The organism is Pseudomonas corrugata, from assembly GCF_001269905.1.
Taxonomy (GTDB): Bacteria; Pseudomonadota; Gammaproteobacteria; order Pseudomonadales; family Pseudomonadaceae; genus Aquipseudomonas; species Aquipseudomonas corrugata.
In genome coordinates this window covers 57,672-114,156 of the sequence record NZ_LHVK01000005.1, presented here as the reverse complement: position 1 = coordinate 114,156, position 56,485 = coordinate 57,672, and the positions used below count along the sequence as shown (strand labels likewise).

Sequence of the window (56,485 nt, the reverse complement as noted above, 5' to 3'; positions counted from 1 at the left end):
CGTCGAGTGCCAGGGAAATACCTGAGGCGCAGCTCACTGCATGCTGGAATGCTGCATTGCGGCTGGCGTACCAACCGGCATTGAAATCGGCAAAGCGATACAGCGGTTCGGTGTAGCTCACCGGATACCCCAACAAATGTGCAATGCCGAAATACATCCCTCCGCGACGACTGAACACTTCCTTGCGAATCGAACCCTCCACTGCATAAGGATAATGTAGGGCATTGGCCTGGGCGAAGGCGATACTGACCTGCATCGGCCCGCCGGTGTGCACCGGGTTGAAGCCGTCGAACAGCGTTTTGCCCAGCGGCACCATGCCAATGAAGTCATCAAAAATGCCGCTCAGCTCCTTCTCGCTGCGTACCGCGGCGAGCCGGTCGCTGTAGCTCTTGCCATTGGATGAACGTACCTGGAGCGCGCCGCTGATCAGTATCCCGGGAATATGCAGCTTCGCCGCACGGCGGTCGATTTCCTGCCGGGCAATCTTGCCCAAACCCGGCACAGTGGGGTCGGCCTGGAACGTCGACTCCTGCTCAGTGACCGCCAGGACCGAACAGATATTCTGCGTTGTAGGCGGGATCTGCTGCGCGGTAAACGCAACATAGATGTCCGTGGCCCAGCCTTCGCGATCCGCGGTCTTGGCCGGCAACAACCGCACGATCTGCGCCTTGACCTCGGCAGGCTGGCGCTCAGGCTCCTGGGCCTGACGACTGCCGCAACCGGCCAGGACCAGCAATGCCGGGAAAATGAACAACCATCGATTGAAAAGCATAGGGCTCCATCAGGTTTGGACTCCAGAGCACCATACGATCAAAAGCGGGGGCAGGCTATGTTCGGTGGCTCAATAACACCGCAAAACCCATGTGGGAGCGAGCCCGCTCGCGATGACGGCGGCACACACAACATCAATGCAAACTGATCCACCGCTTTCGCGAGCAAGCCCGCTCCCACAAGGGAATTGAGTTGGACAGCAAGTCCGCGGGCACCTCGGGCCTGTGGGAGCCGGGCTTGCCCGCGATGACGGCGGCACACACAACATCAATGCAAACTGATCCACCGCTTTCGCGAGCAAGCCCGCTCCCACAAGGGAACTGAGCTGGACAGCAAATCCGCGGGCACCTCGGGCCTGTGGGAGCCGGGCTTGCCCGCGATGACGGCGGCACACACAACATCAATGCAAGCTGATCCACCGCTTTCGCGAGCAAGCCCCCACAAGGGAATTGAGCTGGACAGCAAGTCCGCGGGCACCTCGGGCCTGTGGGAGCCGGGCTTGCCCGCGATGACGGCGGCACACACAACATCAATGCAAGCTGATCCAACGTCATCGCGAGCAGGCTCGCTCCCACAAGGGAATTGAGCTGGACAGCAAATCCGCGGGCACCTCGGGCCTGTGGGAGCCGGGCTTGCCCGCGATGACGGCGGCACACACAACATCAATGCAAGCTGATCCACCGCTTTCGCGAGCAAGCCCCCACAAGGGAATTGAGCTGGACAGCAAGTCCGCGGGCACCTCGGGCCTGTGGGAGCCGGGCTTGCCCGCGATGACGGCGGCACACACAACATCAATGCAAGCTGATCCACCGCTTTCGCGAGCAAGCCCGCTCCCACAAGGGAATTGAGCTGGACAGCAAGTCCGCGGGCACCTCGGGCCTGTGGGAGCCGGGCTTGCCCGCAATGACGGCGGCACACACAACATCAATGCAAGCTGATCCAACGTCATCGCGAGCAGGCTCGCTCCCACAAGGGAATTGAGCTGGACAGCAAATCCGCGGGCACCTCGGGCCTGTGGGAGCCGGGCTTGCCCGCGATGACGGCGACACACACAACATCAATGCAAACTGACCCAACGTTATCGCGAGCAGGCTCGCTCCCACAAGGGAATTGAGCTGGACATGGGGGAATCAGATACCGCTCGATGCCAGGTCCATCGCAAAGTAGGTGAAGATCAGATCGGCCCCCGCCCGCTTGATCGCGCCAAGGCTTTCACGCACCACTCGGGCTTCGTCGATTGCACCCGCCTGGGCGGCGAACTTGATCATCGCGTACTCGCCACTGACCTGATAGGCCGACAGCGGCAGGTTAGACGCCTGGCGGATGTCACGGATGATATCGAGGTAGGCACCGGCCGGTTTGACCATCAACGCATCGGCGCCTTCCTGTTCGTCGAGCAGGGATTCGCGCAACGCTTCGCGACGGTTCATCGGGTTCATCTGGTAGCTCTTGCGGTCGCCCTTCAAAGCACTGCCGCCAGCCTCACGGAACGGGCCATAGAGCGCCGAGGCGAATTTGGTGGAATAGGCCATGATTGCCGTCTGGCTGAAGCCGGCTTCATCCAGGGCCTTGCGAATCGCCTGGACCTGCCCATCCATCGCCGCGGACGGAGCAATGATATCGGCACCGGCGCGAGCCGCTGCCACAGCTTGTCGACCCAGGTTGAACAGGGTCCGGTCGTTGTCCACTTCATGCCCATGAAGCACACCGCAATGACCGTGATCGGTGTATTCACAGAAACACGTGTCGGACATCACGATCATTTCCGGTACCGCGTCCTTGCAGATCGCGGCCATGCGCGATACCAGACCACGCTCGTTCCAGGTGTCGCTGCCGTCGCTGTCCAGACGATGGGACACGCCAAAGGTCATCACCGACTTGATGCCCGCACGGGCATATCGCTCGATCTCGCCGGCCAGTTTCGACTCAGGAATGCGCACCACGCCCGGCATGCTCTTGATCGGCACGAAGTCATCGATTTCTTCTTCGACGAAAATCGGCAGGACCAGGTCGTTCAACGTGAACTCGGTTTCCTGGAAAAGACTGCGCAGGCTGGCATTACGACGCAGGCGGCGTGGACGTGCTTCGGGGAACTGGCTGGACATGGGACTCCTGGGCAAATGGGTCAATCACAGGGGGACAAAGCTTATGCCCTGGCCGGCCAGGGCACAAACACCGCCTGGAGAACAGAGTGTTACCGGCAGGGCAATAATCCACTCACAAGCTCAGCGAACCATTGATGCAGGTCACCACCGCGCCACCGATCCAGACATCTTCAGCGATTTGCTCGACATGAATCCGTCCAGCACGCCCCATGGTCAATCCCTGACTGACTACATAAGACGACGGCGCCAGCCCCTTGCCCAGCATCCACTGGGCAAGACCGGCATTCAGGCTGCCGGTGGCCGGATCCTCCGGCATGCCATCACCGGCGATGAAACCCCGCACTTCAAACTGAGCCTCATCACCATCCACGGCCGGATCCCAAGGCGCGACGACCCCCACCGCCAAATCCAGAAGCTGGTGATAGTCAGGCTTGAGCGTCAGCACCTGCTGACGATCCTTGAGCATCAACGCCAGCCAACCGGCGCCGTTATCAACCCATTGCGCGTCGACAATCGCCTCGGCCGGCAGCCTCAGCCCACTGCGTACCCGTTCCAACAGATCAACGTCCAGCGGACCGGATTTGAGCAGCGGCGGAGCCAGGAACGCCAACCCGTGTTCATTGCGACGAATCCTGACCAGGCCTACGCCGCACTCCTGCACGATCTCCCGGCCTTTCGATACGCCACCGGCCTCCAACCAGGCATGACAGCTGCCCAGGGTAGGATGCCCGGCAAACGGCAACTCGGTCGACGTGCTGAAAATACGCACCCGGTAGTCCGCCTCCGGATGTTGCGGTGCCAACAGGAAAGTGGTTTCGCTGAGGTTGGTCCAGTTGGCAAAAGCGATCATCTGTTCATCGCTGAGCTCATCGGCCCCCAGCACCACGGCCAGCGGATTGCCCTTGAGCGGCACGTTGCTGAACACGTCCAGTTGCTTGAAATCGAATCGGCGGGTCATCGCTCCGCTCATTCCGGGATCTTCAAACCACGGACCACCGCCGGCCGCGCCAGGAAGCGTTCCAGCACCCGCGTCACGTTGGGGAAGTTCTGGATTCCCACCAGATCGCCGGCCTCATAGAACCCGATCAAGTTGCGCACCCACGGAAAGGTGGCGATGTCGGCAATGGTGTAGCGCTCGCCCATGATCCAGTCGCGCCCTTCCAGGCGACCATCGAGTACCTTGAGCAACCGCTTGCTCTCCTCCACATAACGGTCGCGAGGTCGCTTGTCCTCATAGTCCTTGCCTGCGAATTTATTGAAGAAACCCAGCTGCCCGAACATCGGCCCGATACCGCCCATCTGGAACATCAACCACTGAATCGTCTCGTAGCGCGCCGCCGACTCCTGGGCCAGCAGTTGACCGCTCTTGTCCGCCAGGTAAATCAGAATCGCCCCGGACTCGAACAACGCCAGCGGCTGATCCCCCGGCCCGTGGGGATCAAGAATCGCCGGGATCTTATTGTTCGGGTTGAGGGAGAGGAACTCAGGGGACAGTTGATCATTGCTGCCGAAATCCACTTTGTGGGGTTCGTAGGGCAGACCGATCTCTTCCAACATGATCGAGACCTTCACGCCGTTTGGGGTTGGCAGGGAGTAGAGCTGGAGCCACTCGGGGTATTGGGCCGGCCATTTCTGGGTGATGGGGAATTGGGTCAGGTTGGGCATGGGGAGCTCCATGGCAGGAGGGAAATGCTGGAGCATAATTGAGGATCGGGTGGATAGCATCAGGAAATGCCCCCCTCCTGACGGTCACGGTATTCACGCCGGCCGTTATTAATTTCGCAACATCCTGTCGTTAATGTTCACTCCATCTCACGGAAGAGAGCCGTGGCAGCATCGAACCAAAGGGCTTCAGGAGACTCAGAGCAATGCCCCGAGGAATCGAAGCGGCGTAACGACAAGGAAAACCCCCGAAGCCAAGGCTTCGCGGTACCAGGGTTTGTCAGCCTGACTCGAAGCCTGACTCGAGACAGCCGAAGAACATAATCCGATGATTAATCCCCTGAAGTTCACCAGACACCTCCAACGCCGCTCTTGGCTGATCCTGCCGACGCTGCTCGTGATCTGCGGTCTAGCGCTGTCATTGGAGTCCAGCGTCAGTCGCGCCCAGCCGGTCGATGGCATCCAGACCCTGGTATTTCTGCGCCACGCCGAAAAACCCGCCGGTGGACTGGGCCAACTCAACTGCCAGGGGCTCAATCGCGCCATCAACCTGGCCACCCTGTTGCCACAAAAGTTCGGCAAGGCCGACTACGTATTCGCGGCCAACCCGACCCGCAACGTGGAAGAAGGCGAACGTGATAATTCCTACAGCTATATTCGCCCGTTGATGACCATCAGTCCCAGCGCGATCAAACTCGGGTTGCCGGTCAATATCGAATACTCGGCCAACGACACCAGCGCCCTGGCCGACGAACTGCTGCATGACAAGTACCACAACGCTACTATCTACACGGCGTGGTCCCACGGCTATCTGCCGGAACTGATCAACAAGGTGGCCGGCGAGGCCGTGGGCAAGAAGCAGACCATTGCCAAAGACTGGGAATCGGGGGATTTCGATTCGCTGTATGTACTGACCCTGATCTGGCACAACGGCAAGGCCAGCCTGTCCAGCCGGAGCTACAAGCAGGGCCTGGATAACGGGCAGCAAACCTGTCCCACGTAAGCGGCAGGCATCGTAGGAGCTGGCGAAGCCTGCGATCTTTTGATTTTGATCTTTCCCTTGAGGCTCAATTGTCAGTGGAAAGATCGCAGCCTCGTTGCAGTCAACAGCTCCTACAGGACGCAGCCCGGCGGAAGCACCCTCGCCACAGCAAGCTTCCTCGCCACAGGGTATGATGCGCCTACATCCCTACTGCCCGGACCTTCTCCATGTCTTTATCTTCTGCCGCTCCCGTTCGGGGCTGGTCGTTCTGGTGGAAACCCGCCCTGTTCCTGCTGGTGGCCTGCGTCGGTCTCTACTACGTCAAATGGTCGCCCTATTACCTCAAGGCGTTTGTCGCCGCCGATAACCACAGTATCGGCGGTTCGATCCTCAACGACGCACAGACCGCGCCGCTGATGGCCGCGCTGACTTACGCCAAGGTGTATTTCCTGGCGATCTGGAAAGCGGCGGTGCTGGCGGTGATCCTGGGCTCCCTGTTGCAGGTACTGATTCCCCGTGACTGGTTGTTGCGCCTGTTCGGCCAGGCCGGCTTTGCCTCGACCCTGCGCGGCGGACTGTTCGCCCTGCCCGGCATGATGTGCTCGTGCTGCGCGGCGCCAGTGGCGGCCGGCATGCGTCGGCAGAATGTCTCGGTGGGCGCGGCGCTGGCCTTCTGGATCGGCAACCCGGTACTCAACCCCGCGACCCTGGTGTTCATGGGCCTAGTGCTGGGCTGGGGCTTCACCGCCCTGCGGCTGGCGGCGGGCATTGTGCTGGTCTTCGGCGTGTCGATGGTGGCCCAACGCATCGCCCGCCCCGAAGTATTGCCCGAGGCGGCCGTAGAAGCGGTGACCGAGGCCAGCGAGGTCGATGCCGAGCCTTTCCTGGCTCGTTGGGGGCGGACCTTGTGGCAGTTGTTCTGGAGCACCATTCCCGTTTATGTGCTGGCTGTGCTGGTCCTGGGCGCGGCACGGGTCTGGCTGTTTCCCCATGTGGATGGCGCCATGGCCAACAGCCTGCTGTGGCTGGTGCCGCTGGCCATTGTCGGCACGCTGTTCGTGATTCCCACCGCAGCGGAAATCCCTATCGTTCAAACGATGATGACCCTGGGCATGGGTACCGGACCGGCCGTGGCGTTGCTGATGACACTGCCGAGCATCAGCCTGCCGTCGTTGCTGATGCTACGCAAGGACTTCGATGCCCGAGTGCTGGTGACCGTGGCACTGTTGACCATGCTGGTCGGCATCGTCTGCGGGTTGATCGGAGCGGTGTTGCTTTAAGGTTTCAAGACTGACATCGCCGCCGGATGATCCACCGCTATCGCGAGCAGGCTCGCTCCCACAGGGAATTTACAGTGGACGACACCTCTGCGATCACCTCAGGCCCATGTGGGAGCGAGCCTGCTCGCGATAGCGGCAGCCCGTTCCCATGAGGTCCCGGGGTCATCCTGTCCGGACGGCGCGCTCACGCAGATACTCAAGGACAGCCGCCTGCTCCCCTGCAAACTCGATCCGAACGCCCTTCTTTTCCCGCTGGAACACGTACATCGGGTCGTAATACTCGCGCAGCAACCCTTCGATCCAGCCACGATGCAAGTCGACGGCACCGCTATCGGCCTGCTCGGCTAGGGCGGCTTCCATGATTGCCATCAGACGACGATGACGATCGCCGCCCAGGCGCTTGTGGATGTTGTCCAGACTCGCCAGCAACCGCTCGGAAAACAGCGAGAACCCCTCCTCGCCGTGTATGGCGATGAACTCGGCGCTCAGGTTGATGACGTAATCGCGCAGAATCCGCTCGACCCGTCGTTCCACACTGTCTTCAAGCCAGACCATCGGAACCTGTTGCATGCGCTGGTACAGCGGCAACGGCAAGGCACAGCTGCCGACCATGCGGCTCTCATCTTCCACTACGAATTGCCCGATACCGGCGGCGCGCTTTTTCAGCACATCCACGGCCAGGCGGTTTTCGAAATCGATATTGGAAGGCTGCCCCGTGGCCCGCTTGCCGAAACTCGAACCCCGGTGATTGGCGTAACCTTCGAGGTCCAGCCCGTTGACAAGCTGGGTCAGCACTTCGGTCTTGCCGGTGCCGGTCATGCCGCCCAGCAAGACGAAATCGCACTGGGCGACCGCCTGCTCTACGGTGTCCAGCAGGAACGTGCGCATTGCCTTATAGCCGCCACCGACCCTGGGGTACTCGATGCCGGCTTCGTCCTTGAGCCATTGCTGGACGATCTGGGAGCGCAGGCCGCCGCGAAAGCAGTACAGAACACCGTCAGGATGGGCCCGGGCGAAATCGGCCCAGGCCTGGATGCGTTGCGCCTTGGTGTCGCCGGACACCAACTGATGCCCCAGGACAATTGCTGCTTGCTGGCCCTGCTGTTTGTAGCAAGTACCGACCCGCTGCCGCTCGATGTCAGTCATCAGCGGCAGATTGACCACGCCGGGAAACGAACCCTTGAGAAACTCGATGGGGGCGCGCGTATCCATCATCGGCCGATCATTGAGGAAAATGGCGCGGTAATCGGTAATGTCGTTGCTCATCAAGACACCTCGACCGCGCTGGTCTGTCGCTCAACCAGCTCGCCAATCGGCTCCAGCGCAAGGCCCAGTTCAGCGGCCACCTGAAGAAACTCGCTTTCGCCTTGCGCCGTCACGGCGATCAACAGACCGCCGCTGGTCTGCGGGTCGCACAGCACACGCTTGTGCAGTTCCTGGACGCGACCGACCTTGCTGGCGTAGCTGTCATAGTTGCGCAGCGTACCGCCCGGCACGCAGCCCAAGTCGAGGTAATATTCGACGCCTGGCAGGCGCGGCACCGCATCGTAGCGGATACGTGCGGTCAACTGACTGCCGTCGGCCATTTCCACCAGATGCCCAAGCAGACCGAAACCGGTGACGTCGGTCATGGCCGTCACGCCATCCAGCTTGCCGAAGCGACTGCCGGGTTTGTTGAGGGTGCACATCCAGTCGCGGGCCAGGCCAACGTCGGCGGCGCGCAATTTGCCCTTCTTCTCGGCCGTGGTGAGGATGCCAATGCCCAAGGGCTTGGTCAGGTACAAGCGGCAGCCGGCAGTGGCGGTGTCATTGCGCTTCATGTGGCGCTTTTGCACCAGGCCGGTGACGGCCAGGCCGAAAATCGGCTCAGGTGCATCGATCGAATGCCCGCCAGCCAACGGAATACCAGCCTCGTCACACACCGAACGACCACCGCGAATCACTTCCCGTGCGACTTCCGGGGCCAGCACGTTGACCGGCCAGCCGAGAATCGCAATGGCCATCAGCGGATCACCGCCCATGGCGTAGATGTCACTGATGGCATTGGTGGCGGCGATGCGGCCGAAATCGAAGGGGTCATCGACAATCGGCATGAAGAAGTCAGTGGTCGACACCACCCCGCGTTCCTCGTCGATGGCATATACCGCGGCATCGTCCCGGGAGGCGTTGCCGACCCATAATTTCGGGTCCAGGTTCTGCGCACCGCTGCCGGCCAGAATCACTTCCAGCACCTGCGGCGAAATCTTGCAGCCGCAACCGGCGCCATGGCTGTACTGGGTCAGGCGAATGGGCTCGCTCATGGGCATACCTCTCATCAGTCAAGGTGAGCGATTCTAGCAGCAACCTCGACGCTCCAGTGCTTGTGCCACAGCGGCCAGGAAAAACTGGTACGGGATGTGCAAACGTTTGCGAGCCCCGTTTGAGCGCTCTTATCGGGTGTTTTTTCTTTCATCAAGGAACACGGGTTTCGGCCCGCACGAACAAGGACTTTTCATGCATTTCATTTTCCGGCGTCGCGCCGTGCCCGGTGTATTCGCAGCCTCCCTGCTACTGACCGCCGTTACCGGACTACCCAGCACTGCAACCCAAGCCTCACCGAACGACTCTGCCCAGGGAGAAGCCCTGAGCCCCCAAACCGCTGCGCCGAAAAAAGGCGCCTATCTGTCAGACTGGTACAACCAGAACCTGACAATCATCGGCAGCAAGGACATCAGCTTCGGCCCGCAGCCGGTCGACGATGTGTACCTGGAGTATGAGTATTTCGGCCGCAAAGGGCCGTTCGAACTGTACGGCTACGTCGACATTCCGAAAATTTTCGACATCGGCAACAGCCACGACAAAGGGGCATGGGATCATGGTTCGCCACTGTTCATGGAACACGAACCGCGCATTTCCATCGACTACCTGGCCGGCCGCAGCCTGGCCATCGGGCCGTTCAAGGAATGGTATGTGGCGTTCGACTGGATCTATGACCACGGCAGCAACAGCGCCAATCGCGGCAACACTCTGTACAGCGGACTGGGCACCGACATCGACACCCATTCCAGGGTCAACCTGTCGGCCAACGTCTACGGTCGGTATCAATGGGAAAACTACGGCGCCAGCAATGAATACTCCTGGGATGGCTACCGCGCCCAACTCAAGTACATCGTGCCGATCAGTCGGTTCAGCAATGGAGCCTCCCTGACCTACATCGGCTTCACCAACTTCGATTTCGGCTCGGACCTGCACAAGGACAATCCGGCGCGCACCGCCAACGCCACGGTTGCCACCAATGTGCTGCTGTATTCCTTCACCCACTTGCGCTTCACCCTGGTGGGCCGTTACTTCCACAACGGCGGCAACTGGGAAGATGGCAGCGAACTGAACTTCGGCGATGGCAACTTCCGCGCCCGCTCCGATGGCTGGGGATACTATGCTGGGGTAGGTTATCAATTCTGATCGGGGGCATTGGCGATGGAATTTTCGTACATCGCAAGAATCACTTGAACATCAACCGAGTGCTCAACAGGAGACTGCCGATGTCCCTTTCCCCCGCCGCTGCCGACAGCACCCACCTTGATTACGGCCTCGACACGCTGTTCGGCCGGGACACCAAAAGTGTCGACTGCCAGTTCGATGTCAAACGCCTCGATGACGGTGAGCCACCATGGTTCGCGCTGCATATTCGCCCTCCGCTGCCGGATGATCTGGAGAAGGCCCAGATCGTGGTGTTCACCGCCGAGGGGCGGCGGATCAGCGCGATTGTCCGGCGCGCCGAGCGCCTGGCCGATGACAGCCTGCAGCTCGATGTCGAGCCTGACTGACACGTTGGGAGGCCTGCGTAGCACTGGAGTCCGGCGGGATGCCCGTGTGATGATCGGCCTCCCAAGACGCCCTCCATGCCGAGAGTTTCAATGTCATTGTTGATAAAACACACTGCTGCACTGTTGCTGACAGCCGTTGCCAGCCTGGTTGTCGTGCCTGCCCATTCGGCCCCGGCTGAAACCACCGGCGATCTGCCGCCCCGGAAAGTATCGATGCTGGGTGGCAAACTTGTCTTTACCTTGCCCAAGGGTTTCACCGCGACGGAGCTGCCTGCCGGCGATGCCGCCCAGGGCACGGCGGGTGCGACGGGGACCATGTACAGCAATGCCATCAGCAGAACCGTCGTAATTACGGCTGAAAACACCATCGTAAATGGTGCGAAGGTCAAGGATGACGATGGCGCTTTCCTCGACACGACCATGGCCGGCTTCGCCGCCCAGCGAAGCAAAGCCTTGCCGGACGCCAAGATCCTCAGCGAGAAAAACCTGACCCAGAAAGGCAGTGGCCTGGGTTTGCGCCAACTCGACACCAGCGCCACCCAGGGCGGCGGGCCGACCCTCGACACCACGTTGCTGGGAGCCTCCGGGACTCGCCTGGCCGTGGTGCAGATCATCTCCCGGGCCAATGACAAGAACGGTCATGAGGCGTTGGTGAAACAGATCGCCAGCGGCAAGTGATGGTCAGGGCGCGGGGTGCCTGAGGGACCGCGTTGCTTCATTCGCGAGCGAGCCCGCTCCCACAGGGTTTTGCGGTGGGCATAAATCGTATGAGCGCCCGGGAGCAAATGTGGGAGCGAGCCCGCTCGCGATGGCGTCAGCCCATGCAACAGAGATTCAACCTGAAACCGCTAGGGATTGAGCCGCTCCAGCCAGGCCCGCAGGTCCTGCACTTCCAAGGCACTGATGGTGTGCCCCACGCCCGGGTAGGCATGGAATTCCGGCTCCAGGGCCAGGGTCTTCAGGAACGTGTCGGCCTCGGTGCCGTCATGGTAGGGAATGATCGGGTCTGCCGTGCCATGGCCGATGAACACCGCCAACGACCGCCGCGACTCGTCGGGGGTCAGTTCGGCTTGCAGCACGGACAGAACCCGCCCGCCCATCGCGGCGATTCCACCGACGGCTTCGGGGTGTCGCAGGGCGACTTCGTAGCTCATCATCGCGCCCTGGCTGAAGCCCACCAGATAGACCTGGCTGGCGTCCGTCGGGTATTTGGCCCGGGCCTTTTCGATGAAGTCCAGCAACATCTGGCCGCTGGCCTTCAAATCCAAGGTGTCGCCGTCATAGGCGCCCTCGCCCTTCTTCGCAAACCACTGGTAATGGCCCGGTTCCATGCTCTTCGGCGCCCGCACCGAGAGGTAGTTGTAGTGTCGGGGCAACTCGTCCTTGAGCTCGAACAGGTCCCGTTCGTTGCTGCCGGAACCCTGCAGGAATATCACCAGCGGCCGGTCCCTGGCCTGCTCGTCGGCCTGGGCCAGATAACTGAGCGGCAAGTCCGTGTGCAGCGAGGGCTGGGCTTGCAGCCCGGACGAGACCAGCAACAGGAACAGGGCAAACGCTTTGAACATTGATCTTCCTCCATCATTCGAGAGCCCATGGCTGGGGCCGTACGGTGAGGTAGACAGCACTTTTCAGTCGTTGGTCAACTTCCCGGTACGCATCGGCTCCCGTCCCGCCACTTTCGCCTGCCAGATTCCCGGCTGGGTATAACGTCCACGGTCCAGGGCGAACAGCACGCCGCTGGTGCCGGCCCGTACCGTGGTAACCCGATCACTCAACGGGTCGACCACTTCGAACAAGGGATCGCCCTGCTCCACCCATTCGCCCGCCTCGCGCAGGAAACTCACCACGCCATGGTGCGGCGCGAACAGGTACTCGGTGCCCTCGAACGGAAAGCCTTCACAGCATTGGGCGGGTACGGAGGGCCAGTCGCCGCCGATAAAACCCTGCTCGGCGAGAAATCCGAGGATGGCTTCGCAATTGGCCTGGGCCTGGTCCACTCGTGTGTCGCCCATGCTCCCCAGTTCCAGGGTGGTCGCCAAGTTGGCCGGCGGGATCGCCGCCTCGGGAAACGCCCTGGCCAGGCGCAGCCAGGGGGTGGAACAGGATTCGTCGAACGAACTGCCGCCAGAATCCTCGCACAGCAATGCCACGCCGGCTTTCAACCGCGCGGCCAGGGAGCGCCACTGCGGCCATTGTTGCGGCAAGGCATACAGATGAATCGCCGCCTCGAAATCGCAGTGCAGGTCGAGGGTGATATCGGCATCGCAGGCATGGCGCAGCAGGAGACGATGCAGGGCTTCGAGCTGCGAAGGGGGGGCGGGCAACTCATCCAGCACCTGGAGCATGGTCTGGCGGATCAAGGTGATATTGGCCGCCGGATCGTCCCCCAATCGGTCGCCGACACGTTGCCCCACCGGGACGCTGAGTTCCACGAAGGAGCGATTGAAGTTCTTGCCGCTGCCCAGCTCGAAACGCCCCATGTGGGCGCTCTGCAGATGCTGATCCAGGCCGATGGGGTTGGCCACCGGCACCAACTCGATCACTCCCTTGAGCAAGCCCTGGGCCTCGAGCGCGTTGAGCCGCTGCTTCAGTTCCCAAGCCGTGCGCATGCCAGGCAACTCATCGGCGTGCAGGCTGGCCTGGATGTACACCTTGCGTGGGCCATGGCCATAACGAAACACACTGAGCCGGCGCTCGGTGCCGAGGTGGCTCCATGGCAGGGTATGGTCGATGCGTTGCATGAAATCTCCAGATACGAAAGCGCTCATCGCGCAGGGTAAAACAATCGCCCATGAAAAAGGTGGCCAACCGCGTCAACGGTGGGCCACCTTGGTTTCAACGATCAATGCCCGTAGATGTCGAAGGCGAAGTACTTGTCCTGCACTTTCTTGTACGTGCCGTTGGCACGGATTTCGGTGATGGCGGCGTTGAATTTCTCGGCCAGGGCCTGATCACCCTTGCGCACGGCAATGCCGGCGCCGCCGCCGAAGTACTTCGGATCGTCATAGGTCGGGCCCACGAATGCGAAGCCTTTGCCCGCGTCGGTTTTCAGGAAACCATCGTCGAGATTGACCGAATCGGCGAGCATGGCGTCGAGGCGGCCGGCAACCATATCCAGGTTGGCCTCCTGCTGGGAACCATAGCGCACCAGGTTGATGCCCGCCGGCACCAGCACTTCAGTGGCAAAGCGGTCGTGGGTACTGGCCCGCAGCACACCGACTTTCTTGCCCTTGAGTTCGGTCAATGGGTCCTTGATCCCGGAACCTTCCTTCATCACGAAGCGTGCCGGGGTGTGATAGTACTTGATGGTGAAATCGACGTTCTTCTTGCGATCGTCGGTGATGGTCATGGACGACAGGATCGCGTCGATTTTCTTCACCTTCAACGCCGGGATCAGGCCGTCGAACTCCTGCTCGACCCAGACACATTTGACCTTCATCTGTTCACACAACGCATCACCGATATCGACATCGAAACCGGCCAGTTTGCCGTCAGGGGTCTTCATCGAGAACGGTGGGTAACCGGCTTCGATCCCGAGGCGCAGCGGCTGGGCGTCAGCGGCCATGGCCGACAAGGACAATACGGACAGTGCCAGGGCACTGAACATTGCTAGCTTCTTCATTTTTGCTCCTGAGTGCGCAGGTTTTTTATTGGCAGATCGTAGGCAGCGTTCGGTTGGCAAAAACCGAGGTGGCCGGGAGTCTAGAGGGGCACTCAGAGGGGGGATTGTGTTGAGGCGACAAATAGTTATAAGAATAACCAGGTGTGTCCATGTCCTTGAAGTTTGCGAAAAACCTGACAGGACAAACTGCTGTGACGAGGGAGCAAGTCCCTTGCCACAGCAGATCGCTGCAAAAACTCAGCAGTCGCAGCTGACCGCCGTGTCCGCCACGCGCTCCACCAGGCCGGTCAGGCGAAAACCCTCGTCGAGCCAACCCATGACACCGCCGATCATTTCCTTGACCGGATAGCCCAGGGTCGCCAGGCGGACCGCTGCCTTGTTCGCGCCGTTGCAGTGGGGCCCCGCGCAATAAACCACGAACAGCGTGGTTTTCGGATAAGCGGCCAGCGACTGGGCGGTGAGCGAGCGTGTCGGGATATTGATCGCGCCAGGCACATGGCCGCGCTCATACGCTAGGGGACCGCGGACATCCACCAGTACAAAATCGACCTCGCCGGCCTGTTGGCTGGCGTGAACGTCGGAACAATCTGTTTCGAACGTCAGACGACGACTGAAATGCTGTAAGGCGATGTCGGACGGAGCAGCAGGCACTTCGCTAACCGGGCTGGGCATTGTGGGTACTCCAAGGGGGATAAGGGCGTAAGGAGACTTTATCCGGCCTATGCTAACCGCTAAAGTGGCGCACAAGACACTCAGTGGGAATTTTCCGCCAAATGCAGCCCTCCCCCGGCCTGGTCGCGGTCCTCGCCTATGACGGCTTGTGCACGTTCGAATTCGGCGTCGCCGTCGAGATTTTCGGACTGGCCCGACCCGAGTTCGATTTTCCCTGGTATGAACACCGGATCGTCGCCGTCGATGATGGCCCATTGCGCGCCATGGGCGGCTTCCAGGTGCTGGCCGATGGAGGCATGGAGCTGCTGGATGCGGCCCGGACCATCGTGATTCCCGGCTGGCGCAGCCGCAGCGAGCCTCCGTCCGAAGACTTGCTGGAAACACTGCGCAGAGCTCATGCCCGAGGCGCGCGCCTGCTGTCGATATGCTCCGGGGCATTCGTGTTGGCGGCCGCCGGACTGTTGGACGGGCTGGGAGCCACGACCCACTGGCGTTACACCGATGAACTGGCCGAAAACTTTCCGGCCATCCTGGTCGATCCGGATGTGTTGTACGTGGATTCAGGCCAGGTCATCACCTCGGCCGGCAGCGCCGCAGGCATCGATGCCTGCCTGCATCTGGTGGCGCGGGATTTCGGTGCCCAAGTCGCCAACGCCGTTGCGCGCCGATTGGTGATGCCGACACAACGCACCGGCGGCCAGGCGCAGTTCATTCCGTCGCCGGTCAGCCGCACCCCACGTAGTGATTTGTCCGGGGTCATGCAGTGGGCCCGTGAACACCTGCACGAACCCCTCGGCGTGCGCGAACTCGCCAGTCAGGCGGCCATGAGCGAACGAACGTTCCTGCGCCGCTTTACCCAGGCCTGCGGTCTGTCGCCCAGGGCCTGGCTGCAGCATGAACGCCTGGCGCGCGCCCGGGAGCTGCTGGAAAGCACCAGGGACAATACCGACAACATTGCCCATCTGTGCGGCTACCGTTCGGTGGAAAGCTTTCGCGTGGCGTTTCGCAGCGTGGTGGGGTTGGCACCGTCGGCGTATCGGGAGCGGTTTGGGCGCGGGTGACCCCGGATGGGCAGCGATCAAAACTGGCGGGCACCGTTGTGGCGAGGGGATTTATCTGTGGCGAGGGATCTATCCCCGTTGGGCTGCGAAGCAGCCCGAAACATGATGGGATCATCCTGAAACAGTAAGGGGGCCGCTTCGCGGCCCAGCGGGGATAAATCCCCTCGCCACAAAGTTGATGCAGCGGCGCCCTTCGGATATCAACGCTTGCGCAGTAAATAGGTATCCATGATCCACCCATTTGCCAGCCGCGCTGCCTTGCGGGTGCGCTCGATGTCATCGGCCACGTCCCCCAACCGCCCGGCGATGAGCAGCTCGTCCGGCGTCCCGACGTAAGCGCCCCAGTAAATATGCGTATCGGGATCGCTCACCTGGCGGTACGCATCCTCGGCGTCGAGCATCACCACCACGCTCGCCGCGTCGCCCACCTGCCCCGCCGCCAACCGCCGCCCCGTAGTGATCTCCAACGCGCCGCCAATGCTGTTCAACGGTACTTTGTGCTGCGCCGCCAGGGCCTGGACGCTGGTGATACCCGGGATCACTTCGAACTCGAAGTCGCAGCGCCCCGTCTCGAGAAGGGCCTGCAAGATGCGAACAGTGCTGTCGTACAACGACGGATCGCCCCATACCAGAAATCCACCGCATTGCCCGTCGGACAGCTCTTCGTCGATCAACCTTGCGAACGTCGCCTGCTTCGCGCGGTTCAGATCTTCGATGCTGCCGGCGTAGTCCGGGTCGCCGCGTTGACGTTCAGGACTGCAGGCTTCGACAAAACGATAAGGACGATCAACGATGTAGCGCATGCAGATGTCGCGCCGCAGGTCCAGCAAGGTGTGCTTGGTCGGTCCCTTGTCCATGAGGAAGAACACATCTACCCGATTCAGGGCTTTTACTGCCTGCATCGTCAGGTAATCCGGATCACCCGCGCCGATGCCGATGACTGAAAGTCTCTTCATTCACGTGCCCCCTGCTCAGACCCCAACGTGCGCAATCGCCACATCCCATTGAAGCGCAGTTCCAGAGAGGATAGCGGTTCGATGTCGATCCGGTTGAAGGTGGTTGCCGGGCATTGCAACACATTCATCAGGGCCGCCCGGATCACGAATGGATGAGTGATGGCAAGCAGGTGTCCCGGTTCATTTTCCAGGCTTGCCAGCCAGTCCCCGACACGACGGCACAGCCCGTCGATGGACTCGCCGCCATGGGGAGTGGCATGGGGATCATTGAGCCAGGCTTGCAGGTGTTCCGGCTCGGCCTGGAGCAACGCGTCGATGGATAACCCGCGCCACCGCCCCATATCACAATCGGCCAGGACCTGGACCACCTGGAACTCGTCGCCGAACAACGCGGCTGTCTGGCGGGTGCGCAACTCAGGCCCACACAGGATGTGCGAAGCGTTCCGATAGCCGTGGCCGGCCTTCAGGCGCCTGGCCAGCCAATCAGCGTCCAGTGATTCGTCCAGGGCGAAACGCGCCTGTTTCTGGGCGACGGTTCGGGCATGACTGATCAAGGTCAGACGAGTGGCTTGCACGCGGAATACTCACACTAGCGGAGACTGGATACTGGGATCTTTTCGTATACGGCACCTTATATGAAATCAAATATCCGAGACAAAAAGTCGTTATGTCTGACACGGAAAAAAGCAATGGCTGACATACCACTCCACTCATCCCAAGCCCCCGCCCTACAGGACTTTCGCACCATTTCTGGGCATTTTAAACGAAACGTAAAAACCACTGGACATGTAGCACTGGCTACATAAATACTGTTTTAAGAAGTTATGAAATAAATTCAACACCCCGTCCAGCAAGGAGCACGGATGCCGCCTCTCAGGGACCTTATTACCGATCCCGGTCTGATATTGACGCCGTCGGAACGCAAGGTCGTACGTGCGCTGCTTGATCATTACCCGCGCAATGGCTTGGGCCCGATGTCGCGCCTGGCCGAACATGCCGGCGTGAGTGATCCGACCATTGTGCGCCTGGTAAAGAAACTTGGATTCGGTGGCTATGCCGAGTTTCAGGACGCGCTGCTGGTCGACATGGACCACCGCCTGCGCTCTCCCCGCACGATGTTGCAGCCTCGGACCAAATTGCAGCAAGGCGACACCTGGAGCCAATACCTGGTGGCCAGCCAGCGCAGTCTTCTGGAAACCCAAGCCCTGACGCAGCCAGAAGACGTGCGCATTCTCGTGCAATGGCTGCTCGAGACCCGGCACCAGGTGCATTGCTTCGGCGGACGCTTCAGCAGCTTTCTCGCCCATTACCTGCTCAATCACCTGCGCCTGCTGCGGGCCGGTTGTTTTGCTCTGGAAGACAACGCCCAACTGCCCGACCGTCTGTTCGATGTGCAACGCCAGGATGTGGTGCTGATCTTCGATTATCGTCGCTACCAGGCCCAGGCCCTTCGTGTCGCCAGCGCGGCCAAGGAACGCCATGCCCGGGTCGTACTGTTCAGCGACGTCTATGCCTCGCCCCTGCGCGAACTGGCCGACCTGATTATCAGCGCGCCGGTGGAGTCGGTTTCGGCCTTCGACAGCCTGGTACCGGCGTTGGCCCAGGTCGAAGCACTGATCGCCTGCCTGACGTTGCAATGTCCTGGCCTGGCCGAACGCCTGGACGGTATCGACGCCTTGCGCACCGAGTTCAACACGCACCTGTTGGAGGAAAAATAAGGATGTTCTCACTCCCTCACCGCTCCCCCCGGGATCTGCCGTTCACCCGCGACCATACGGCGTTGCTGTTGGTGGACATGCAATGCGCCTGGCTGGAACCGCAGTTCGATGCTCATCTGGACACGCCCGAAGCCGGCTATTTCATTCGCCGCGCCCGCCAGAGCGTGATTCCCAACCAGCAACGCCTGCTCGACGGGGTGCGTGCAGCCCGGCAAAACGTGTTGCATACCCACATCGAAAGCCTCACTGCCGATGGCCGCGACCGCTCCCTGGATCACAAGCTGTCGGATATGCACTTGCCCAAGGGCAGCCCGCAGGCGCAGATCATCGCCGAGCTGACGCCGCAGGAAAACGAGATCGTGTTGCCCAAGACCTCCTCGGGGGTCTTCAACTCCACCAATATCGACTATGTGTTGCGCAACCTGCAGGTCCGGCACCTGATCGTCGCCGGCATCGTCACTGACCAGTGCGTCGACATGGCCGTGCGCGACGCCGCCGACCGCGGTTATCTGGTCACACTGGTGGAGGACGCCTGCGCCACGTATACCGAACAGCGTCACCTGGCCTGCCTGAACGCCATCAAGGGTTATTGCTGGATCACCGACACCGACACCGTGCTCGGTCGTTTGCAGGAGATGCAACCGTGAGCCGTCTCGAAGCCGCAACACTCGCGCCGCTGCCCGTCACCACGCTGGTGAGCACCGACTTGATCGGCGTGACCCGCGGGCGCTCCTTTCCCAGCGATGAACTGTCCCACTACGTCACTGCCGGCTGTGGCTGGGTGCCGGCCAACAGTGCGCTGACGCCCCAGGACATCATTGCCTCGAGCAACCCCTGGGGGGCGTATGGCGATCTGCGGCTGGTGCCGGACCTGTCCAGTCGGGTCACCATCAGCAATGGCCCTGACGCCGAGGCCCCGGCGCTGGACTTCATTCATTGTGACGTGCGCGAGACCGACGGCCGGCCCTGGGGCGCTTGCCCGCGTACGCTGCTGCACGACGAAGTGGAACGCTATCGCACCGAGCTGGGCTTGCAGGTCTTCGCCGCGTTTGAACATGAGTTCAATCTCAAGTCCCCCCTGCCCCTACCCGATCGCCTGGCTTTCAGCCTCCAGGCCCAGCGCCAGCAGGCCGGTTTCGCCGGGTGGCTGCTCAGTGCCCTGCGGGCCGGGGGCGTCGAGCCGGAAATGTTCCTGCCCGAATACGGCAAGCATCAATACGAGATTACGTGCCGCCCGACCCTGGGCGTCGCCGCCGCCGACCGTGCGGTGAACGTGCGGGAAATCACCCGCGAGATCGCCCGTCAGATGGGCCTGGAGGCGAGCTTCGCCGCCAAGACATCGGCAGATGCCGTGTGCAACGGTGTACACCTGCACCTGAGCCTGCAAGACCTGGACGGTGATCCCGTGTTCCACGACAACGCGAGCAGCAACGGTCTGTCCAGCCTTGGTCGTCACTGGGCCGCCGGTGTACTGCAGCATCTGCCGGCACTGTGTGCGTTGACCGCGCCCACGCCGGTTTCCTACGAACGCCTGCAACCCCATCACTGGAGCGCATCCTACGCTTGCCTGGGACAGCGCAACCGCGAGGCGGCGCTACGCATCTGCCCGACCGTGAGCCTGGGTGGCAAGCCGCTGGCGAACCAGTACAACCTGGAATTCCGCGCCATGGACGCCACCGCGTCACCGCATCTGGCGATGGCGGCCCTGCTGATCGCCGGACGACTGGGCATCGAACAACGACTGGCGCTCAATGCCGTCACCGATGAAATACCCGACGACCTGGATGAAGAAGAACGCCGGACTCGTGGCATTATCGCCCTGCCGACCACCCTGGCCCAGGCACTGGATTGCCTGCGTCACAGCGGGGCACTGGTGGATGCGCTGCCCGGCCCGCTGGTCGAAACCTACTTCGCCTTGAAGGCCCAGGAACTGGCCTTGACCCAGGCGCTGTCACCTGCCGAGCGATGTGAGCACTATGCGCGAATCTATTGAGTGCGCCGAGTCGGGGCTTTACACCGAGCCGCCCTACCGGCTGATCCGGGAGAACGCCGAACACCCATTGATATTGGTGTGCGAACATGCCAGCCGCTTCATCCCCGCCGCGCTGAACGATTTGGGCCTGGACGAGACCGCGGCCCATGAACATATTGCCTGGGACATCGGTGCCCTGGCCCTGGCCGAACACCTGGCCGAGACGCTGGGCGCGACCTTGCTGTCGGCCAACTATTCACGCCTGCTGATCGACCTGAATCGCCCGCTCCACGTGCCGGACAGCATCCCGCCCCAGAGCGAGATCTATCAGGTCCCGGGCAATCAGTCCCTGGACGAAGCCACGCGGCAGTACCGTCAGCAGTACCTGTTCCACCCGTTCCATGACCGCTTGCGGTCGCTGATCGACCAGCGCCTGGCCGACAACCGACCGACGCGGGTGGTGGGCATCCACAGTTTCACCCCCGTGTTCTATGGCCAGCCGCGCGCCCTGGAAGCCGGCGTACTGTTCGCCGAAGCAGTGGACTACGCACAGCGCATCGTCGATGGGCTGAGCCAGCATTCGCTGCGGGTGGCAGGCAACCAGCCTTACCGGATCAACCCGTTGAGCGACATGACCGTTCCGGTCCACGGCGATAGTCGCGGCCTGGATGCGGTGTTGATCGAAGTGCGCAATGACCTGTTGCGTAGTCCCGAAGCGGTGCGCACCTGGAGCGCCTACCTGGCGCCGCTGCTGTGACGGGCAGCAACAAACGATAGAAAAACAAAATCAACGATTGGCTGAAAGGGAGAACGGCTTGTGAGTATCGAGGCATTTGGCTACAAACAGGAATTGAAGCGCAGCCTGTCGCTGACGGACCTGGTGGTATACGGGATGATCTTCATGATTCCCATCGCACCGTTTGGCGTGTATGGCTACGTGAACGCCGAGGCGCCGGGGATGGTGCCGCTGGCGTACATCATCGGCATGGTGGCGATGCTGTTCACCGCGCTGAGCTACGGCAGCATGGCCCGAGCCTTCCCGGTTGCCGGTTCCGTCTATTCCTACGCCCAAAGGGGCCTTAACCCACACGTTGGGTTCATTGCCGGCTGGTTGATGCTGCTGGACTACCTGCTGATCCCGCCGCTGCTCTATGTCTACGCCGCCATGGCACTGAATCACCTGTATCCGGACATTCCCAAGGTCGGTTTCATCCTGGCCTTCCTGGTGAGTGCGACCTTCGTCAACCTGCGGGGTATCACCTTCACCGCACGGATGAACATCATTTTTCTGCTTGCCCAACTGGTGGTGCTGGGCATTTTCCTGTTCTACGCCTGGAATGCCCTGCACGGCGGAGCCGGTAACGGCCAGATGACCCTGGCGCCGCTGTACAGCCCGGAACACTTCAACTTCGCCCTGCTGATGCAAGCCGTGTCGATCGCCGTGTTGTCGTTCCTCGGGTTCGATGCCATCTCCACCCTGGCAGAAGAAATCAAGGATGATCCGGGACGCAGCATTGGCAAGGCAGCACTGGTGACCCTGTTGGTCATGGGCGCGATTTTCGTGGTGCAGACCTGGATCGCCACGGACCTGGCGGCCGGGATGGGCTTCAAGTCCGCCGACACCGCTTTCTATGAAATCGCCGAACTGGCGGCCGGCAGTTGGCTGGCAACCCTGACAGCCGTCGCCACCGCGCTGGCGTGGGGCGTGGCGGTGGCGATCACCTCCCAGGCCGCGGTGTCGCGTCTGTTGTTCGGCATGGCCCGGGATGGCAAGCTGCCCAAGGTACTGGCCAAGGTCCATCCGAAACACAACACGCCCTACATGAGCATCTATCTGGTTGCCGTGCTGTCGCTGCTGATCTGCTACCTGTTCATCAACGCCGTGGACACCCTGACGTCCCTGGTCAACTTCGGCGCATTGAGCGGCTTCATGTTGTTGCACATCACCGTGATCAACCACTACTGGCGCCGCCAGCGGTCCGGGCAACTGATCCGTCACCTGATCTGCCCGCTGGTCGGCTTCGGCATCGTCGCGGCCATTATGTACAACATGGGCGTGGATGCGCAGAAGCTGGGCCTGGTCTGGATTGCAGCGGGTCTGATCTATCTGTGCGTACTCAACAAGTTCGGCAGCCACAACGCCCTGCCCGACCCGACGGGCCATTGAAATCAGGAGCTGGTCGCAGGGGGCGGCCAGCCGCCGCTGCGGTTGTAATCGTTACAACGCGTGGACATCGACAGTGATCGTCAAGCCCGGTGCAGTCACCGGGCCCTGGAACAGGAGTGCAATCCATGCTGGCCTTACGTCCAGTTCAGTTAAGCGATCTGCAACAACTGCAGCAGCTGGCCCGTGACAGCCTGGTGGGGGTCACCTCGCTTCCAGACGATACCGAGTGCCTGCGGGGAAAAATTCTCGACTCGTGCGCTTCGTTCGACGCCGACGTACAAAGCCCGGCGGGGGAGAATTATTTTTTCGTGTTGCAAGACCTGGTCTCCGGGCGCCTGGTCGGCTGTTCGGAGATTCTCGCCAGCACCGGTTGCAACGAACCGTTCTATAGCCTGCGCAACCGACCGTTTTCCAGCGCCTCCCGGGAACTGAACATCCACCACGGCGTACCGGCACTGTCTCTGTGCCAGGACCTCAACGGCCAGACCCTGCTGCGCGGCTTTCACATCAACGCCGAACGGGTGCGTACGCCGGAATCGGAACTGCTGTCCCGGGCCCGGCTGATGTTCATCGCCGCTCACCCGCAACGCTTCGCCGAATCGGTCATCACGGAAATCGTCGGTTTCAGCAGCGAAGACGGCCAGTCACCGTTCTGGGACGCCATCGGCCAGCATTTTTTCGACTTGCCCTACGCCGAAGCCGAACGCCTGTGTGGTCTGCAAAGCCGTACTTTCCTAGCAGAGCTGATGCCCCAGTACCCCATTTATGTCCCCATGTTGCCGCCAGCGGCCCAGGCCTGTATCGGCCAGGTGCACCCTGACGGCCAGGAAGCCTTCGACATCCTGGCGCGCGAGGGTTTCGAAACCAACAGCTACGTGGACCTCTTCGATGGCGGACCGACGCTGCACGCCCGCGTCGCGAATATTCGCTCCATCGCCGAAAGTCGTATGGCTTCGGCCCGGCAGAGCCCGCAGATTGACGCCCGGGGTCGCTATCTGGTGAGCAACGACAACCTGGGACATTACCGGGCGATCGTGGCTGAACTGGACGTTGGCACCGAGGGCACTGTAACCCTGACGCCCGAGATGCTCGCAGCACTGGAAATCACTGACGGACAGCAGATCCGGGTGGTTGCCTTATGAACGCCATGCAACGTCGTGTCCCAGGCCGACACGATGAAGGAGCTGCATCATGATTGTCCGTCCGGTCGCCATCACCGACCTGCCTTCATTGCTGGACCTCGCCCGCTGCGCGGGCCCGGGATTCACCAGCCTGCCGGCCAATGAAGAACGCCTGGCTCATCGCATACGCTGGGCCCAGCGTACCTTTGCCGGTCAGGTCGAGCGGGCCGACGCCGACTACCTGTTCGTGCTGGAGGACGATGACCGGCAAGTGGTTGGTATCAGCGCCCTGACCGGCGCGGTGGGCTTGCGTGAGCCGTGGTACAACTATCGGGTCGGGGTCACGGTCAGTGCGGCGCCAGAGCTGGGCATCCAGCGACAGATCCCCACCCTGTTCCTCAATAACGAAATGACCGGGCAGTCGGAAATCTGCTCGCTGTTCCTGCATCCCGCCCAGCGCCGGGGTCATAACGGGCGGCTGTTGTCCTTGGCACGTCTGTTGTTCGTTGCGGAGTTCTCTCAGCTGTTCGGGGAAAAACTGATCGCAGAGTTACGCGGCCATGCCGACGAGCACGGTTGCTCGCCGTTCTGGGACAGCCTGGGACGACACTTTTTCCAGAAAGACTTCGCCTACGCCGATCAGTTATCCGGCATGGGCAACAAATCATTCATCGCCGAGTTGATGCCGCGCCAGCCGCTGTACACCTGCCTGCTCACCCAACAGGCCCAGGCTGTGATCGGCAAGGCCCACCCGAACACCGAACCGGCTTTGAAGATCCTTGGCGCCGAGGGTTTCAGGCATAAGGGTTACATCGATATTTTCGACGGCGGCCCGGTGATCGAAGCGCCGGTCTCGACCATCCGCAGCATCCGCGACAGCCAGTCACTGGTCCTGGCCGTCGGCTCACCGGACGAACAGGCACCCGTCTGGCTGATCCACAACCGGCGCCTGGAAAACTGCCGCGTCACCAGCGCCCGGGGCCATCACAACGGTCACAGCCTGGTCGTCGACCGTCTTACCGCCAAGCGCCTGCAAATGCAGCCAGGCGACACGGTACGCGCCGTGCCGCTGCTCGGGCGGGAACGACAGGCTGTGGCGGCGTAGCGAGTACACATGAGCCACCTGCGGCCCCCAGGATCACTGGCGGCCAGTCGGCAGGGTTCCCTACCCTGCATAAAAACGCCTTAGTTAATTCGTAATACTTGTCGACAATTCCTTAGTTGCCGCCACTTCGCACAAAAACCATACTTTCGCGCATCGACCTACTGCAGCGAAAACGCTCATGATCAAGAATCTTATTAGTAAAAATTTTTCGCCAGAGTATATAGCGAAAGAAATAAAAACGCTCGACATGACCGCGCAAGTCAACCAACTGATCAACCACTTGCATACCCAACCGGCGTTTGCCAATGCACAGTCCCGGCGTGCGACCATCATGAACATTTCCAATCCGCACACCGGAACTCTCGTATTGCATTGCACGAATATCGGCAATATCAGCATCCGGACACTCACTTCCGATAATGCTCTTTCGCCGCTTTACTCGGTTCCCGGACACAGCATTCTGTTTGCACTTGATCAACCGTTCGAAGTGCAGCGTTATGTGCGCCATGAGCATCAACTTGAAAAACTCGACAGCGTTATCATTGATCAGCAACACCCGCTCATTGTTGATGGCAGTCGAACCTTATTCGACTACGCTCCGGCAGAGCGGGAAACTGCCCGACTAGCGGGCCGAATCAACTTGCTGGACAGAAGTGCCGACATCAGCGTATTTGATCGCCTTTCGTTGCAGAAAATAGCCTGGTTGCCTCACGACGAGAGCGCCGCCCGGTTTCTGGTGAGCCTGGAACTGCTCGAAACCGTCCGCGACCCAGGAGGATCGCGGGTTGCCGAAGAGCTGGTCTATCACTATCACCCGGCAGTGGCGTGGAAAGCCCTTCAGCTGCTTTACCAGGCCGATCCGCAAAAGGCATTGAGCTATGTCCCGCTGTTAAAAAAACTCAAGAACCCGCACCTGGATAACTTGCTGTCTCCACTGGAGAAGGTGGCATGAACCTGGACGCATTTATAGCGCGCTTATATAACTATGATCTGCAGCGCGACAAGAGCTGCATCATTGACGACCTGCGCCAGTTGGCTTCAAACCGCTGCTTATTAAGCGAGCATCTTTATGCCTCGATCCAGCAGGATGGCTTCAGTATCCGCAGCAGCCTCTACAATGCCTATGCCTTTGTACTGCACAGCGATGACCTGTTCACTCTTCGCCTGGGATTCTGGTCACCGGTCAACCTGCATGATGAACGTGAAACCTTTATCTACAACCTGAACCACAGTCATGATTTTGAAATGTATACCGTCGGCTACAGTGGCGACGGCTACACGACAGTCATCCGCGAAATACTGGACGACCTGCCACTGCAAGCAGGCAAGATACCTCGACTGGGGAAACCGCGCAGCATCAAACTTTCGCCCGGCGAAGTCTTATATATGCCGCCCCTTAGGGAAATCCATAAGCAAATCGCCCCCCTATCAATGTCCGCATCGCTGAGTCTGCTTATTCATCCTGAACATTCGACCCACGCTGACCAAGCCTGGTGTTTTGACGAACATTACATGCCGCTTTACCCCGGCATCGCTGCGCAAGAGACCGCACTGTTTACACAGATGCTGTCATTGCTCCCCCCTGGGCAGTCATTCGCTGTCCAATAACCCAAAAAGGAAGTAAACCGTGAATAATCCGATGAGTAATTGGGATGAAAGCCCCTTGTTGCGCGCGGCGACCAATGTGGTCGATACCGCCATGCAGCTCACCAGCGAGATCCACTGCACCATTCCGGGGTTCCCAACCCGCTTCAACGTGGGAAACATCCATGAAATCAAGCAAATCTGGAGCTTGCCGCCCCAGGACTGAGTAGCTATCGGATGATCGGCCCAGGCCGCAGACTTTCCGGGTCTGCGGCCTTTTTGATGCGCGGCAAACATGGCCCATGCGCATTCGTCATCATCTTTACTCCTGCCACATGATAGCCTTTGGTTCTTTCGGCGTTGACACTTTTGCTCAAGCCCTTCCATTCCATTGGTGGAACTCATATGTCCAGGCTTTCCCATCAAGATTTGCGCCGCAGCTTCCGCCAACTCCTGGCTTCCCAGACCTGCTACCACACCGCATCGGTGTTTGACCCGATGTCGGCGCGCATTGCCGCCGACTTGGGTTTCGAAGTGGGAATCCTCGGCGGCTCGGTTGCGTCGTTACAAGTATTGGGTGCACCAGACTTTGCGTTGATCACCCTCAGCGAGTTCGCCGAACAGGCCACCCGCATCGGCCGAGTAGCCCAACTACCGGTGATCGCCGATGCCGATCATGGCTATGGCAATGCTCTGAACGTGATGCGAACCATCATCGAGCTCGAACGCGCCGGCGTGGCAGCCCTCACCATCGAAGACACGCTGCTACCGGCCCAGTTTGGCCGCAAATCCACCGACCTGATCTGCGTTGCGGAAGGGGTTGGCAAGATCCGCGCAGCGTTGGAAGCCCGGGTCGATCCGGAGATGGCAATCATCGCCCGCACCAATGCCGGGATCCTGCCGGTCCAGGAAATCATCAGCCGTACCCGGCAATACGAACGAGCCGGTGCGGACGGGATTTGCATGGTGGGCGTGCAGGACTTCGAGCACCTGGAGAAGATCAGCGAAAATCTGACGGTGCCCTTGATGCTCGTCACCTATGGCAATCCGCTTCTGCGCGACGACAAACGCCTGGCCGAGCTGGGCGTGCGGGTCACCATTGACGGTCACGGGGCCTACTTCGCCGCGATCAAGGCCACCTATGACAGCCTTCGCGAGCAACGGCAGATCTTCACCCAGGCCTCGGACCTCAGCGCCACCGAACTGACCCATACCTACACCCAGCCCGAGGAATACATCCGCTGGGCCGAGGAGTACATGAGCGTCAAGGAATAACTGCGAAATGTGTGTTCACCACAGATCCCGTGTGGAAGCCGAGCTTGCTCGCGATGACGGCGTCACAGTCACCCTCCCAGTCGGCTGACCCATCGCCATCGCGAGCAAGCTCGGCTCCCACGGGGTCTGTGGTTACAGAGCCCTCAGCGCTCGCTGCGCAGCATCTCCTTGGGCACGTACTTGCCGATTTCAAACTTGCCGATGGCGGCGCGATGGACTTCGTCCGGGCCGTCGGCCAGGCGCAAGGTGCGCTGCATGGCATACATGTAGGCCAGCGGGAAATCGTTGGACACCCCGGCACCGCCGTGGATCTGGATCGCACGGTCGATGACCTTCAGGGCCACATTCGGCGCGACCACCTTGATCTGGGCGATTTCACTTTTCGCCACCTTGTTGCCGACGGTGTCCATCATGTAAGCCGCCTTCAAGGTCAACAAACGAGCCATGTCGATTTCCATCCGTGAGTCGGCAATCTTGTCGACGTTGCCACCCAGGCGCGCCAGCGGTTTACCGAAAGCGGTGCGACTGACGGCGCGTTTGCACATCAACTCCAACGCCCGCTCGGCCATGCCGATGGAACGCATGCAGTGATGGATACGGCCCGGGCCGAGGCGCCCCTGGGCAATTTCAAAGCCGCGTCCTTCACCCAGCAGAACGTTTTCGTACGGCACCCGCACGTTATCGAACAGCACTTCGGCGTGGCCGTGGGGCGCATCGTCGTAACCGAATACCGGCAGCGGCCGCACGATCTTGACCCCGGGGGTGTCCACCGGCACCAGAATCATCGAGTGTTGGGCATGACGCGGCGCGTCCGGGTTGCTCAGCCCCATGAAGATCAGGATCTTGCAGCGCGGGTCACAGGCGCCGGAGGTCCACCACTTCTTGCCGTTGATCACCCATTGGTCACCCTCGCGCTCCGCGCGGGCGGCCATGTTGGTGGCGTCCGAGGACGCCACGTCCGGTTCAGTCATGGCGAAGGCCGAACGGATCTCGCCCCGCAGCAGCGGCTGCAACCAGCGCTGTTTCTGCTCCTCATTGGCGTAACGCACCAATACTTCCATGTTGCCGGTGTCCGGCGCCGAGCAGTTGAACGGCTCCGGCCCCAGTAACGAACGACCCATGATCTCCGCCAGCGGTGCGTACTCCAGGTTGGTCAGGCCGGCGCCCAGTTCGGACTCGGGCAGGAAAAGATTCCACAGGCCTTCGGCTTTGGCCTTGGCCTTGAGCTCTTCCATGATGGCAGTGGGCTGCCAGCGATCACCTTCGGCCACTTGCCGTTCGAACACCGCTTCGGCCGGATAGACGTAGGTATCCATGAACGCCGTGACGCGTTCACGCAATTCCTGAACCTTGGGGGAATAGGCAAAATCCATGGGCAACACCTTCTTGGCAGAGGTTGATTTCAGATCATGGAATCGATGCTAGTTCAGCTACGAAAATTTACCTAACCTATTCTCGGCGTGTATTAACATTCATCACCGATATATGGTTCACTGATTTCCATCGCCACACGACACCTCACGACACGCCCGAGAAACCGTCTAAAAACAAGAGTGCAGCGCCATGAATCTGAGCAAGGTCGATCTCAATCTCTTCATCGTCTTCGATGCGATCTATACCGAAGCCAACCTGACCCGCGCCGGGCAGATCGTCGGCATCACTCAGCCGGCCGTGTCCAACGCCCTGGCGCGCCTTCGGGAAACCTTCAACGATCCACTGTTCGTGCGCACCGCCCAGGGTATGGTGCCCACGCCCATGGCCCAGAACATCATCGGCCCGGTGCGCAATGCGCTGTCGCTGCTGCGGGTGTCGGTGCAGGAAAGCCGGATTTTCAATCCGCTGCAGGCCGTCAAGACCTACCGCATCAGCATGACCGACCTCACCGAAGGCGTGATCCTGCCCCCGTTGTTCCAGCGCCTGCGACGCCTGGCGCCGACCGTGGCCATCGAGAGTTTCCTGTCCAAGCGCCGTGAAACCACCAAGGAACTGGCCGCCGGCCGCCTCGACTTCGCCGTCGACGCCCCGCTCAATACCGACCCGCAGGTGCGTCACGTCAAACTGATGGAAGACCGTTACGTATGTGCCATGCGCAAGGGCCATCCCTTGGCGGGCAAGGAAAAAATCAGCCTGGATGACTATCTCGCCCAGACCCACGTGCATATCTCCAGCCGCCGCAATGGGCTGGGCTATGTCGACCTGGCCCTGGGCAAGATGGGCATCCAGCGTAAGATCGCCCTGCGCTCACAGCATTACTTGATGGCCTCCCAGGTGTTACAGCAGACCGACATGGTCATGACCGTTCCCGAACGGTTTGCCCGTCGTCACGACTTGCACGCTTTCCAGCTGCCGGTCAACGATGTGCCGCCGGTTGAAACCCATCTCTATTGGCACGAAAGCACCGACCAGGACCCGGCCAACCGCTGGATGCGCGAGCAGATGATCGAGCTGTGCCAACAGGTGACGGCCCATGAGAAAAAGCTTGAGAGCGCATAAAGATCAAAGGTGGGGCGAGCCCGCTCGCGATGGCGGCAGGTCCGTCAACAGGGATGCAGGCCGATCCACCGCTGTCGCGGGCAGGCTCGCTCCCATAGGTTTCATTGCTTGACGTGAACGTCAACCTGACATTAGCTTAGCGCCAGCCCCTATCGTTTCGAGCGCTTCCATGAGCAGTCAGACCTACAGCATCTCCGACCTCGCCCGGGAACTGGACATCACTACCCGGGCCATCCGTTTTTATGAAGAGCAAGGCCTGTTGAGTCCCGAGCGACGGGGTCAGGAGCGCATCTACTCTCCGCGGGACAAGGTCAGCCTGAAGTTGATCCTGCGGGGCAAGCGCATCGGCTTTTCCCTGGCCGAGTGCCGCGAGCTGATCGAGCTCTACGACCCGTCCAGCGGTAACCAGAAACAACTGCACAGCATGCTGGCGAAAATCACCGAGCGCCGTGAGCAACTCGAGCAGCAACTGTTGGACATCGAACAGATGAAACTGGAGCTCGACACCGCCGAAGAACGCTGCATCCAGGCGCTGGAGCAGACGCTCAAGGGTCAGGAAGCTGTATAGCTGTCATACCCATTGTGGGAGCGAGCCTGCTCGCGATAGCGGTTTAACCGCCAACATCAATGTTGTTTGACATACCGCTATCGCGAGCAGGCTCGCTCCCACATTGGATCGCCGTCGCCCCCGGTATATTGGCAACCCATTAAAGGTCTATCCCCATGCCCCTTCCCTCCTTTGTACGCCTGATCGAAGTCGGCCCCCGCGACGGTCTGCAGAATGAAGCGCAACCCATCAGCGTCGCCGAAAAGGTGCGCCTGGTGGATGCGCTGAGTGCCGCCGGCCTGGGTTACATCGAAGTCGGTAGCTTTGTCTCGCCCAAATGGGTGCCGCAGATGGCCGGTTCCGCCGAGGTGTTCGCCCAGATCCAACGCAAACCCGGTGTCACTTATGGAGCCCTGGCGCCGAACCTGCGTGGTTTTGAAGACGCGCTGGCGGCCGGCGTGAAGGAAGTGGCGGTATTCGCCGCCGCATCCGAAGCGTTCTCCCAACGCAATATCAACTGTTCCATCAAGGAAAGCCTGGAGCGCTTCGTACCGATCATGGAGGCCGCCAGGCGCAATGGCATCAGCGTACGCGGCTACGTGTCCTGCGTGCTGGGCTGTCCTTACGAAGGCGCTGTCAAACCCGAGCAAGTTGCCTGGGTCGCTCGGGAGCTCTATGCAATGGGCTGTTACGAGGTATCCCTGGGCGACACCATCGGCACAGGCACCGCCGGCGCCACACGCAAGATGTTCGAAGTGGTTTCGGCGGATGTTCCCCGGGACAAGCTCGCCGGTCATTTCCATGACACCTACGGCCAGGCCATGGCGAACCTGTACGCCAGTCTGCTTGAAGGCATCGCCGTATTCGACAGTTCCATCGCCGGTCTCGGCGGTTGCCCGTACGCCAAGGGTGCCAGCGGTAACGTCGCCACCGAAGACGTGCTGTACCTGCTCAATGGCCTGGGCATTGAAACCGGCGTCGACCTGGATGCGTTGATCGTCGCGGGCCGACAGATCTGCGACGTACTCGGACGCCCGACCGGCTCGCGCGTCGCCAAGGCACGCAGCGCTCAATGAAGGTGTTACCGCACCCCATCGCCAGGAAGGTGAAACGAGTAACACGGAAACAATTTGTCAGATCTACCGCACGTGCCCTTTCATCCTGAAAACTCAACACATTGATTTATAAGGTTTTTTAAAAGTTGGCACGACACCTGCTATCTCTCTGGCATAACAAGAATAAAAAAAGCGGCAAACCCAATAAAAACAAGACGAAACGACTCTGACATAACAAAAACAACACGGCAGAGACGCAGCTAACAGATTTTTTTGGAGAAGATGGGCTTTTCAGGGTGCTTCCAGGAGCAACCCGCAACCGGGCAGAGAACAATAAGACTACCTTCAGGTAGGACCCGAATCGGTTGGATCGCATGGCGAAAAAGCAGATCAGCGCTCAAAAAAATACGTTTGCTCTTGATCCCGGATGGGGATCGCGAAAAACAGCGGTAAAGGGTCACGGCTACCAAAAACAACAACAGGCCGCCCCTCAATAATAAAAAAAGAGCACGCGACGACAAAATTAAAGGGGAGCTTCGGCTCCCCTTTGTGCTGTCTGGCGATTGGCTTTTCTTGTGGGAGCGAGCCTGCTCGCGATGAGGCCGTGTCAATCGACATCCCTATCAACTGACAGACCGCTATCGCGAGCAGGCTCCCACAGGTGTTGTGGCGAGTCTTATCGATCGCGCAACTCTTCAATGCTGATTTCACGCATGCGAAATTTCTGGATCTTGCCCGTTACCGTCATCGGGAACTCCTCGACGAACTTGAAGTAACGTGGCGTCTTGAAGTGGGCGATGCGCGTCTTGCACCAGGCCTGTAACTCCTGTTCGGTAACACTGTGTCCGGGATGGAACTTGATCCAGGCCACGATCTCTTCGCCGTAGCGCGAACAAGGGATGCCGATCACCTGCACATCGGCCACCGCAGGATGAGTGAAGAAGAACTCTTCCAACTCACGCGGGTAAATATTCTCACCTCCCCGGATGATCATGTCCTTGTTGCGTCCGACAATGCAGACGTAACCCTGCTCGTCCATGGTCGCCAGGTCCCCGGTGTGCATCCAGCCATCCCGGTCGATGGCCTCGGCAGTGCCTTTGGGATTGTTCCAGTAACCGAGCATCACGCTGTAGCCACGGGTACACAACTCGCCGATGGTGCCACGGGGGACGATGTCGCCGGCCTCGTCGATAATTTTGCTTTCCAGTTGCGGCTGAGTGCGGCCGACGGTGGTAACGCGCAACTCCAGTTCGTCTGAAGGACCGGTCTGCAACGACACCGGACTGGTTTCCGTCATGCCATAGGCAATCTGCACCTCGTTCATGTGCATCTCGTTGATCACCCGTCGCATCACTTCGATCGGGCAGGTCGAGCCGGCCATGATCCCGGTGCGCAGGCTGGACAGATCGAATCCCCGTCGCTGCGGCTGATCCAGCATGGCGATGAACATGGTCGGCACGCCGTACAGCGCGGTGGCTTTTTCCTCGGCCACGGTGCTCAGGGTCAGCAAGGGGTCAAAGGCGTCGCTGGGGTAGATCATGGTACTGCCGTGGGTCATGCATCCCAGGTTCCCCATGACCATGCCGAAGCAATGATAGAGCGGCACCGGGATCACCAAGCGGTCATCGGCGCCAAGGCCCAGGCTTTCGCCAACCATGTAGCCGTTGTTGAGAATGTTGCGGTGACTGAGGGTCGCGCCTTTGGGGAATCCGGTGGTACCTGAGGTGTACTGGATGTTCACTGGCTGTTCGATGTGCAGGCTGGCCTGGCGCTCGACCAACCGTTCCGGCGAAGCCGCTGCACCCAGGTCAGCCAGTTGCGACCAGGGCAGAAAACCTGACGGTGGCCGGGGATCGAGGCTGATCACGCCCCGCAGGTCCGGCAAACGTTCGCAGTGCAACTGCCCGATCGGTTGTTCCGCCAGCTCCGGCGCCAGGGTTTGCACCATGGAGTGATAGTCCGAGGTCTTGAACGCCCCGGCGCACACCAGCCACTGGCACCCGGACTGCTTGAGCACGTATTCCAGTTCAGAGCTGCGGTAGGCCGGATTGATATTGACCAGGATCACGCCGATCTTCGCGCTGGCGAACTGGCTGATGCACCACTGGGCGCAGTTGGGAGCCCACATGCCGAGACGGTCACCGGTCTTCAGGCCCAACGCCAGCAAGGCTCGGGCATGCAGATCGACCGCTTCGGCCAATTGCCGCCAGGTATAGCGCAGCGCTTGATGGCGAACCACCAATGCCTCGTTATCGGGGTAACGGGCCACGGTCTGGTCAAAAGCCTGGCCGATGGTCTGCGTCAACAAGGCCTTGGCCTGGGAGCCGCGGGTGTAGCTGAGCTGCGAATGCGAACCGGGTTGATCCATGACGCCCCCTCTTGTCTTTATTAGTGGGTTGCTACGCTTGAACCTGTGAAGCCAAAGCCCGTGGGAGCCAAGCTTGCTCGCGATGAAGGCGCCTCGGTTCAATGCCGGAAAATGGCGTTATCGTTCATCGCGAGCAAACTCGGCTCCCACAGGGTCACGCTGTCAGCCGCACCTACTCTGGACCAAGTTGACGTTAACGTAAAGGTGATTGACAGCCATTTATTGCAGGTTTACGTTAACGTAAAGGTGAGAGCACTCCCTTCCCTCTCCACACCCGATAAAAAAGCCAAAGGTGTCCCATGAGCTACCCATCCCTGAATTTTGCCCTCGGTGAAACCATCGACATGTTGCGCGACCAGGTGCAGGCCTTCGTCAAGGCCGAGCTGGCGCCACGGGCGGCGCAGATCGACGTCGACAACCTGTTTCCTGCCGACATGTGGCGCAAATTCGGTGACATGGGCCTGCTGGGCATCACCGTACCGGAGGAATACGGTGGTGCCGGCCTGGGCTACCTGGCCCATGTGGTGGCAATGGAGGAAATCAGCCGCGGGTCGGCCTCGGTCGCTCTCTCCTACGGCGCCCATTCCAACCTCTGCGTCAACCAGATCAACCGCAACGGCAACCACGAGCAGAAATCCAAGTACCTGCCGAAACTGATCAGCGGCGAACACATCGGCGCCCTCGCCATGAGCGAACCGAACGCCGGTTCCGACGTGGTTTCCATGAAGCTGCGGGCCGACAAGCGTGGCGACCATTACGTGCTCAACGGCAGCAAGACCTGGATCACCAACGGCCCCGACGCCAACACGTACGTGATCTACGCCAAGACCGACCTGGAAAAGGGCCCCCACGGCATCACCGCATTCATTGTCGAGCGCGACTGGAAAGGCTTCAGCCGCAGCAACAAGTTCGACAAGCTCGGCATGCGTGGCTCCAACACCTGCGAGTTGTTCTTCGACGACGTCGAAGTGCCGGAAGAGAACATTCTCGGTGTGCTCAACGGCGGCGTCAGGGTCCTGATGAGTGGCCTGGACTACGAACGCGTGGTGTTGTCCGGCGGTCCCACCGGGATCATGCAGGCGTGCATGGACCTGATCGTGCCCTACATCCACGACCGCAAGCAGTTCGGCCAAAGCATCGGTGAATTCCAGCTGATCCAGGGCAAGGTGGCCGACATGTACACCCAGCTCAACGCCAGCCGGGCCTATCTGTATGCGGTGGCCCAGGCCTGCGAGCGCGGTGAAACGGCTCGCAAGGACGCCGCCGGGGTGATCCTCTACACCGCCGAGCGCGCCACGCAGATGGCCCTCGACGCCATCCAGATCCTGGGCGGCAATGGTTACATCAACGAGTTTCCGGCCGGGCGTCTGCTACGTGACGCCAAGTTGTACGAAATTGGTGCCGGCACCAGTGAGATCCGTCGGATGCTGATCGGACGCGAACTGTTCAACGAGACGAAATGAATTTCGTCAGTGGCAAGCGGCAAGCCATACGCGGCAAGAGAGCCGCGCTTTTACTTGTAGCTTGAAGCTCAAAGCTGCTACGGAGTAGCCATGATTCTGCACACCCAGCTCAACTCACGCTCGCCGGAGTTCATCGCCAACCGCGACGCCATGCTCGAACAGGTCGGCGCCTTGCGCACCCTGCTCGCACAAGTCCAACAGGGCGGCGGTCCCAAGACCCAGGAACGACACACCTCCCGGGGCAAGTTGCTGCCTCGGGAGCGCATCAACCGGTTGCTGGATCCCGGTTCGCCCTTCCTGGAGATCAGTCCGCTGGCTGCCTACGAGGTTTATGGCGAAGACGTCCCTGCTGCCGGGGTGATCGCCGGCATCGGTCGCGTGGAAGGCGTCGAATGCATGATTGTCGCCAACGACGCGACGGTCAAAGGGGGCTCCTATTACCCACTGACCGTGAAGAAACACCTGCGCGCCCAAACCATCGCCCAACAGAATCGCCTGCCTTGCATTTATCTGGTGGATTCCGGCGGCGCCAACCTGCCGCGCCAGGACGAAGTGTTTCCGGACCGGGAGCACTTCGGCCGGATCTTCTTCAACCAGGCCAACATGAGCGCCCAGGGTATCCCGCAGTTGGCAGTGGTCATGGGCTCGTGCACGGCCGGGGGGGCTTACGTTCCGGCAATGGCCGATGAAGCGATCATGGTCCGCGAACAGGCAACCATCTTCCTGGCCGGCCCACCGTTGGTAAAAGCCGCCACCGGCGAGGTGGTCAGCGCCGAGGACCTGGGCGGCGCCGATGTGCATTGCAAGATTTCCGGCGTGGCCGACCACTACGCCGACAACGATGAACATGCCCTGGCGCTGGCCCGCCGCAGTGTCGCCAACCTCAACTGGCGCAAGCTTGGCGACGTGCAGACACGCACCCCGATTGCCCCGCTGTATGCGAGCGACGAGCTGTATGGGGTGGTGCCGGCCGATGCCAAGCAGCCTTTCGATGTCCGGGAAGTGATCGCACGCCTGGTGGACGGTTCGGTGTTCGATGAGTTCAAGGCACTGTTCGGTACCACACTGGTGTGCGGCTTTGCCCATCTGCACGGCTACCCCGTCGCGATTCTGGCGAACAACGGCATCCTGTTCGCCGAAGCTGCGCAAAAGGGTGCGCACTTCATCGAACTGGCCTGCCAGCGCGGCATCCCGTTGCTGTTCCTGCAGAACATCACCGGCTTCATGGTCGGGCAGAAATACGAAGCCGGCGGCATCGCCAAACATGGCGCGAAGCTGGTCACCGCGGTGGCCTGTGCCCGGGTACCGAAGTTCACGGTCATCATTGGCGGCAGCTTCGGCGCGGGTAACTACGGCATGTGTGGACGAGCTTACGACCCACGTTTCCTGTGGATGTGGCCAAATGCGCGAATTGGCGTGATGGGCGCCGAGCAGGCCGCCGGCGTGCTGGTGCAGGTCAAGCGCGAACAGGCTGAACGCAGCGGCCATCCGTTCAGCGCCGCCCAGGAGACCGAGATCAAGCAACCGATTCTCGATCAGTACGAAGAACAGGGTCACCCCTACTATTCCAGCGCGAGACTGTGGGACGACGGCGTCATCGACCCGGCCCAGACCCGCGACATAGTAGGCCTGGCCTTGTCCGTGTCACTGAACGCACCTATTGAACCGAGCCGCTTCGGCGTGTTCCGGATGTAACCGGGGAATGCCCATGGACAATTTCAACACCCTCGAATTGCTGACCGACTCGCGCGGAGTTGCCACCCTGTGGTTGAGCCGCGAGTCGAAAAACAATGCGTTCAACGCCGAAATGATCCGCGAGCTGATTCTCGCTCTGGACCAGGTCAGCAGCGATCAAAGCGTGCGCTTCCTGCTGATCCGCGGTCGTGGCAAACATTTCAGTGCCGGTGCCGACCTGGCCTGGATGCAGCAGTCGGCCGAGCTCGACTACCACACCAACCTCGACGACGCCCGGGAACTGGCGGAGCTGATGTACAACCTCGCCAAGCTGAAAATTCCTACGCTGGCAGTCGTCCAAGGCGCGGCGTTTGGCGGCGCACTGGGATTGATCAGCGCTTGTGACATGGCCATTGGCGCCGATGACGCGCAGTTCTGTCTGTCGGAAGTGCGCATCGGCCTGGCGCCGGCGGTGATCAGCCCGTTTGTGGTGCAGGCGATTGGCGAACGGGCTGCCCGGCGTTACGCCCTCACCGCTGAACGTTTCGGCGGACAACGGGCGAAAGAGATTGGTTTGCTGTCGGAAAGTTACCCGCCCGAGATGCTGAACGATCAAGTTGGGCAATGGATTGATAACCTGTTGCTTAACAGCCCGGCGGCCATGCGTGCCAGCAAGGAATTGTTGCGCGAAGTCGGCAACGGCGCCCTGACCCCGGCGCTGCGACGTTACACCGAGAATGCCATCGCCCGCATCCGCGTCAGCCCGGAGGGGCAGGAAGGCCTGCGCGCCTTTCTGCAGAAGCGGCCGCCGAACTGGCAGGCCGAGTCGCCCCCTGCCCCTTCGAAACCTGCCCCATCGAAACATAAGGAGCCCCGTCGATGAGCGCCCCAGTCCTCACCACCGTGCTGGTGGCCAATCGCGGTGAAATCGCCTGCCGTGTGATGCGTACCGCCAAAGCCATGGGTCTGACCACAGTTGCGGTGCACAGCGCCACCGACCGCGACGCCCGCCATACCCGTGAAGCCGACATCCGGGTCGACCTGGGCGGCAGCAAGGCGGCCGATAGCTACCTGCAAATCGACAAATTGATCGCTGCCGCCCAGGCCAGTGGCGCCCAGGCTATCCACCCTGGCTACGGTTTTCTTTCGGAGAATGCCGGGTTCGCCCGGGCCATCGAAAACGCCGGACTGATTTTCCTCGGCCCGCCTGCCTCGGCCATTGATGCCATGGGCAGCAAATCCGCGGCCAAGGCCTTGATGGAAACCGCCGGCGTGCCCCTCGTGCCCGGTTACCATGGCGAAGCCCAGGATCTGGAGACGTTCCGCGCCGCTGCCGAGCGCATCGGTTATCCGGTGCTGCTCAAGGCCACCGCCGGGGGTGGCGGCAAGGGCATGAAAGTCGTCGAGGACGTCAGCCAACTGGCCGAAGCCCTGGCCTCGGCGCAGCGCGAGGCGCAATCGTCGTTCGGCGACTCGCGGATGCTGGTGGAAAAATACCTGCTCAAGCCACGTCACGTTGAGATTCAGGTGTTCGCCGATCAGCACGGTCATTGCCTGTATCTCAATGAACGCGACTGTTCGATTCAACGCCGTCACCAGAAAGTCGTGGAAGAAGCGCCAGCCCCGGGCCTGACCCCGGCGTTGCGGTGTGCAATGGGCGAAGCGGCCGTGCGCGCGGCCCAGGCGATTGGCTACGTCGGCGCCGGCACGGTGGAGTTCCTGCTGGATTCGCGGGGCGAGTTTTTCTTCATGGAAATGAACACCCGGTTGCAGGTCGAGCACCCGGTTACCGAAGCGATCACCGGCCTGGACCTGGTGGCCTGGCAGATTCGCGTCGCCCAAGGCGAGCCGCTGCCGATCACCCAGGAACAAGTCCCACTGCGGGGCCACGCCATCGAAGTTCGGCTCTATGCCGAAGATCCGGCCAACGACTTCCTGCCGGCCACCGGCCGCCTGGCGCTGTACCGCGAATCGGCCAAAGGACCGGGGCGACGGGTCGACAGCGGCGTCGAAGAAGGTGATGAGATCTCGCCCTTCTACGACCCGATGCTCGGCAAGCTGATTGCCTGGGGCGAGGACCGTGAACAGGCGCGGTTGCGGCTGTTGAGCATGCTCGACGAGTTTGCCATCGGCGGTTTGAAAACCAACATCGGCTTCCTGCGTCGCATCATTGCCCACCCGGCCTTCGCCGCAGCTGAGCTGGACACCGGCTTTATCCCACGCTACCAGGCGCAGTTACTGCCAGCACCTGATGAACTGGATGACGACTTCTGGTCCGCAGCCGCCCAGGCTTTCGCCTTGGGTCTGACACCGCGGATACGCCCTGACGACGCCGCTTCCCCCTGGTCCGATGTCACCGGCCTGCGTTTGGGACTGCCAGGGGAAACCACGCTGCATTTGAGCTGTGAAGATCAGGATCGGGCGATGACGCTGGACGTCCAGGGCATAATCGCCGAGCTACGCGGCGAGCACCTGGTGGTCGGCCACAACGGCCTGCGTCGAAGCCACCGGGCCATCCGCCAGGGCGACAGCCTGTATCTGCAATGGCAGGGTGATCTGCGTCGCGTCGAGCTGTACGACCCGCTGGCCGCCGCCGAAGCGAGCCACAGCCACGAGGGCGGTCTGATCGCGCCCATGAACGGCAGCATCGTGCGGGTGCTGGTAAGCCCCGGCCAAACAGTAGAGGCAGGCGCGCAACTGGTGGTCCTGGAAGCGATGAAAATGGAACACAGCATTCGTGCGCCCAAGGCCGGAGTGATCAAGGCACTGTATTGCCAGGAAGGGGAAATGGTCAGCGAGGGCAGCGCACTGGTGGCATTCGAGGAGTAGGTATCGGCCCCGTCCAAGGGCCGATCCGATTAGAACCTGATGGTGGCCTGCACGACCACACCGATGATGCGGCATTGCTCGGTGTACAGGTTTTTCGGGTAAGTCGGATTGAGCGGAACCAGGTACTGCTGCCCGCTCTCTTCGATCAGTTTGCGAAAGGTCGCGTCGCTGCTGCCCGGCAACTGGGCAACCACCAGCTTGCCAGGCACGGCTTCGATGGCGGGGTCCACCAGGATCGACATGCCCTCGGGAATGCTCAACCCGGCCGGTGCGGTCATCGCATCGCCCATCACCACCAGCCAGAATGCGTCTCCTTGGGCGTGGTAATCCGTCAACTCAAAACGCGCCTGGCTGTATCGATCAGGATCGATTTCGCGGATTTCGCCGACGTCGTGCCAGTCACTCACCGGGTAGCGGAAGTACGGATTGTACTTCTGCGCCAGGGTCATGCCCTCTTCGGTCGAGGTATCCGGCTCGCGGATCACCATCGCCACTTCGAGGAACTCCATCCCCAACTCCTGCAGGACCCGGTTCATGTCTTCGACACTGGGTTGCCGGCGCTTGGTCAGCCAATGGCCGACGCCGCCCTGTGACATTCCCAGACGTTCTGCGAGCACCACTTGCGTGACGCGCAGCTCCTTCATTTTGGCCTTGACCAACTCTATCCATTTATCCATGAGCGGCACGATACGTGGAGGACTCCGACCATCAAAACACATATTGTAGTATTTAAATTTCCGTCACAATTACGATGCGTACTATTCTGGATCGAGGATTTCAGCCCACTACGGAGAACCTCGACACCATGGATACCTTCAACAAAGACGAGTCCAGCAACCCTTTCAATACCCCATTCCCCTCGCTACAGGATTGCCCGGCCGCCCAACGGGCCCTGGACTATTACTTGAAACCGGGTGTTTCGGATGAACAGGAACACCGCTTTTTCGACGTGAACCGCAACATCAATGGCGAAGAAGCCCTTGTTCATGCGTGCGACCTGCTGCGCTGCGCGGCAGCCACCGCTCACGAGTCGGCCAACCGTCTACAGGGTTCGAGCCGGGATCTGGCATTTTCGGTGGTGCATATGATTGATCTGGCCAAAGTCATGCTGGATCGGTCCCTGGACGGCTACCCCACTCGTTAAGCAGCGTAGTCAACGAAAACGGCTCCGCGGATGCCAAGGTCAGGAAATATTTTCCAATGCGTGCAATAAAAACATTTGACTTGCAAATGATAATGATTATTATTGCAACCACTGGTCGCGAGATCAGTCGATAGTCCAGAAGGCCTTAGGTCGGACTTCTGGGGTATCTCCTCATCAGGCTAATCACGGTTTTTGACCCGGCTCCTGCCGGGTCTTTTTTTGCCGAGTTTGCGGCTTATGGCTTCAGGCTGATGAGATCTTCAGTGGCTGTTACCGATTTGACGACGGTGATGATCATTCATTTACCGCACCTCACCCGTCAAAACTAACGACAGCCAGCACTTGAGAATCAGATGCGGACTCTCTAAGCTGCTTCTGCGTCCAGGGAGGACGCCCCCTGTTTCATGACGCAAATCGTCCCGATCTACCCTTCCTTGCGTGTAAAGTAATGGCCATGGAAATCCTCTCAAAGGAATCGTGACCGTGGCTAAATCGTCTTTTGATATCAGCGCCAATTTCGACAGCGGCAACATCCAGGTCGTGGATATCAGCAACCCGTTGCAAACGCTGCTGAAAATCCGCCCCGACACCCGCAGCCCCCACTTCCAGTGGTTCCACTTCAAGGCCAGCGGCCTGCATGTTGGCCAGGAACATTCCTTCCGCCTGCTCAACGCCAGTCAATCGTCCTACAACAAGGCATGGACGGGTTACCAGACCGTCGCCTCCTACGATCACGTCAATTGGTTCCGCATTCCCACTCAGTTCGAAGGCGATTCACTGCGTTTTTACCTTGAAGCCGAACAGCCCCACGCCTGGTTTGCCTACTTTGAGCCCTACAGCCGTGGCCGTCATGACTGGCTGATCGAACAGGCGCAGCACAAGGCTGGAGCCGAGTTGCTGGCCACCGGTAAAAGCGTCGAGGGACGTGATATCCAGTTGCTGCGCAAGGGCAGCGGTGCCGAAGGCCGGCGCAAGGTCTGGATCATCGCTCAGCAGCACCCCGGCGAACACATGGCCGAGTGGTTCATGGAAGGGGTGGTCGAACGCCTGCAGGATCAGGACGACGCCCAACTGAACCACCTGTTGGCCAAGGCCGATCTCTATCTGGTGCCGAACATGAACCCGGATGGCGCGTTCCATGGCCATCTGCGTACGAACGCCATGGGCCAGGACCTCAACCGTGCCTGGCAGGACGCCAGCCTGGAAATCAGTCCCGAGGTATTCTTCGTACAGCAGCAGATGGAAAAGTACGGCGTCGATCTGTTCCTCGATGTTCATGGTGATGAGGAAATCCCCCACGTCTTCACCGCAGGTTGCGAAGGCAACCCCGGCTACTCACCACGCCTTGCCAAGCTCGAAGAGCGCTTTCGCAGCCACCTCAAGCACCAGACCAAGGACTTCCAGACCACCCATGGCTACACCCGCGACGAACCGGGCCAGGCGAACATGACCCTGGCCTGCAACGCGGTCGGCCAGAAATACGACTGCCTCTCCCTGACCCTGGAAATGCCGTTCAAGGACCACGACGATCACCCGAACCCGCAGACCGGCTGGTCCGGCAAGCGCTCTATGCAACTGGGCAAAGATGTGTTGAGCACTGTGGCGGATATGGTCGATGAGCTGCGCTGATCCAACGACCTGATCATCAACCTGTGTGAGGGTCTGTAGGAGCTGGCGAAGCCTGCGATCTTTTGATCTCTGGACTCAATTGCCAGGGGAAAGATCGCAGCCTCGTTGCACTCGGCAGCTCCTGCAGGGGCCGGCAGGATTCAGGCCCGATCGCGCCCGCGCAACATGCTGTCCAACACCTCATCCCGCCGCACCCAGCCGTGAAACAGTGCTGCCGCCAAATGCACCAGTACGGTCAGGAACAGCAGGTAGGCCAAGTACCCGTGGGCCTTGCGCAACCACGCGAACGTCTGGGCATTCGCCGGCAGGATCGAGGGCAGTTGCAGCGAACTGCTGAGCATCACCGGATCCCCCGCCGCCGAAATCATACCCCAGCCCAACAGCGGCAAGACCAACATCAAAGCGTACAACAGGACATGGGAGGCCTTTGCCGCCAGCACCTGCCAGCCAGGCAGATCCCTGGGTAGTGCCGGTGGGCGCGTGGTAAAGCGCACCGCCAGGCGCACAATCACCAGCAGCAGAATCGCGATGCCCAGGGGTTTGTGCAACTGGAGCAGCCACTCATGACGCTCGGATACCGAGGCCACCATGCCCGCGCCAATGAACAACATGGCGATGATCATCAATGCCATCAACCAGTGGAGCAACCGGGCCAAGGGTGCGAAGTGACGGGGGACGCTCATGGGCGGGACTCCTGGGTGGCGGGCAACCGGCTCACTTCGCTGGTACGCCGCAGATAGGAACTGGCATACGCGGCGGAACGCGCGGCCAGCAGCGGGTCTTCGGAACCTTCGATACCGCTGGGCAGGATCAGCGGGTCATAGTTGATGTCACGGCAGTCGCCGTTGTCCTGCGCCTGGGCACTCTCCAGCACCAGCGTGCCGGCGTTAAGCACCTTGCGATCCGTGGGCCAGGGCTTGCTGGCGTCATTCACCGGATCGCCAGGATTGGCCAGGGTGATGTTCAACCGCCAGCGCAACGGTCCGGCGGCGAGACGTTTGGTCAGGTCCTGCTCCAGATAGTCGGCGCCCTGGGCGGGTGGCGCATCCGCCGCGTCCGCGGTCAGCGGGACCACGCCCCAACGCACCGCCTGACGTTGCCCGGCCTGATTGACCAGGTAAAACGCATTGATGCCGTTGTAGGTCTCGGTGGCATAACTGGCCGAAGGCTTGGCGGTCTTGATCCATTGCAGGAACGGCACGGCTTCCGGGTGGGCGGCAAAGAACGCCGGCACCGCCGTCGGGTTCGGTTTCCCCGTGGCAGGATCCGGTGACTGAGCCTGTTGGAGTTGGTAGAACGCCTCAGGCGTGCCCACCGGGAAAACCGGCATGCTGTTCATGCCGGTACGCCATTGCTGGCCGTTGGCCTGAGTGAAGCGCAACGCCAGGCTGCGGATCGGTACGCTGCCGTCCGGCGCGTAAGGGTTGCCGCTGGGCAAGGCGAAACGTCCAACAACCGGCGTCCGTGCGTCCATGAACACCTGGGCGCTGGAATAGGCTCGCGCCTCGCCGCTGCTTTCGAAATAACCGGCGACACAGACACCCTTCGAGTGATTGCGCCGGAAGCCCGGATGAACTCCATTGTTCTTTTCCAGCACATTGACCAGCGCCTTGGGCGTCAGGCGCTGTGGGTCAAGGGTGCCATTGACGTAGGCAAATGCCCCCGCCAGAGCGGCAACAATAACCGCAATGCCACCCAGACGCAGTGTCAGACTGGCGGCACTCAACGGCGGCCGACCCGATGCTGGGTCCGGAGAAGAAGAAGGGTCAACCATGACGAAGCTCCAAGGCTCAAGGCCATTCAAGGAAAGGACCCGTCAGACGAAGGCCTGAAGGTTTTATTCCCAAGCTTCGTATTTATTTTCCCTACGCTGGAATAACCTAGTTTGAGGATCGTCTTTCCAGTCTCACTCAGCGACGGCTCACCGGACGCCAGACGCCCATGAACGAACTCGACGAACAGTTGCGCATGCTCATCCCCCGGCTACGACGGTTTGCCCTGTCGCTGACGCGCAACCCCAGCAATGCCGACGACCTGGTGCAAACGTGCCTGGAGCGGGCCTTGTCAAAATGGAACGACAAGCGTCCAGACGGCGATCTGCGGGCCTGGCTGTTTTCCATCCTGTACCGGCAATTTCTCGATGCCCACCGCCGTTCCCGACGCTACGCCCGCATGCTGGAGTTTTTCACCGGCCGCGACGAGACACACCCCTCGGCCGAGCGCAGCGTGATCGCCCAGTCGTCCCTGCAGGCCTTCGACCAACTCAACACCGAACAGAGAGCGCTGTTGCTGTGGGTGTCGGTGGAAGGCTTGAGCTACCAGCAAGTCGCCGACATCCTCGGCGTGCCGACCGGCACCGTGATGTCACGCCTGTCCCGCGCCCGCCAGGCATTGCGCCAACTCAGCGAAGGCGAAATCACCCGCCCCACCTTGCGGATACTCAAATGATCAACATGCCCCCCAGCGACAGCGACCTGCACGCCTACGTCGATCGCCGTTTAAGCGAGGCCGACCAGCACCTTATGGAAACCTACCTCGGCGGCCACCCCGACGTCGCCGCCCGGGTCCGGGCCTGGCAACAGGACGCGTTGCGCCTGCGCACTGCCCTGAGCGGCGCCTTGCAGCAACCGGCCAACCCGGCTCTCGACCCGGCGATGATCCGCCAACGGCTGAAGCAACGCACCCGCCGACACTTGGCCAGCGCCGCGATGCTGTTGCTGGCCGTCAGCGTGGGTGGTTTCAGTGGCTGGCAGGCCCGTCAGATGACCCTCCTCAGCGCCGCCCAACCCATGGCTGACGCCATGCAGGCCTATCGGCTGTTTGCTCAGCAAGGCATCCTGCCGGCCGATTACCAGACAAGTGACGAAAACAGCATGCAAGGCTGGCTCGACCGCTACTTCAGCCATGCCAATCGTCTGCCGGATCTTTCCGGTGCCGGCTTCAAGCCGGTCAGCGGCCGATTGCTCAGTACCGAACAAGGCGCGGCGGCGATGATCGTCTACCAGGACGAAAGCGGTCAGAAGATCAGTTTCTACGTACGCCCGCCGGGACCCAGGAATTTCCTGCTGCCTCGTGGCAGCCGGCGTGACGGCGAGTTGCAGGCCGAATACTGGTCCGGTCCGGGGTACAACTATGCGGTGGTGATTCCCAGTGACATGCCGGCGGCCCAAAAACTCAAGCAGACCCTGGACTTCTGACCCCGCCGCCATCTCCTGTGGGAGCCTGCTCCCACACTGGAGCTGCGGATGGCCGCAGCGTCGGGGGCCGACGCCTACCTGTGGGAGCCGGGCTTGCCCGCGATGGCGGCGGCGCATTCAACAGGGGTGCAGACTGATCCACCGCTATCGCGAGCAGGCTCGCTCCCACACTGGAGCTGCGGATGGCCGCAGCATCGGGGTCCGACGCCGTACCTGTGGGAGCCGGGCTTGCCCGCGATGGCGGCGGCGCATTCAACAGGGGTGCAGACTGATCCACCGCTATCGCGAGCAGGCTCGCTCCCACACTGGAGCTGCGGATGGCCGCAGCATCGGGGTCCGACGCCGTACCTGTGGGAGCCGGGCTTGCCCGCGATGGCGGCGGCGCATTCAACAGGGGTGCAGACTGATCCACCGCTATCGCGAGCAGGCTCGCTCCCACACTGGAGCTGCGGATGGCCGCAGCATCGGGGTCCGACGCCGTACCTGTGGGAGCCGGGCTTGCCCGCGATGGCGGCGGCGCATTCAACAGGGGTGCAGACTGATCCACCGCTATCGCGAGCAAGCCCACACACTGGAGCTGCAGATGGCCGCAGCATCGGGGTCCGACGCCGTACCTGTGGGAGCCGGGCTTGCCCGCGATGGCGGCGGCGCATTCAACAGGGGTGCAGACTGATCCACCGCTATCGCGAGCAGGCTCGCTCACAAAGGACTCCGAACTTCACCCCTGCCCAAACACCTGCGAAGGCCGGCGCAGCAGCGGGTCGAATGGGTTGATCCGAGGGCCGATCAACGCCGCCTCGCGCTTGAGCATCTCCACCACCGTCGGCAGGCGATCCGGCCCCAGACGGTCGCTGATGGTGGCGACACTCAGGGCCGCCACGGCACGGCCGCCGCGATCCAGGATCGGCACCGCCACCCCCGCCATCCCTTGCAACACCCCGGTGTTGCGTCCGGCATAGCCCAGGCTGCGCACGCTCTCCACTTCCGAGCGCAGGAAGACTTCGTCGTACAGATGAAAATCCTTGAGCCGTGGCAAGTTGTAATGAATCACCGTGTCGCGCTCCTCTTCCGGCAGGAATGCCAGGATCGCCAGGCTGCCCTGGCCCACGCCCAGCGCCACCCGGCCGCCGATGTCACCGGTAAAGGTGCGGATCGGGAATGGCCCTTCACTGCGGTCCAGGCAGATCGCATCGAAGCCGCTACGCGCCAGCAGGAACAACGAGTCCCCCAGGGACGCCGACAGCCGCAGCATGGCCGGTCGCGCCAGTTCACGCAGGTTGCCGGTGTTCCCGGCACGGGCGGCCAGGGCAAAAAAGTCCAGGCTCAGGCGATAGCGTTTACTGCGCCCGTCCTGCTCGACCATGCCCTCATCCATCAGGCTGCGCAGCAGGCGATGGGTAGTCGGCTGGGACAGGCCGATGCGCTGGGCCAGTAGGGTTACCCGCTCCCCGCCTTCGGTGGTGTCACCCAGACTGCGCAACACGGCGAATAACCTGGAGACAGCGCCAACCCCTACTTCACTTTTTTCTGTATTCCGATCAGCGGAATCATTCATCTTGTTTTTCACTCATCAATTCACTGATCGAATGAAACTGAAAATAGTCATCGCCTCAGTGAAATAGGCCATTGAGCCCATCCTATTCTTCGTCCTACTCTGCGTCCATAGAGGGGCGATTCGAACAACAACGGCAGCCGATCCAGATCGAGCGCCAACGCACCGAGTGTCCTGCGTCACCCCTTCGTATCTGCCCTTACAAAAAAGCGCGCCTTACGGCGACGCATAACAATCTCAGGTGGAGCGCAGTCATGGCTTTCGTGCAACTTGAAAACTTGAGTAAACGCTACGGCGACATCGACGCCGTGGTTGCCACCGACCTCGCGGTAGAAAAAGGCGAATTCGTCTCGCTGCTGGGCCCCTCCGGTTGCGGCAAGACCACCACCCTGCAAATGATCGCCGGCTTCGTCGAAGTCAGCAGCGGGCGCATCCTGCTGGACGGCCGCGATATTACCCACGCCAAACCCGCCAGCCGTGGCCTGGGTGTTGTGTTCCAGAGCTACGCGCTGTTCCCCCACATGACCGTCCGCGACAACGTCGCTTTCGGCCTGCGCATGCGCAAGGTGCCGGGCAGCGAACTCCAGCAACGAGTGGACCGGGTACTGAAACTGGTGCGCCTGGACCGGCATGCCGAGCGTTACCCCCGGGAACTCTCGGGCGGCCAGCGTCAGCGCGTGGCACTGGCCCGGGCGCTGGTGATCGAACCGCCGGTGCTGTTGCTCGACGAACCGCTGTCCAACCTGGACGCCAACCTGCGCGAAGAGATGCAATTCGAGATCCGCCGCATCCAGCGGGAAGTCGGCATCACCACGTTGATGGTCACCCATGACCAGTCCGAAGCGCTCTCCATCAGCGACCGCGTCGTGGTGATGCAAGCCGGGCGCATCACCCAGATCGACTCGCCCTACACCCTTTACGAACACCCACGCACCACCTTTATCTCCGGTTTCGTTGGCAAGGCCAACCTGCTGCCCGGCGAACGCGACGGCGCCGGCGACGTTCAAGCCTGTCAGTCGGGCCAGGGCGAACTGACCTTGAGCCTGCGCCCGGAGAAAATCGACCTGTGCGCCGCCGGCACGGGCCGCCTGCAGGGTACGATCGTCAGCCGCTTCTTCCTCGGCAGCCAATGGTTGTATGGCGTCTCGACCAGCCTGGGTGAGCTTTGCGTGGTGCGCCGAAATGACGGCTCTGCGCCAATGAGCGAAGGCACGGCAGTGGGCCTGGACTGGGATCCGGCGCTGCTGCGGGTGCTGAGTGTCGACGAGGTGTCGGCATGAAGCTGCTGGACGGAATGCGCCGGGGCCGACAAGGCTACCTGATGTCCGCACCGGCCCTGGCCCTGTACCTGGGTTTGCTGGTGATTCCCCTGGGGTTGACACTGGTGCTGTCGTTCAACGTCTTCGACTACGGGTCGGGCATCGACAGCAACGCGTACACCCTCGATCACTACATCAGCCTGCTGGGCGATTCGTACTTCTACGAGATCTTTTTTCGCACCTTCTGGATCAGCGCCCTGACCACGCTGTTGTGCGTGCTGATCGGCGTGCCCGAGGCGTATGTGCTCAGCCGCATGGGCGCGCCATGGCGCTCGATTTTCCTGATCCTGATTCTCACCCCGTTGCTGATCTCGGTGGTGGTCCGGGCCTTCGGCTGGAGCCTGCTGCTGGGCGCCGACGGGTTGGTCAACCAGACGCTGCAAGTGCTCGGTGGTTCACCAGTGAAGTTGCTCTATACCCCATTTGCCGTGGTCATCGCCCTGGTCCACGTGATGCTGCCGTTCATGATCATTCCGGTCTGGACCTCGCTGCAGAAGCTCGACCCGGCCGCGGAACAGGCCGCGCTGTCCCTCGGGGCCAGCCAGCTCACGGTGATCCGCAAGGTCGTGCTGCCGCAGATCATGCCCGGCGTGCTGTCCGGCACCTTGATTGTGTTCGGCCTGGCCGCCAGCTCCTTCGCCATTCCCGGCCTGCTCGGCGGACGCCGTTTGAAGATGGTCGCCACGCTGATCTACGACCAGTACCTGTCGGAACTCAACTGGCCCATGGGCGCGACCATCGCCATTGCGCTGCTGCTGCTCAACCTGCTGATCATGCTGTCGTGGAACCGCATGATCGAAGGCCGCTACAAGAAGTCACTGGGGTAACTCGTCATGTCCAGGAACGGTCCTTTCGCCCTGTTGTTTCACGCCTTGGTCGTGGTGTTCATGCTGGCGCCGCTGGTGGTGGTCTGTCTCGTCGCCTTCACGCCGGAAAACACCCTGAGCCTGCCGACCACGGAGTTTTCCTTGCGCTGGTTCCGCGCCGTGTTCGAGCGCGCGGATTTCGTCGATGCGTTCTATAACAGCCTGGCCCTGGCGTTCTGCGCGGCCTCGCTGGCGACGTTGATCGCGGTACCGGCGGCGCTGGCAATCACCCGCCTCGAATTTCCCGGCCGGGACTTTTTCAATGGCCTGTTCCTGTCACCGATCATCATCCCGCACCTGGTGCTGGGTGTGGCGTTGCTGCGGTTGTTTGCCCTGATGGGGGTCAATGGCAACTTCACCTGGCTGATCTTCGCCCACGTGCTGGTCATCACTCCGTATGTGCTGCGCCTGGTGCTGGCGTCGGCCATCGGCCTGGACCGCAGCGCCGAACAGGCTGCGCAATCGTTGGGTGCCGGGCGCTTCACACTGTTTCGGCAAATCACCTTGCCGATGATCCTGCCGGGGGTGGCCGGGGGCTGGTTGCTGGCCTTCATCAACAGTTTCGATGAAGTCACGCTGTCGATTTTTGTCACGTCACCGGCGACTCAAACCCTGCCGGTGCGCATGTATGTGTACGCCACCGAATCCATCGACCCGATGATGGCGGCGGTGTCGGCGCTGGTCATTGCGCTTACAGCGCTGACCATGATTCTGCTCGACCGGGTCTATGGCCTGGATCGGGTTCTGGTGGGCAAACAATGAGGGCACCATGGCGCTGCTGAAACGACTGGCCGAAGGCGACCGCCCGGCCCTGGATTTTACCCTCGACGGCCAGCCGGCCACCGGCCTGTTGGGTGACACGCTGCTGACCGCCGTACTGACCTGCGGCGAACACCTGCGCGGCAGCGATTTCAGCGCCGAACCGCGGGCGGGGTTCTGCCTGATGGGCGCGTGCCAGGACTGCTGGGTCCGCCTCGGCGACGGCCGCCGCGTCCGCGCCTGCGCCACCCTGCTCGAAGCCGGCCAGCAGATCACCCGCGAACCGGGACGCCAGGTATGAACATGTCCCTCATTGGTCGCGATAACGGTCTGCCTGCCGCCACTTTCGTTGAATGTGCCGCCGCCTTCGCGGGCAAGCCCGCTCCCACAGGGGTTTTGCGGCGCTCACAAAATCGGCGTTCCGCACCGCTCCACTGTGGGAGCGAGCCTGCTCGCGATAGCGCCTTCGACAGCGCCACATGGCCCCCGATCTTGTCGATGAGGCAATCATGAAAACAATCGCCATCATCGGCGCCGGCCCCGCCGGAATCCGTGCCGCCCAGACCCTGGTCGCCCACGGCGTGTACCCTGTCTTGCTGGATGAAGCCTTGCGCGGTGGTGGGCAGATCTACCGGCGGCAACCGGACAATTTCAAACGCTCGCCAGCCAAGCTGTATGGCTTCGAAGCGCACAAGGCCCGGTCGATCCACCAGACCATCGATGAGCTGCGCAACCAGCTCGACTATCGTCCCGATACCTTGGTATGGAACGCCGAATCCGGCGTGCTGGACACTTTGCATGCGGGGCGCGCCGCCCGGCTGGAGTATTCGAGCCTGATCGTCGCCACAGGCGCCACCGACCGGATCCTGCCCGTTCCGGGCTGGACGTTGCCGGGGGTGTACAGCCTCGGTGCTGCGCAGATCGCCCTGAAGTTCCAGGGCTGCGCCATCGGTGAGCGCGTGGTGTTCGCCGGCAGCGGCCCGTTGCTTTATCTGGTGGCTTATCAATACGCCAAGGCTGGCGCCAACGTGGTCGCCGTGCTCGACAGCTCCCCCCTGGGCGCCCAGGCCCGCGCCCTGCCCGGCCTGCTGGCGCAACCGGCCACGCTCGCCAAGGGTATCTACTACCGGGGCTGGCTGACCGCACATGGCATCGCCGTGCATCAAGGCGCGAGCCTGTCGCGTATCGACGGCGAACGACGGGTGCAGTCGTTGAAATGGCACAACGCAAAAGGCGAGCAAACCCTCGACTGCGACGCGGTGGCCTTCGCCCACGGCTTGCGCAGCGAAACCCAACTGGCCGACCTGTTGGGTTGCGAATTCACCTGGAGTTCCCTCAACCGCGCCTGGCTGCCCCAGCGGGACAGCGCTGGCCGCAGCAGCGTGACCAGTGTCTACCTCGCGGGTGACGGTGCGGGAATCATGGGTGCCGACGCAGCCGAAAAAGCCGGCGAACGCGCCGCCCTGGCCTTGCTAGAAGACAGCGGCTACCGAGTCGATACGCAGCGCTGCACCCAGTTGGAGAAAGAACTGGAGCGCATCGGCCACTTCCGGCAAGGCCTGGAACGTGCCTTTGCCTTTCCGCAAAGCTGGGCCGCCGACGCGGCGGACGAATTGACGATTTGCCGTTGCGAAGAAGTCAGCGTCGGCGACATCCGCCGGGTGATCGGCGAAGGCCATTGGGAAATCAACCGGGTCAAGGCTCATTGCCGGGTCGGCATGGGCCGTTGTCAGGGAAGAATGTGTGGCACCGCGGCGGCGGAGATCATCGCCAGCGAAAGTGGACGGCCCATCTGCGGTATCGGCCGCTTGCGGGCCCAGGCACCGGTCAAACCCGTACCGTTTGGCCTGGAGATCGAACCATGATCGAAGTCGACGTGGTGATCATCGGCGGTGGCATCGTCGGCTCGTCGGCGGCGCTGTTCCTGAGCAAAGCCGGACGTCGGGTGGCCCTGCTGGAACGGGACTTCTGCGGCTCGCACTCAAGTGGCGTGAACTATGGCGGTGTGCGACGCCAGGGGCGGCCCTTGTCTCAACTGCCCCTGTCGCAACGGGCCCACGAAATCTGGAGCCATTTGCCCCAACTGATCGGCATCGACGGCGAATACCAGCGCAGCGGCCATCTGAAACTGGCCCGCAGCGCCGAGGACATGCGTGCGTTGCAGGACTACGCCGTCAGCAGCCAGGGCTTTGGCCTCGACTTGCAACTGCTGGATCGTCAAACACTGCACGCGCGTTTCCCCTGGGTGGGCGCAGTGGCTGTCGGGGCCTCGCTTTGCCCGGACGACGGGCACGCCAATCCACGACTGGTGTCCCCGGCCTTTGCCCACGCCGCCCGTCGGCACGGCGCTCAGGTTCATGAACAATGCCCGGTCAGCCTGGTGGAGCACGACGGCCAGCGCTTTATCGTGCGGACCGAAACGGGCCTGATGCTCCGCGCGCCCTGGCTACTGAACTGCGCCGGCGCCTGGGCCAGCCATTTCGCCGCACAGTTCGGTGAAACCGTGCCCATGCACGCCGGGCACCCGGCGATGCTGGTGACCGAGCCCTTGCCCCTGGTAATGGATGCCAGCACCGGCGTGGAAGGCGGTGGAATCTACGCGCGCCAGGTTGCCCGAGGTAACTGCGTACTGGGCGGCGGCCAGGGCTTCGCCCTGGACGACGCTCGCGCCCGGCCTGGCCAGAATGCCGTGATCGAGATCCTGCGCCAGGCGGTCGATCTCTATCCGTTCCTGAAGGGCGCCCAGGCGATTCGTACCTGGAGCGGCACCGAGGGTTACCTGCCCGATCGCCAGCCGGTGATCGGACACAGCAGCACCCAACCCGGTCTGTTGCACGCGTTCGGCTTCGCCGGGGCAGGCTTCCAGATCGGCCCGGCGGTGGGCCAGGCGCTCACCGAAATCATCTGTTGCGGCGAATCGAAAACGTCGCTGGATGCGTTTTCCATCACACGGTTTCACTCCATCCCCGTTTCTTGATAGAGGAAGGTCGCGCCATGAATCACGTCAAACGCACTGCACTGCTGGGCTTTTCCTGCTTGAGCGCATTGTTCGCCGTCGGCCAGGCACACGCCGAGCCAACGCTTTACCTGGGCATGAACGGCGGCACCATGGAGCGCCTCTATGCCGACAAGGTCTTGCCGGCCTTCGAAAAGGCCAACAACGTCAAAGTGGTGATCGTACCCGGGACCTCGGCGGACATCCTGGCGAAAGTACAGGCCAGCAAAGACAACCCACAGATGCACGTCATATTCCTGGATGACGGCATCATGTACCGCGCCATTTCCATGGGGCTTTGCGACAAACTCGAGGATAGCCCGCCCCTGGCACAAATCCCCGCCAAGGGCCGTATCAAGGATCAGGCCGCGGCCGTCAGCCTCGGTGTGACAGGGCTCGCCTACAACACGCGCCTGTTCAAGGAAAAAGGCTGGAGCGCCCCGACGTCATGGATGGACATGGCCGATCCGCGCTTCAAGGACAAACTGGTGTTCCAGTCGGTGGCCTCCTCCACCTTCGGCCTGCACGGCTTTCTGATGTTCAACCGGATCCAGGGTGGCAACGAGACCAACGTCGAGCCAGGCTTCAAGGCCTGGCCGAACACCGTAGGGCGCAACGTGCTGGAATACATCCCCAGCTCGGCGAAGATTTCCGAAATGCTGCAGACCGACGAAGCCGCGCTGTTCCCGCTGACGCCGACCCAAGTGACTGCATTGAAACTCAAGGGCATGCCAGTGGAATATGCGCAACCGAAGGAAGGCGCCGTGGTGCTGAACGTCGCCGAATGCGCCATCGCCCACAACACCCAACCCGAGCTGGCGCAGAAGCTCGCCGCCTTCCTGCTTACACCTCAAGCCCAGGCCATTGCCCTGGAAGAAGGCGACCAGATCCCATCCAACCCCAACACCCCCACCACCGACAAGACCCGTGGCCAGGTGGAAGCCATGAAGCAGTATCTGGAAACGGCGATTGCGGTGGACTGGGACCAGGTCAATGAACAGCGTCCGGCGTGGAATGCGCGCTGGAGCCGCAATATCGAGCGCTAGCCGAACTGGCATTTGTGGCGAGGGGATTTATCCCCTCGCCACAAGGTTTTTGTAACAAACTAGGTGGCATCGGACTTCTCTTGATCAACGGTGCCCCCTCCCATGAACACCCTCGCCCAACTCCGCGCCGGCCAGCTGTCAGGCATCACCCGGTTGGACCTGGCCTGCGGCTTGACACAGTTTCCCCGGGAAATCTTCGACCTGGCGGACTCCCTCGAGGTGCTCAACCTCAGCGGCAACCAATTGGAAACCCTGCCCGATGACTTGCATCGGCTGACCCGACTGCGGGTGCTGTTCTGCTCGGACAATCGCTTCACCGAACTGCCCGAATGCCTGGGCCGGTGTACCGCATTGACCATGGTCGGTTTCAAGGCCAACCGCATCGAGCACGTCCCCGCCGCGGCTCTGCCACCGCTGCTGCGCTGGCTGATCCTGACGGACAACCGCATCAGCCAACTGCCAGATGAGCTGGGACACCGCCCACATCTGCAAAAACTGATGCTGGCCGGCAACCGTCTGCAACAATTGCCCGCCAGCCTGGCCCAGTGTCACCGACTTGAGCTGCTGCGCATCGCCGCCAATCAGTTGGTCGATCTGCCGCAATGGCTGTTGGAACTGCCCCGCCTCAGTTGGCTCGCCTATGCCGGCAACCCGCTGGAAGCCCAGGCCGATGACGCCGCATTGCACAGCACCAACCCCATCGACTGGGCACAACTGAGCCTGCAACAACAACTGGGCGAAGGCGCCTCGGGAGTGATTCATCAGGCGCTGTGGCAATCGGCAGGCCAACCGGCGCGAAACGTCGCGGTTAAAATGTACAAGGGCGAGATGACCAGCGACGGCTCCCCACTGCATGAAATGCATGCCTGTATCACTGCGGGCCGGCATCCGAATCTGATTGAAGTGTTGGGTCAGGTCGCCGCACATCCCGAAAGGCAGGCCGGGCTGGTCATGGCGCTGATCGAGCCCAGTTACCGAAACCTGGCCGGGCTGCCGAGCCTGGCCTCTTGCAGCCGCGACGTGTATGCCGACACGTTGCGCTTGAACCCCACTGCGGCTTTGCGTATCGCCCGGGGCATCGCCTCGGTGGCGGCACACCTGCACCGCCAGGGCATCACCCATGGGGATTTGTACGGGCACAACATCCTTTACAACGACCAGGGCGACTGCCTGCTGGGGGATTTTGGCGCGGCGTCTTTCCACGCCACCGCAGACACCCCGCAAACCCGCGCACTGCAACGCATCGAAGTGCGCGCCTTCGGGATTCTGCTCGGTGAGTTGCTGGCGCGGATCGAGCCGGAGGGCGATGAGGTGCAGCTTGCTGCGCTACAGGCGTTGAAGGCGCGTTGCTGCCAGCCGGACGTGCTGGCGCGGCCGGGGTTCGAGGAGATCGAGCGGGTATTGGCCGGCTGCTTGACCACCGGCTGATCGAACGCATGTCTTTGTGGCGAGGGGATAAATCCCCTCGCCACAAAGGACCATTCGCTCTTCAGGGAATCCTGTTAACCCGCCAACCCGACAAACATATCCTGCACGTCATCGTGGTTGTCGAGGCCTTCAAGGAACGCTTCGACCTCGGCCATCTGCTCGTCAGTCAGGCCGCTGACCGGGTTTTTCGGCTGGTAGCCCAGTTTGGCGGACAACACCGTGAAGCCTTGGGCCGGCAGCGCTTTCTGCACGGCATCAAGGT

The 56,485-nt window shown here is 61.3% G+C and carries 55 protein-coding genes (2 of these 55 only partly in view); 36 read left to right on the top strand and 19 right to left on the bottom strand.

Annotation, left to right across the window (positions count from 1 at the left end; all coding sequences use genetic code 11):
* The 4 genes from AD665_RS07300 to AD665_RS07285 all read right to left on the bottom strand — a co-directional run.
* A protein-coding gene (locus tag AD665_RS07300; protein ID WP_053191539.1) for a DUF1615 domain-containing protein crosses the window boundary here: on the bottom strand, positions 1–772 show its 5' portion. It extends 323 nt beyond the left edge of the window; the window shows 772 of its 1,095 coding nt (coding positions 1–772); the start codon lies at positions 770–772; its stop codon lies off the left edge, out of view.
* Between the two features lie 1,129 nt (positions 773–1,901).
* A complete protein-coding gene (hemB, locus tag AD665_RS07295; protein ID WP_053191537.1) occupies positions 1,902–2,876 on the bottom strand; it encodes a porphobilinogen synthase in 975 nt (324 codons plus the stop codon).
* Between the two features lie 112 nt (positions 2,877–2,988).
* Positions 2,989–3,834: a PhzF family phenazine biosynthesis protein gene (locus tag AD665_RS07290; RefSeq protein ID WP_053191534.1), complete on the bottom strand. Its 846-nt coding sequence runs from the start codon at positions 3,832–3,834 to the stop codon at positions 2,989–2,991.
* A gap of 8 nt (positions 3,835–3,842) precedes the next feature.
* Positions 3,843–4,541, bottom strand: a complete 699-nt coding sequence (locus AD665_RS07285) for a glutathione binding-like protein (protein ID WP_024781114.1) — start codon at positions 4,539–4,541, stop codon at positions 3,843–3,845.
* A 325-nt stretch (positions 4,542–4,866) separates the two neighbouring features.
* Here AD665_RS07285 and AD665_RS07280 point away from each other — a divergent pair, with 325 nt between their 5' ends.
* Both AD665_RS07280 and AD665_RS07275 read left to right on the top strand, forming a co-directional pair.
* Positions 4,867–5,541, top strand: coding sequence for a hypothetical protein (locus tag AD665_RS07280; RefSeq protein ID WP_053191533.1), 675 nt, complete (start codon positions 4,867–4,869; stop codon positions 5,539–5,541).
* A gap of 206 nt (positions 5,542–5,747) precedes the next feature.
* Positions 5,748–6,800, top strand: coding sequence for a permease (locus AD665_RS07275; RefSeq protein WP_053191531.1), 1,053 nt, complete (start codon positions 5,748–5,750; stop codon positions 6,798–6,800).
* A 162-nt stretch (positions 6,801–6,962) separates the two neighbouring features.
* Here the strand turns inward: AD665_RS07275 and mnmH are convergent, their stop codons facing one another.
* On the bottom strand, positions 6,963–8,066 hold the full coding sequence (mnmH, locus tag AD665_RS07270; protein WP_024779811.1) for a tRNA 2-selenouridine(34) synthase MnmH: 1,104 nt from the start codon (positions 8,064–8,066) through the stop codon (positions 6,963–6,965).
* Positions 8,066–9,100, bottom strand: coding sequence for a selenide, water dikinase SelD (gene selD, locus AD665_RS07265; RefSeq protein ID WP_024779810.1), 1,035 nt, complete (start codon positions 9,098–9,100; stop codon positions 8,066–8,068). The genes mnmH and selD overlap by 1 nt, the downstream gene beginning before the upstream one ends.
* Before the next feature lie 193 nt (positions 9,101–9,293).
* On the opposite strand from selD, the gene AD665_RS07260 reads away from it, so the two are divergent.
* From AD665_RS07260 to AD665_RS07250, 3 genes are all read left to right on the top strand, one after another.
* Positions 9,294–10,241 (top strand): nucleoside-specific channel-forming protein Tsx, encoded by a 948-nt coding sequence (locus tag AD665_RS07260; protein WP_024779809.1) that lies wholly within the window; start codon positions 9,294–9,296, stop codon positions 10,239–10,241.
* An 80-nt stretch (positions 10,242–10,321) separates the two neighbouring features.
* Positions 10,322–10,606 carry a hypothetical protein gene (locus AD665_RS07255; RefSeq protein ID WP_024779808.1) on the top strand — a complete coding sequence of 95 codons (285 nt, stop codon included), beginning with the start codon at positions 10,322–10,324 and terminating at the stop codon, positions 10,604–10,606.
* A gap of 90 nt (positions 10,607–10,696) precedes the next feature.
* A complete protein-coding gene (locus AD665_RS07250; protein ID WP_053191529.1) occupies positions 10,697–11,284 on the top strand; it encodes a DcrB/PsbP domain-containing protein in 588 nt (195 codons plus the stop codon).
* Positions 11,285–11,454: 170 nt separating this feature from the next.
* On the opposite strand, the gene AD665_RS07245 is transcribed toward AD665_RS07250, so the two are convergent.
* From AD665_RS07245 to AD665_RS07230, 4 genes are all read right to left on the bottom strand, one after another.
* Complete coding sequence (locus AD665_RS07245; protein ID WP_053191527.1) at positions 11,455–12,171, bottom strand: alpha/beta hydrolase; 717 nt, start codon at positions 12,169–12,171, stop codon at positions 11,455–11,457.
* Positions 12,172–12,234: 63 nt separating this feature from the next.
* Entirely contained in the window at positions 12,235–13,347 is a 1,113-nt protein-coding gene (locus AD665_RS07240) for a M14 family metallopeptidase (RefSeq protein ID WP_024779805.1), read from the bottom strand.
* Between the two features lie 101 nt (positions 13,348–13,448).
* Positions 13,449–14,228, bottom strand: coding sequence for an ABC transporter substrate-binding protein (locus tag AD665_RS07235; RefSeq protein WP_053191525.1), 780 nt, complete (start codon positions 14,226–14,228; stop codon positions 13,449–13,451).
* Positions 14,229–14,465: 237 nt separating this feature from the next.
* On the bottom strand, positions 14,466–14,900 hold the full coding sequence (locus AD665_RS07230; RefSeq protein ID WP_053191523.1) for a rhodanese-like domain-containing protein: 435 nt from the start codon (positions 14,898–14,900) through the stop codon (positions 14,466–14,468).
* Positions 14,901–15,001: 101 nt separating this feature from the next.
* Here AD665_RS07230 and ftrA point away from each other — a divergent pair, with 101 nt between their 5' ends.
* The gene (gene ftrA / locus AD665_RS07225; RefSeq protein ID WP_024779802.1) at positions 15,002–15,961 is read left to right on the top strand and encodes a transcriptional regulator FtrA; all 960 of its coding nucleotides are present in this window, start codon (positions 15,002–15,004) and stop codon (positions 15,959–15,961) included.
* A gap of 200 nt (positions 15,962–16,161) precedes the next feature.
* On the opposite strand, the gene cobF is transcribed toward ftrA, so the two are convergent.
* The gene (cobF, locus tag AD665_RS07220; protein WP_024779801.1) at positions 16,162–16,917 is read right to left on the bottom strand and encodes a precorrin-6A synthase (deacetylating); all 756 of its coding nucleotides are present in this window, start codon (positions 16,915–16,917) and stop codon (positions 16,162–16,164) included.
* Complete coding sequence (locus tag AD665_RS07215; RefSeq protein ID WP_053191521.1) at positions 16,914–17,492, bottom strand: histidine phosphatase family protein; 579 nt, start codon at positions 17,490–17,492, stop codon at positions 16,914–16,916. Before AD665_RS07215 ends, cobF begins: the two co-directional genes overlap by 4 nt.
* A 288-nt stretch (positions 17,493–17,780) precedes the next feature.
* Here AD665_RS07215 and AD665_RS07210 point away from each other — a divergent pair, with 288 nt between their 5' ends.
* The 11 genes from AD665_RS07210 to AD665_RS07160 all read left to right on the top strand — a co-directional run bounded on the left by AD665_RS07210 (position 17,781) and on the right by AD665_RS07160 (position 27,859).
* Positions 17,781–18,635 (top strand): MurR/RpiR family transcriptional regulator, encoded by an 855-nt coding sequence (locus AD665_RS07210; RefSeq protein WP_024779799.1) that lies wholly within the window; start codon positions 17,781–17,783, stop codon positions 18,633–18,635.
* Between the two features lie 2 nt (positions 18,636–18,637).
* The gene (locus AD665_RS07205) at positions 18,638–19,282 is read left to right on the top strand and encodes a cysteine hydrolase family protein (RefSeq protein ID WP_024779798.1); all 645 of its coding nucleotides are present in this window, start codon (positions 18,638–18,640) and stop codon (positions 19,280–19,282) included.
* A complete protein-coding gene (locus AD665_RS07200; protein ID WP_024779797.1) occupies positions 19,279–20,628 on the top strand; it encodes a glutamine synthetase family protein in 1,350 nt (449 codons plus the stop codon). Before AD665_RS07205 ends, AD665_RS07200 begins: the two co-directional genes overlap by 4 nt.
* Positions 20,612–21,364 carry an N-formylglutamate amidohydrolase gene (locus tag AD665_RS07195; RefSeq protein WP_024779796.1) on the top strand — a complete coding sequence of 251 codons (753 nt, stop codon included), beginning with the start codon at positions 20,612–20,614 and terminating at the stop codon, positions 21,362–21,364. Before AD665_RS07200 ends, AD665_RS07195 begins: the two co-directional genes overlap by 17 nt.
* 60 nt (positions 21,365–21,424) lie before the next feature.
* Positions 21,425–22,774, top strand: a complete 1,350-nt coding sequence (locus AD665_RS07190; protein ID WP_024779795.1) for an APC family permease — start codon at positions 21,425–21,427, stop codon at positions 22,772–22,774.
* A 125-nt stretch (positions 22,775–22,899) separates the two neighbouring features.
* Entirely contained in the window at positions 22,900–23,916 is a 1,017-nt protein-coding gene (locus AD665_RS07185; protein WP_024779794.1) for an arginine N-succinyltransferase, read from the top strand.
* Between the two features lie 49 nt (positions 23,917–23,965).
* A complete protein-coding gene (gene astA, locus AD665_RS07180) occupies positions 23,966–25,000 on the top strand; it encodes an arginine N-succinyltransferase (RefSeq protein WP_024779793.1) in 1,035 nt (344 codons plus the stop codon).
* 178 nt (positions 25,001–25,178) lie between these two features.
* Positions 25,179–25,952, top strand: coding sequence for a hypothetical protein (locus AD665_RS07175; RefSeq protein ID WP_053191519.1), 774 nt, complete (start codon positions 25,179–25,181; stop codon positions 25,950–25,952).
* On the top strand, positions 25,949–26,608 hold the full coding sequence (locus AD665_RS07170; RefSeq protein ID WP_024779791.1) for a transposase: 660 nt from the start codon (positions 25,949–25,951) through the stop codon (positions 26,606–26,608). The genes AD665_RS07175 and AD665_RS07170 overlap by 4 nt, the downstream gene beginning before the upstream one ends.
* Positions 26,609–26,627: 19 nt before the next feature.
* The gene (locus AD665_RS07165; protein WP_024779790.1) at positions 26,628–26,810 is read left to right on the top strand and encodes a hypothetical protein; all 183 of its coding nucleotides are present in this window, start codon (positions 26,628–26,630) and stop codon (positions 26,808–26,810) included.
* 179 nt (positions 26,811–26,989) lie between these two features.
* Positions 26,990–27,859 (top strand): isocitrate lyase/PEP mutase family protein, encoded by an 870-nt coding sequence (locus AD665_RS07160; protein ID WP_024779789.1) that lies wholly within the window; start codon positions 26,990–26,992, stop codon positions 27,857–27,859.
* A gap of 143 nt (positions 27,860–28,002) precedes the next feature.
* On the opposite strand, the gene AD665_RS07155 is transcribed toward AD665_RS07160, so the two are convergent.
* Entirely contained in the window at positions 28,003–29,232 is a 1,230-nt protein-coding gene (locus AD665_RS07155; RefSeq protein ID WP_024779788.1) for an acyl-CoA dehydrogenase, read from the bottom strand.
* A 190-nt stretch (positions 29,233–29,422) separates the two neighbouring features.
* Here AD665_RS07155 and AD665_RS07150 point away from each other — a divergent pair, with 190 nt between their 5' ends.
* The 3 genes from AD665_RS07150 to AD665_RS07140 all read left to right on the top strand — a co-directional run bounded on the left by AD665_RS07150 (position 29,423) and on the right by AD665_RS07140 (position 31,975).
* Positions 29,423–30,352, top strand: a complete 930-nt coding sequence (locus AD665_RS07150) for a LysR family transcriptional regulator (protein WP_024779787.1) — start codon at positions 29,423–29,425, stop codon at positions 30,350–30,352.
* Between the two features lie 169 nt (positions 30,353–30,521).
* Complete coding sequence (locus tag AD665_RS07145) at positions 30,522–30,920, top strand: MerR family transcriptional regulator (protein ID WP_024779786.1); 399 nt, start codon at positions 30,522–30,524, stop codon at positions 30,918–30,920.
* A gap of 155 nt (positions 30,921–31,075) precedes the next feature.
* On the top strand, positions 31,076–31,975 hold the full coding sequence (locus tag AD665_RS07140; protein WP_024779785.1) for a hydroxymethylglutaryl-CoA lyase: 900 nt from the start codon (positions 31,076–31,078) through the stop codon (positions 31,973–31,975).
* Positions 31,976–32,630: 655 nt separating this feature from the next.
* On the opposite strand, the gene AD665_RS07135 is transcribed toward AD665_RS07140, so the two are convergent.
* Complete coding sequence (locus tag AD665_RS07135) at positions 32,631–34,322, bottom strand: AMP-binding protein (RefSeq protein ID WP_053191517.1); 1,692 nt, start codon at positions 34,320–34,322, stop codon at positions 32,631–32,633.
* 299 nt (positions 34,323–34,621) lie between these two features.
* Between AD665_RS07135 and AD665_RS07130 the strand changes: the two genes are divergently transcribed.
* From AD665_RS07130 to AD665_RS07115, 4 genes are all read left to right on the top strand, one after another.
* The gene (locus AD665_RS07130) at positions 34,622–35,785 is read left to right on the top strand and encodes an isovaleryl-CoA dehydrogenase (protein WP_053191514.1); all 1,164 of its coding nucleotides are present in this window, start codon (positions 34,622–34,624) and stop codon (positions 35,783–35,785) included.
* Positions 35,786–35,875: 90 nt separating this feature from the next.
* The gene (locus tag AD665_RS07125) at positions 35,876–37,480 is read left to right on the top strand and encodes a carboxyl transferase domain-containing protein (protein WP_053191512.1); all 1,605 of its coding nucleotides are present in this window, start codon (positions 35,876–35,878) and stop codon (positions 37,478–37,480) included.
* A 13-nt stretch (positions 37,481–37,493) separates the two neighbouring features.
* A complete protein-coding gene (locus tag AD665_RS07120) occupies positions 37,494–38,342 on the top strand; it encodes a gamma-carboxygeranoyl-CoA hydratase (RefSeq protein WP_024780885.1) in 849 nt (282 codons plus the stop codon).
* Positions 38,339–40,288, top strand: coding sequence for an acetyl/propionyl/methylcrotonyl-CoA carboxylase subunit alpha (locus AD665_RS07115; RefSeq protein ID WP_053191510.1), 1,950 nt, complete (start codon positions 38,339–38,341; stop codon positions 40,286–40,288). Before AD665_RS07120 ends, AD665_RS07115 begins: the two co-directional genes overlap by 4 nt.
* 29 nt (positions 40,289–40,317) lie before the next feature.
* Here AD665_RS07115 and AD665_RS07110 read toward each other — a convergent pair whose 3' ends face one another.
* On the bottom strand, positions 40,318–40,965 hold the full coding sequence (locus AD665_RS07110; protein WP_024780887.1) for a LexA family protein: 648 nt from the start codon (positions 40,963–40,965) through the stop codon (positions 40,318–40,320).
* A 128-nt stretch (positions 40,966–41,093) separates the two neighbouring features.
* On the opposite strand from AD665_RS07110, the gene AD665_RS07105 reads away from it, so the two are divergent.
* Both AD665_RS07105 and AD665_RS07100 read left to right on the top strand, forming a co-directional pair.
* Positions 41,094–41,432, top strand: a complete 339-nt coding sequence (locus AD665_RS07105) for a DUF6124 family protein (RefSeq protein WP_024780888.1) — start codon at positions 41,094–41,096, stop codon at positions 41,430–41,432.
* Between the two features lie 477 nt (positions 41,433–41,909).
* Positions 41,910–43,061 (top strand): M14 family metallopeptidase, encoded by a 1,152-nt coding sequence (locus AD665_RS07100; protein ID WP_053191508.1) that lies wholly within the window; start codon positions 41,910–41,912, stop codon positions 43,059–43,061.
* 140 nt (positions 43,062–43,201) lie between these two features.
* Here AD665_RS07100 and AD665_RS07095 read toward each other — a convergent pair whose 3' ends face one another.
* Together AD665_RS07095 and AD665_RS07090 are read right to left on the bottom strand one after the other, a co-directional pair.
* Positions 43,202–43,744 (bottom strand): cytochrome b, encoded by a 543-nt coding sequence (locus AD665_RS07095; protein WP_024780890.1) that lies wholly within the window; start codon positions 43,742–43,744, stop codon positions 43,202–43,204.
* Positions 43,741–44,835 carry a catalase family peroxidase gene (locus tag AD665_RS07090; protein ID WP_053191507.1) on the bottom strand — a complete coding sequence of 365 codons (1,095 nt, stop codon included), beginning with the start codon at positions 44,833–44,835 and terminating at the stop codon, positions 43,741–43,743. Before AD665_RS07090 ends, AD665_RS07095 begins: the two co-directional genes overlap by 4 nt.
* A 167-nt stretch (positions 44,836–45,002) precedes the next feature.
* Here AD665_RS07090 and AD665_RS07085 point away from each other — a divergent pair, with 167 nt between their 5' ends.
* Together AD665_RS07085 and AD665_RS07080 are read left to right on the top strand one after the other, a co-directional pair.
* On the top strand, positions 45,003–45,509 hold the full coding sequence (locus tag AD665_RS07085) for a sigma-70 family RNA polymerase sigma factor (RefSeq protein WP_024780892.1): 507 nt from the start codon (positions 45,003–45,005) through the stop codon (positions 45,507–45,509).
* Positions 45,506–46,258 (top strand): anti-sigma factor family protein, encoded by a 753-nt coding sequence (locus AD665_RS07080; protein WP_053191505.1) that lies wholly within the window; start codon positions 45,506–45,508, stop codon positions 46,256–46,258. Before AD665_RS07085 ends, AD665_RS07080 begins: the two co-directional genes overlap by 4 nt.
* 718 nt (positions 46,259–46,976) lie before the next feature.
* Here AD665_RS07080 and AD665_RS07075 read toward each other — a convergent pair.
* Positions 46,977–47,813: an IclR family transcriptional regulator gene (locus AD665_RS07075; protein ID WP_053191503.1), complete on the bottom strand. Its 837-nt coding sequence runs from the start codon at positions 47,811–47,813 to the stop codon at positions 46,977–46,979.
* Positions 47,814–48,064: 251 nt separating this feature from the next.
* On the opposite strand from AD665_RS07075, the gene AD665_RS07070 reads away from it, so the two are divergent.
* From AD665_RS07070 to AD665_RS07035, 8 genes are all read left to right on the top strand, one after another.
* Positions 48,065–49,090 (top strand): ABC transporter ATP-binding protein, encoded by a 1,026-nt coding sequence (locus tag AD665_RS07070; protein WP_024778325.1) that lies wholly within the window; start codon positions 48,065–48,067, stop codon positions 49,088–49,090.
* Complete coding sequence (locus tag AD665_RS07065; protein WP_024778324.1) at positions 49,087–49,956, top strand: ABC transporter permease; 870 nt, start codon at positions 49,087–49,089, stop codon at positions 49,954–49,956. Before AD665_RS07070 ends, AD665_RS07065 begins: the two co-directional genes overlap by 4 nt.
* Before the next feature lie 6 nt (positions 49,957–49,962).
* Positions 49,963–50,757, top strand: coding sequence for an ABC transporter permease (locus tag AD665_RS07060; protein ID WP_024778323.1), 795 nt, complete (start codon positions 49,963–49,965; stop codon positions 50,755–50,757).
* Positions 50,758–50,764: 7 nt separating this feature from the next.
* On the top strand, positions 50,765–51,055 hold the full coding sequence (locus AD665_RS07055; protein WP_024778322.1) for a (2Fe-2S)-binding protein: 291 nt from the start codon (positions 50,765–50,767) through the stop codon (positions 51,053–51,055).
* A gap of 208 nt (positions 51,056–51,263) precedes the next feature.
* Positions 51,264–52,619: an FAD/NAD(P)-dependent oxidoreductase gene (locus AD665_RS07050; RefSeq protein ID WP_053191501.1), complete on the top strand. Its 1,356-nt coding sequence runs from the start codon at positions 51,264–51,266 to the stop codon at positions 52,617–52,619.
* A complete protein-coding gene (locus AD665_RS07045; protein WP_024778320.1) occupies positions 52,616–53,731 on the top strand; it encodes an NAD(P)/FAD-dependent oxidoreductase in 1,116 nt (371 codons plus the stop codon). Before AD665_RS07050 ends, AD665_RS07045 begins: the two co-directional genes overlap by 4 nt.
* 17 nt (positions 53,732–53,748) lie before the next feature.
* Positions 53,749–54,795, top strand: coding sequence for an ABC transporter substrate-binding protein (locus AD665_RS07040; RefSeq protein ID WP_024778319.1), 1,047 nt, complete (start codon positions 53,749–53,751; stop codon positions 54,793–54,795).
* A gap of 102 nt (positions 54,796–54,897) precedes the next feature.
* Positions 54,898–56,223 carry a leucine-rich repeat-containing protein kinase family protein gene (locus AD665_RS07035; RefSeq protein ID WP_024778318.1) on the top strand — a complete coding sequence of 442 codons (1,326 nt, stop codon included), beginning with the start codon at positions 54,898–54,900 and terminating at the stop codon, positions 56,221–56,223.
* Positions 56,224–56,297: 74 nt separating this feature from the next.
* Here AD665_RS07035 and AD665_RS07030 read toward each other — a convergent pair whose 3' ends face one another.
* Positions 56,298–56,485 carry the end of a YebC/PmpR family DNA-binding transcriptional regulator gene (locus AD665_RS07030; protein WP_047703746.1) on the bottom strand. Its footprint extends 517 nt past the window's final position, so 188 of the gene's 705 nt are visible here — the last part of the coding sequence; the start codon falls outside the window, past its right edge — the gene reads right to left on this strand; its stop codon occupies positions 56,298–56,300.

Excerpts from the sequence above, each read along its gene's own strand:
- hemB (WP_053191537.1), bottom strand. The coding sequence starts at position 2,876 with ATGTCCAGCCAGTTCCCCGAAGCACGTCCACGCCGCCTGCGTCGTAAT.
- AD665_RS07290 (WP_053191534.1), bottom strand. The coding sequence starts at position 3,834 with ATGACCCGCCGATTCGATTTCAAGCAACTGGACGTGTTCAGCAACGTG.
- AD665_RS07285 (WP_024781114.1), bottom strand. The coding sequence starts at position 4,541 with ATGCCCAACCTGACCCAATTCCCCATCACCCAGAAATGGCCGGCCCAA.
- AD665_RS07280 (WP_053191533.1), top strand. The coding sequence starts at position 4,867 with ATGATTAATCCCCTGAAGTTCACCAGACACCTCCAACGCCGCTCTTGG.
- AD665_RS07275 (WP_053191531.1), top strand. The coding sequence starts at position 5,748 with ATGTCTTTATCTTCTGCCGCTCCCGTTCGGGGCTGGTCGTTCTGGTGG.
- mnmH (WP_024779811.1), bottom strand. The coding sequence starts at position 8,066 with ATGAGCAACGACATTACCGATTACCGCGCCATTTTCCTCAATGATCGG.
- selD (WP_024779810.1), bottom strand. The coding sequence starts at position 9,100 with ATGAGCGAGCCCATTCGCCTGACCCAGTACAGCCATGGCGCCGGTTGC.
- AD665_RS07260 (WP_024779809.1), top strand. The coding sequence starts at position 9,294 with ATGCATTTCATTTTCCGGCGTCGCGCCGTGCCCGGTGTATTCGCAGCC.
- AD665_RS07255 (WP_024779808.1), top strand. The coding sequence starts at position 10,322 with ATGTCCCTTTCCCCCGCCGCTGCCGACAGCACCCACCTTGATTACGGC.
- AD665_RS07250 (WP_053191529.1), top strand. The coding sequence starts at position 10,697 with ATGTCATTGTTGATAAAACACACTGCTGCACTGTTGCTGACAGCCGTT.
- AD665_RS07245 (WP_053191527.1), bottom strand. The coding sequence starts at position 12,171 with ATGTTCAAAGCGTTTGCCCTGTTCCTGTTGCTGGTCTCGTCCGGGCTG.
- AD665_RS07240 (WP_024779805.1), bottom strand. The coding sequence starts at position 13,347 with ATGCAACGCATCGACCATACCCTGCCATGGAGCCACCTCGGCACCGAG.
- AD665_RS07235 (WP_053191525.1), bottom strand. The coding sequence starts at position 14,228 with ATGAAGAAGCTAGCAATGTTCAGTGCCCTGGCACTGTCCGTATTGTCC.
- AD665_RS07230 (WP_053191523.1), bottom strand. The coding sequence starts at position 14,900 with ATGCCCAGCCCGGTTAGCGAAGTGCCTGCTGCTCCGTCCGACATCGCC.
- ftrA (WP_024779802.1), top strand. The coding sequence starts at position 15,002 with ATGCAGCCCTCCCCCGGCCTGGTCGCGGTCCTCGCCTATGACGGCTTG.
- cobF (WP_024779801.1), bottom strand. The coding sequence starts at position 16,917 with ATGAAGAGACTTTCAGTCATCGGCATCGGCGCGGGTGATCCGGATTAC.
- AD665_RS07210 (WP_024779799.1), top strand. The coding sequence starts at position 17,781 with ATGCCGCCTCTCAGGGACCTTATTACCGATCCCGGTCTGATATTGACG.
- AD665_RS07205 (WP_024779798.1), top strand. The coding sequence starts at position 18,638 with ATGTTCTCACTCCCTCACCGCTCCCCCCGGGATCTGCCGTTCACCCGC.
- AD665_RS07195 (WP_024779796.1), top strand. The coding sequence starts at position 20,612 with ATGCGCGAATCTATTGAGTGCGCCGAGTCGGGGCTTTACACCGAGCCG.
- AD665_RS07185 (WP_024779794.1), top strand. The coding sequence starts at position 22,900 with ATGCTGGCCTTACGTCCAGTTCAGTTAAGCGATCTGCAACAACTGCAG.
- astA (WP_024779793.1), top strand. The coding sequence starts at position 23,966 with ATGATTGTCCGTCCGGTCGCCATCACCGACCTGCCTTCATTGCTGGAC.
- AD665_RS07175 (WP_053191519.1), top strand. The coding sequence starts at position 25,179 with ATGATCAAGAATCTTATTAGTAAAAATTTTTCGCCAGAGTATATAGCG.
- AD665_RS07170 (WP_024779791.1), top strand. The coding sequence starts at position 25,949 with ATGAACCTGGACGCATTTATAGCGCGCTTATATAACTATGATCTGCAG.
- AD665_RS07160 (WP_024779789.1), top strand. The coding sequence starts at position 26,990 with ATGTCCAGGCTTTCCCATCAAGATTTGCGCCGCAGCTTCCGCCAACTC.
- AD665_RS07155 (WP_024779788.1), bottom strand. The coding sequence starts at position 29,232 with ATGGATTTTGCCTATTCCCCCAAGGTTCAGGAATTGCGTGAACGCGTC.
- AD665_RS07150 (WP_024779787.1), top strand. The coding sequence starts at position 29,423 with ATGAATCTGAGCAAGGTCGATCTCAATCTCTTCATCGTCTTCGATGCG.
- AD665_RS07145 (WP_024779786.1), top strand. The coding sequence starts at position 30,522 with ATGAGCAGTCAGACCTACAGCATCTCCGACCTCGCCCGGGAACTGGAC.
- AD665_RS07140 (WP_024779785.1), top strand. The coding sequence starts at position 31,076 with ATGCCCCTTCCCTCCTTTGTACGCCTGATCGAAGTCGGCCCCCGCGAC.
- AD665_RS07135 (WP_053191517.1), bottom strand. The coding sequence starts at position 34,322 with ATGGATCAACCCGGTTCGCATTCGCAGCTCAGCTACACCCGCGGCTCC.
- AD665_RS07130 (WP_053191514.1), top strand. The coding sequence starts at position 34,622 with ATGAGCTACCCATCCCTGAATTTTGCCCTCGGTGAAACCATCGACATG.
- AD665_RS07125 (WP_053191512.1), top strand. The coding sequence starts at position 35,876 with ATGATTCTGCACACCCAGCTCAACTCACGCTCGCCGGAGTTCATCGCC.
- AD665_RS07120 (WP_024780885.1), top strand. The coding sequence starts at position 37,494 with ATGGACAATTTCAACACCCTCGAATTGCTGACCGACTCGCGCGGAGTT.
- AD665_RS07115 (WP_053191510.1), top strand. The coding sequence starts at position 38,339 with ATGAGCGCCCCAGTCCTCACCACCGTGCTGGTGGCCAATCGCGGTGAA.
- AD665_RS07110 (WP_024780887.1), bottom strand. The coding sequence starts at position 40,965 with ATGGATAAATGGATAGAGTTGGTCAAGGCCAAAATGAAGGAGCTGCGC.
- AD665_RS07105 (WP_024780888.1), top strand. The coding sequence starts at position 41,094 with ATGGATACCTTCAACAAAGACGAGTCCAGCAACCCTTTCAATACCCCA.
- AD665_RS07095 (WP_024780890.1), bottom strand. The coding sequence starts at position 43,744 with ATGAGCGTCCCCCGTCACTTCGCACCCTTGGCCCGGTTGCTCCACTGG.
- AD665_RS07090 (WP_053191507.1), bottom strand. The coding sequence starts at position 44,835 with ATGGTTGACCCTTCTTCTTCTCCGGACCCAGCATCGGGTCGGCCGCCG.
- AD665_RS07085 (WP_024780892.1), top strand. The coding sequence starts at position 45,003 with ATGAACGAACTCGACGAACAGTTGCGCATGCTCATCCCCCGGCTACGA.
- AD665_RS07080 (WP_053191505.1), top strand. The coding sequence starts at position 45,506 with ATGATCAACATGCCCCCCAGCGACAGCGACCTGCACGCCTACGTCGAT.
- AD665_RS07075 (WP_053191503.1), bottom strand. The coding sequence starts at position 47,813 with ATGAATGATTCCGCTGATCGGAATACAGAAAAAAGTGAAGTAGGGGTT.
- AD665_RS07070 (WP_024778325.1), top strand. The coding sequence starts at position 48,065 with ATGGCTTTCGTGCAACTTGAAAACTTGAGTAAACGCTACGGCGACATC.
- AD665_RS07065 (WP_024778324.1), top strand. The coding sequence starts at position 49,087 with ATGAAGCTGCTGGACGGAATGCGCCGGGGCCGACAAGGCTACCTGATG.
- AD665_RS07060 (WP_024778323.1), top strand. The coding sequence starts at position 49,963 with ATGTCCAGGAACGGTCCTTTCGCCCTGTTGTTTCACGCCTTGGTCGTG.
- AD665_RS07055 (WP_024778322.1), top strand. The coding sequence starts at position 50,765 with ATGGCGCTGCTGAAACGACTGGCCGAAGGCGACCGCCCGGCCCTGGAT.
- AD665_RS07050 (WP_053191501.1), top strand. The coding sequence starts at position 51,264 with ATGAAAACAATCGCCATCATCGGCGCCGGCCCCGCCGGAATCCGTGCC.
- AD665_RS07045 (WP_024778320.1), top strand. The coding sequence starts at position 52,616 with ATGATCGAAGTCGACGTGGTGATCATCGGCGGTGGCATCGTCGGCTCG.
- AD665_RS07040 (WP_024778319.1), top strand. The coding sequence starts at position 53,749 with ATGAATCACGTCAAACGCACTGCACTGCTGGGCTTTTCCTGCTTGAGC.
- AD665_RS07035 (WP_024778318.1), top strand. The coding sequence starts at position 54,898 with ATGAACACCCTCGCCCAACTCCGCGCCGGCCAGCTGTCAGGCATCACC.